The 57,671-nt window shown below is 57.7% G+C and carries 52 protein-coding genes (2 of these 52 running past the window's edge); 27 read left to right on the top strand and 25 right to left on the bottom strand.

What is annotated here, in order from left to right:
• Nucleotides 1-219, top strand: the 3' portion of a protein-coding gene (locus ACPOL_RS22995; RefSeq protein ID WP_114209128.1) for a 2OG-Fe(II) oxygenase. It extends 546 nt beyond the left edge of the window; 219 of the gene's 765 nt are visible here — the last part of the coding sequence; its start codon lies off the left edge, out of view; it ends in the stop codon at nt 217-219.
• Between the two features lie 193 nt (nt 220-412).
• Here the strand turns inward: ACPOL_RS22995 and ACPOL_RS23000 are convergent, their stop codons facing one another.
• From ACPOL_RS23000 to dcp, 7 genes are all read right to left on the bottom strand, one after another.
• Entirely contained in the window at nt 413-1,147 is a 735-nt protein-coding gene (locus ACPOL_RS23000; RefSeq protein WP_114209129.1) for a ribonuclease HII, read from the bottom strand.
• Between the two features lie 172 nt (nt 1,148-1,319).
• A complete protein-coding gene (rplS, locus tag ACPOL_RS23005; protein ID WP_114209130.1) occupies nt 1,320-1,673 on the bottom strand; it encodes a 50S ribosomal protein L19 in 354 nt (117 codons plus the stop codon).
• 128 nt (nt 1,674-1,801) lie between these two features.
• The gene (gene trmD / locus ACPOL_RS23010; protein WP_114209131.1) at nt 1,802-2,635 is read right to left on the bottom strand and encodes a tRNA (guanosine(37)-N1)-methyltransferase TrmD; all 834 of its coding nucleotides are present in this window, start codon (nt 2,633-2,635) and stop codon (nt 1,802-1,804) included.
• Nucleotides 2,636-2,688: 53 nt separating this feature from the next.
• Nucleotides 2,689-3,246, bottom strand: coding sequence for a ribosome maturation factor RimM (gene rimM, locus ACPOL_RS23015; protein WP_236656971.1), 558 nt, complete (start codon nt 3,244-3,246; stop codon nt 2,689-2,691).
• 79 nt (nt 3,247-3,325) lie between these two features.
• Nucleotides 3,326-3,604, bottom strand: coding sequence for a KH domain-containing protein (locus ACPOL_RS23020; RefSeq protein ID WP_201758937.1), 279 nt, complete (start codon nt 3,602-3,604; stop codon nt 3,326-3,328).
• Nucleotides 3,605-3,817: 213 nt separating this feature from the next.
• Nucleotides 3,818-4,066: a 30S ribosomal protein S16 gene (gene rpsP, locus ACPOL_RS23025; protein ID WP_114210994.1), complete on the bottom strand. Its 249-nt coding sequence runs from the start codon at nt 4,064-4,066 to the stop codon at nt 3,818-3,820.
• Nucleotides 4,067-4,235: 169 nt separating this feature from the next.
• Nucleotides 4,236-6,521, bottom strand: coding sequence for a peptidyl-dipeptidase Dcp (gene dcp / locus ACPOL_RS23030; protein WP_236656972.1), 2,286 nt, complete (start codon nt 6,519-6,521; stop codon nt 4,236-4,238).
• A 20-nt stretch (nt 6,522-6,541) separates the two neighbouring features.
• Between dcp and ACPOL_RS23035 the strand changes: the two genes are divergently transcribed.
• Together ACPOL_RS23035 and ACPOL_RS23040 are read left to right on the top strand one after the other, a co-directional pair.
• Nucleotides 6,542-7,180 (top strand): thioredoxin domain-containing protein, encoded by a 639-nt coding sequence (locus ACPOL_RS23035; RefSeq protein WP_150133107.1) that lies wholly within the window; start codon nt 6,542-6,544, stop codon nt 7,178-7,180.
• A gap of 269 nt (nt 7,181-7,449) precedes the next feature.
• Entirely contained in the window at nt 7,450-9,552 is a 2,103-nt protein-coding gene (locus ACPOL_RS23040) for a tetratricopeptide repeat protein (RefSeq protein WP_161557528.1), read from the top strand.
• 243 nt (nt 9,553-9,795) lie between these two features.
• Here the strand turns inward: ACPOL_RS23040 and ACPOL_RS23045 are convergent, their stop codons facing one another.
• Nucleotides 9,796-10,638 carry an alpha/beta hydrolase gene (locus tag ACPOL_RS23045; RefSeq protein WP_161557529.1) on the bottom strand — a complete coding sequence of 281 codons (843 nt, stop codon included), beginning with the start codon at nt 10,636-10,638 and terminating at the stop codon, nt 9,796-9,798.
• A gap of 193 nt (nt 10,639-10,831) precedes the next feature.
• On the opposite strand from ACPOL_RS23045, the gene ACPOL_RS23050 reads away from it, so the two are divergent.
• The 6 genes from ACPOL_RS23050 to ACPOL_RS23075 all read left to right on the top strand — a co-directional run bounded on the left by ACPOL_RS23050 (nt 10,832) and on the right by ACPOL_RS23075 (nt 17,800).
• Nucleotides 10,832-11,542 carry an esterase family protein gene (locus ACPOL_RS23050; RefSeq protein WP_114209135.1) on the top strand — a complete coding sequence of 237 codons (711 nt, stop codon included), beginning with the start codon at nt 10,832-10,834 and terminating at the stop codon, nt 11,540-11,542.
• A 6-nt stretch (nt 11,543-11,548) separates the two neighbouring features.
• Nucleotides 11,549-11,983, top strand: coding sequence for a hypothetical protein (locus tag ACPOL_RS23055; RefSeq protein WP_114209136.1), 435 nt, complete (start codon nt 11,549-11,551; stop codon nt 11,981-11,983).
• A gap of 226 nt (nt 11,984-12,209) precedes the next feature.
• Nucleotides 12,210-13,544 (top strand): NAD(P)-dependent oxidoreductase, encoded by a 1,335-nt coding sequence (locus tag ACPOL_RS23060; protein WP_114209137.1) that lies wholly within the window; start codon nt 12,210-12,212, stop codon nt 13,542-13,544.
• Nucleotides 13,537-14,997 carry an NAD-dependent dihydropyrimidine dehydrogenase subunit PreA gene (gene preA / locus ACPOL_RS23065; RefSeq protein WP_114209138.1) on the top strand — a complete coding sequence of 487 codons (1,461 nt, stop codon included), beginning with the start codon at nt 13,537-13,539 and terminating at the stop codon, nt 14,995-14,997. Before ACPOL_RS23060 ends, preA begins: the two co-directional genes overlap by 8 nt.
• Complete coding sequence (hydA, locus tag ACPOL_RS23070; protein ID WP_114209139.1) at nt 14,997-16,397, top strand: dihydropyrimidinase; 1,401 nt, start codon at nt 14,997-14,999, stop codon at nt 16,395-16,397. The genes preA and hydA overlap by 1 nt, the downstream gene beginning before the upstream one ends.
• Nucleotides 16,394-17,800 (top strand): NCS1 family nucleobase:cation symporter-1, encoded by a 1,407-nt coding sequence (locus ACPOL_RS23075; protein ID WP_114210996.1) that lies wholly within the window; start codon nt 16,394-16,396, stop codon nt 17,798-17,800. Before hydA ends, ACPOL_RS23075 begins: the two co-directional genes overlap by 4 nt.
• 76 nt (nt 17,801-17,876) lie before the next feature.
• On the opposite strand, the gene ACPOL_RS23080 is transcribed toward ACPOL_RS23075, so the two are convergent.
• Nucleotides 17,877-19,277, bottom strand: coding sequence for an aminotransferase family protein (locus ACPOL_RS23080; protein WP_114209140.1), 1,401 nt, complete (start codon nt 19,275-19,277; stop codon nt 17,877-17,879).
• Between the two features lie 108 nt (nt 19,278-19,385).
• Between ACPOL_RS23080 and ACPOL_RS23085 the strand changes: the two genes are divergently transcribed.
• The 3 genes from ACPOL_RS23085 (at nt 19,386) to ACPOL_RS23095 (ending at nt 25,903) form a co-directional block, all read left to right on the top strand.
• Entirely contained in the window at nt 19,386-20,441 is a 1,056-nt protein-coding gene (locus ACPOL_RS23085; protein WP_236656973.1) for a purine nucleoside permease, read from the top strand.
• Nucleotides 20,442-21,045: 604 nt separating this feature from the next.
• Nucleotides 21,046-24,597, top strand: a complete 3,552-nt coding sequence (locus tag ACPOL_RS23090) for a TonB-dependent receptor (RefSeq protein WP_114209141.1) — start codon at nt 21,046-21,048, stop codon at nt 24,595-24,597.
• Between the two features lie 124 nt (nt 24,598-24,721).
• Nucleotides 24,722-25,903, top strand: a complete 1,182-nt coding sequence (locus ACPOL_RS23095; protein ID WP_161557530.1) for a tetratricopeptide repeat protein — start codon at nt 24,722-24,724, stop codon at nt 25,901-25,903.
• A gap of 79 nt (nt 25,904-25,982) precedes the next feature.
• Here ACPOL_RS23095 and ACPOL_RS23100 read toward each other — a convergent pair whose 3' ends face one another.
• The 3 genes from ACPOL_RS23100 to ACPOL_RS23110 all read right to left on the bottom strand — a co-directional run bounded on the left by ACPOL_RS23100 (nt 25,983) and on the right by ACPOL_RS23110 (nt 28,183).
• Nucleotides 25,983-26,372, bottom strand: a complete 390-nt coding sequence (locus ACPOL_RS23100) for a hypothetical protein (RefSeq protein ID WP_150133109.1) — start codon at nt 26,370-26,372, stop codon at nt 25,983-25,985.
• A 36-nt stretch (nt 26,373-26,408) separates the two neighbouring features.
• Complete coding sequence (locus tag ACPOL_RS23105) at nt 26,409-26,660, bottom strand: hypothetical protein (protein WP_114209144.1); 252 nt, start codon at nt 26,658-26,660, stop codon at nt 26,409-26,411.
• A gap of 302 nt (nt 26,661-26,962) precedes the next feature.
• Nucleotides 26,963-28,183, bottom strand: a complete 1,221-nt coding sequence (locus ACPOL_RS23110; protein ID WP_161557531.1) for a multiheme c-type cytochrome — start codon at nt 28,181-28,183, stop codon at nt 26,963-26,965.
• Nucleotides 28,184-28,431: 248 nt separating this feature from the next.
• On the opposite strand from ACPOL_RS23110, the gene ACPOL_RS23115 reads away from it, so the two are divergent.
• Nucleotides 28,432-28,716, top strand: coding sequence for a hypothetical protein (locus ACPOL_RS23115; protein ID WP_114209146.1), 285 nt, complete (start codon nt 28,432-28,434; stop codon nt 28,714-28,716).
• A gap of 58 nt (nt 28,717-28,774) precedes the next feature.
• Here ACPOL_RS23115 and ACPOL_RS23120 read toward each other — a convergent pair whose 3' ends face one another.
• Nucleotides 28,775-29,218 carry a hypothetical protein gene (locus ACPOL_RS23120; RefSeq protein ID WP_114209147.1) on the bottom strand — a complete coding sequence of 148 codons (444 nt, stop codon included), beginning with the start codon at nt 29,216-29,218 and terminating at the stop codon, nt 28,775-28,777.
• Nucleotides 29,219-29,409: 191 nt separating this feature from the next.
• On the opposite strand from ACPOL_RS23120, the gene ACPOL_RS23125 reads away from it, so the two are divergent.
• Nucleotides 29,410-30,858, top strand: a complete 1,449-nt coding sequence (locus tag ACPOL_RS23125) for an NAD(P)/FAD-dependent oxidoreductase (protein WP_114210998.1) — start codon at nt 29,410-29,412, stop codon at nt 30,856-30,858.
• 118 nt (nt 30,859-30,976) lie between these two features.
• On the opposite strand, the gene ACPOL_RS23130 is transcribed toward ACPOL_RS23125, so the two are convergent.
• Together ACPOL_RS23130 and ACPOL_RS23135 are read right to left on the bottom strand one after the other, a co-directional pair.
• On the bottom strand, nt 30,977-31,696 hold the full coding sequence (locus tag ACPOL_RS23130; protein ID WP_114209148.1) for a CbtA family protein: 720 nt from the start codon (nt 31,694-31,696) through the stop codon (nt 30,977-30,979).
• A 27-nt stretch (nt 31,697-31,723) separates the two neighbouring features.
• Nucleotides 31,724-31,942 (bottom strand): CbtB domain-containing protein, encoded by a 219-nt coding sequence (locus ACPOL_RS23135; protein WP_114209149.1) that lies wholly within the window; start codon nt 31,940-31,942, stop codon nt 31,724-31,726.
• A 304-nt stretch (nt 31,943-32,246) separates the two neighbouring features.
• Between ACPOL_RS23135 and ACPOL_RS23140 the strand changes: the two genes are divergently transcribed.
• A complete protein-coding gene (locus ACPOL_RS23140; protein WP_114209150.1) occupies nt 32,247-32,870 on the top strand; it encodes a histidine phosphatase family protein in 624 nt (207 codons plus the stop codon).
• Between the two features lie 77 nt (nt 32,871-32,947).
• Here the strand turns inward: ACPOL_RS23140 and ACPOL_RS23145 are convergent, their stop codons facing one another.
• Entirely contained in the window at nt 32,948-34,792 is a 1,845-nt protein-coding gene (locus tag ACPOL_RS23145; protein ID WP_236656974.1) for a glycoside hydrolase family 13 protein, read from the bottom strand.
• A 310-nt stretch (nt 34,793-35,102) separates the two neighbouring features.
• Between ACPOL_RS23145 and ACPOL_RS23150 the strand changes: the two genes are divergently transcribed.
• On the top strand, nt 35,103-36,659 hold the full coding sequence (locus ACPOL_RS23150) for a Ppx/GppA phosphatase family protein (protein ID WP_114209151.1): 1,557 nt from the start codon (nt 35,103-35,105) through the stop codon (nt 36,657-36,659).
• On the opposite strand, the gene ACPOL_RS23155 is transcribed toward ACPOL_RS23150, so the two are convergent.
• From ACPOL_RS23155 to ppk1, 5 genes are all read right to left on the bottom strand, one after another.
• Nucleotides 36,611-37,162 carry a SixA phosphatase family protein gene (locus ACPOL_RS23155; RefSeq protein WP_114209152.1) on the bottom strand — a complete coding sequence of 184 codons (552 nt, stop codon included), beginning with the start codon at nt 37,160-37,162 and terminating at the stop codon, nt 36,611-36,613. The two genes, ACPOL_RS23150 and ACPOL_RS23155, sit on opposite strands and share 49 nt — an antisense overlap.
• Before the next feature lie 160 nt (nt 37,163-37,322).
• Nucleotides 37,323-37,505 carry a hypothetical protein gene (locus ACPOL_RS34270; RefSeq protein WP_201758941.1) on the bottom strand — a complete coding sequence of 61 codons (183 nt, stop codon included), beginning with the start codon at nt 37,503-37,505 and terminating at the stop codon, nt 37,323-37,325.
• A 9-nt stretch (nt 37,506-37,514) separates the two neighbouring features.
• Nucleotides 37,515-38,216, bottom strand: a complete 702-nt coding sequence (locus ACPOL_RS23165; RefSeq protein ID WP_114209153.1) for a class I SAM-dependent methyltransferase — start codon at nt 38,214-38,216, stop codon at nt 37,515-37,517.
• Nucleotides 38,213-39,130, bottom strand: a complete 918-nt coding sequence (locus tag ACPOL_RS23170) for a hypothetical protein (protein ID WP_150133110.1) — start codon at nt 39,128-39,130, stop codon at nt 38,213-38,215. Before ACPOL_RS23170 ends, ACPOL_RS23165 begins: the two co-directional genes overlap by 4 nt.
• 180 nt (nt 39,131-39,310) lie before the next feature.
• Nucleotides 39,311-41,551: a polyphosphate kinase 1 gene (ppk1, locus tag ACPOL_RS23175; protein WP_114209155.1), complete on the bottom strand. Its 2,241-nt coding sequence runs from the start codon at nt 41,549-41,551 to the stop codon at nt 39,311-39,313.
• A gap of 383 nt (nt 41,552-41,934) precedes the next feature.
• On the opposite strand from ppk1, the gene ACPOL_RS23180 reads away from it, so the two are divergent.
• From ACPOL_RS23180 to ACPOL_RS23210, 6 genes are all read left to right on the top strand, one after another.
• The gene (locus tag ACPOL_RS23180) at nt 41,935-43,218 is read left to right on the top strand and encodes a TolC family protein (RefSeq protein ID WP_236656975.1); all 1,284 of its coding nucleotides are present in this window, start codon (nt 41,935-41,937) and stop codon (nt 43,216-43,218) included.
• Between the two features lie 2 nt (nt 43,219-43,220).
• Nucleotides 43,221-44,459, top strand: a complete 1,239-nt coding sequence (locus tag ACPOL_RS23185) for an HlyD family secretion protein (protein ID WP_114209156.1) — start codon at nt 43,221-43,223, stop codon at nt 44,457-44,459.
• Nucleotides 44,460-44,551: 92 nt separating this feature from the next.
• Nucleotides 44,552-45,157, top strand: coding sequence for a Dps family protein (locus ACPOL_RS23190; RefSeq protein ID WP_114209157.1), 606 nt, complete (start codon nt 44,552-44,554; stop codon nt 45,155-45,157).
• A gap of 252 nt (nt 45,158-45,409) precedes the next feature.
• Nucleotides 45,410-46,363, top strand: coding sequence for a DedA family protein/thiosulfate sulfurtransferase GlpE (locus tag ACPOL_RS23195; RefSeq protein WP_114209158.1), 954 nt, complete (start codon nt 45,410-45,412; stop codon nt 46,361-46,363).
• 463 nt (nt 46,364-46,826) lie between these two features.
• Nucleotides 46,827-48,431: a UbiD family decarboxylase gene (locus ACPOL_RS23205; protein ID WP_114209160.1), complete on the top strand. Its 1,605-nt coding sequence runs from the start codon at nt 46,827-46,829 to the stop codon at nt 48,429-48,431.
• Nucleotides 48,428-49,222 carry a hypothetical protein gene (locus tag ACPOL_RS23210; protein ID WP_114209161.1) on the top strand — a complete coding sequence of 265 codons (795 nt, stop codon included), beginning with the start codon at nt 48,428-48,430 and terminating at the stop codon, nt 49,220-49,222. The genes ACPOL_RS23205 and ACPOL_RS23210 overlap by 4 nt, the downstream gene beginning before the upstream one ends.
• Before the next feature lie 52 nt (nt 49,223-49,274).
• On the opposite strand, the gene ACPOL_RS23215 is transcribed toward ACPOL_RS23210, so the two are convergent.
• Nucleotides 49,275-49,925: a molybdopterin-dependent oxidoreductase gene (locus ACPOL_RS23215; RefSeq protein ID WP_161557532.1), complete on the bottom strand. Its 651-nt coding sequence runs from the start codon at nt 49,923-49,925 to the stop codon at nt 49,275-49,277.
• 289 nt (nt 49,926-50,214) lie between these two features.
• On the opposite strand from ACPOL_RS23215, the gene ACPOL_RS23220 reads away from it, so the two are divergent.
• The 3 genes from ACPOL_RS23220 to ACPOL_RS23230 all read left to right on the top strand — a co-directional run bounded on the left by ACPOL_RS23220 (nt 50,215) and on the right by ACPOL_RS23230 (nt 53,076).
• Entirely contained in the window at nt 50,215-50,709 is a 495-nt protein-coding gene (locus tag ACPOL_RS23220; protein ID WP_114211002.1) for a NuoI/complex I 23 kDa subunit family protein, read from the top strand.
• 124 nt (nt 50,710-50,833) lie between these two features.
• Nucleotides 50,834-51,742, top strand: a complete 909-nt coding sequence (gene proB, locus ACPOL_RS23225) for a glutamate 5-kinase (protein ID WP_114209162.1) — start codon at nt 50,834-50,836, stop codon at nt 51,740-51,742.
• Nucleotides 51,739-53,076, top strand: coding sequence for a glutamate-5-semialdehyde dehydrogenase (locus ACPOL_RS23230; RefSeq protein ID WP_114209163.1), 1,338 nt, complete (start codon nt 51,739-51,741; stop codon nt 53,074-53,076). The genes proB and ACPOL_RS23230 overlap by 4 nt, the downstream gene beginning before the upstream one ends.
• Nucleotides 53,077-53,163: 87 nt before the next feature.
• Here ACPOL_RS23230 and ACPOL_RS23235 read toward each other — a convergent pair whose 3' ends face one another.
• The 3 genes from ACPOL_RS23235 to ACPOL_RS23245 are packed head-to-tail and all read right to left on the bottom strand — an operon-like array spanning nt 53,164 to nt 55,927.
• Complete coding sequence (locus tag ACPOL_RS23235) at nt 53,164-53,496, bottom strand: cupin domain-containing protein (protein ID WP_114209164.1); 333 nt, start codon at nt 53,494-53,496, stop codon at nt 53,164-53,166.
• Nucleotides 53,497-53,531: 35 nt separating this feature from the next.
• Nucleotides 53,532-54,488, bottom strand: a complete 957-nt coding sequence (locus tag ACPOL_RS23240) for an ABC transporter permease (RefSeq protein ID WP_114209165.1) — start codon at nt 54,486-54,488, stop codon at nt 53,532-53,534.
• Nucleotides 54,485-55,927, bottom strand: coding sequence for a hemolysin family protein (locus ACPOL_RS23245; RefSeq protein ID WP_114209166.1), 1,443 nt, complete (start codon nt 55,925-55,927; stop codon nt 54,485-54,487). Before ACPOL_RS23245 ends, ACPOL_RS23240 begins: the two co-directional genes overlap by 4 nt.
• A 147-nt stretch (nt 55,928-56,074) precedes the next feature.
• On the opposite strand from ACPOL_RS23245, the gene ACPOL_RS23250 reads away from it, so the two are divergent.
• Nucleotides 56,075-57,283: an efflux RND transporter periplasmic adaptor subunit gene (locus ACPOL_RS23250; RefSeq protein ID WP_114209167.1), complete on the top strand. Its 1,209-nt coding sequence runs from the start codon at nt 56,075-56,077 to the stop codon at nt 57,281-57,283.
• A gap of 43 nt (nt 57,284-57,326) precedes the next feature.
• A protein-coding gene (locus ACPOL_RS23255) for a DUF4097 family beta strand repeat-containing protein (RefSeq protein WP_236656976.1) crosses the window boundary here: on the top strand, nt 57,327-57,671 show its 5' portion. 540 nt of this gene lie beyond the right edge of the window; the window shows 345 of its 885 coding nt (coding positions 1-345); the start codon lies at nt 57,327-57,329; its stop codon lies off the right edge, out of view.

The following is a 57,671-nucleotide window of genomic DNA, read 5'->3' on the forward strand; positions in this document are numbered from 1 at the left end:
GACGATCAGAGTTTTCATGGCCACCCCGACGCAATGACCTGTCCGGAAACTGTGACTCGCGATTCGATCGCACTTTATTACTACAGTGAGAAGCGCCCGCAAGATGCGGATCGTACCATTCGCGACACCACCGATTACCGGGCCCGCGGAGTGATGGACGCAAAGACGATGGTGGAAAAAAGCAAAGAAAAGCTGAAGGCTCTGTTGGGCCGGAAGTAGGCCAATTACGGGGTTGAGCAGGCTGCCGTTCACCGGAATCGTTTTTCCTCATTGAGAGGAAAGCTTCGATCAGGATTTCATTAGAGCAAAGGACCGTGGCTCGAATGCGCGAACCCGACTCGCTCCCCCTTTTCCCACTGGAGAAGGCCTGTAGAAGGGCTTTTCCGCATGTGAGACGATTCTCACTTCTCCTCTAAAACTCATCCCACGGAAGCGAAGACTGAACGACGGGACGAAAGCTTCTGCGATGCTGAACGCACGGGCCATGCTGAAGCAGGGCGGACAGGTGCTCCGGCGTCGCGTAGCCTTTGTGGGATGCCAGCCCATAGGCGGGATAGTCGCGATCCATTTCGCACATAAGCCGGTCCCGATGCACCTTAGCCACCACTGAAGCGGCGGCAATCGAGATACTTAGGGAATCCCCATAAATAATACTGGTCTGCGCACAGGCCAGGTCCAGGCGCATGGCATCGATGAGGAGATGATCGGGCGCAGGCGAGAGACGGCCTACTGCCCCAGTCATGGCAATCCGAGTCGCCTGATAGATGTTGACGCGATCGATGACCTCGGCACAAACCTCCTCGACTGCCACGGCGATCGCGAGCTGATGAACGATCTCGGCGTAACGCTCCCGCTCTTCCGGCAAGAGCTGCTTAGAGTCGCGCAAGCCTTCGATACGGCAGCGATCAGGAAGGATGACGGCAGCGGCCACGACCGGACCAAACAGAGATCCGCGTCCAACTTCATCGACGCCGGCGATGGCGCGGGCTCCAGAGCTGCGCGCCGCGCACTCATAGCTATCGTCACAAATGAGCGTACGAAGCATACGCAGCTTGCGGGTGGCTGCCGATACCTGTTCTTCGGGCGGATCTTGAACGGAATAATTCCGATCTGAGACAGTCCGGGAGGTCGTTTTGCTTCTGGGCATTGCTATTGCTGAGTGTAATACCTAAGAGCGCCGGGCTCGTCACGCAGGAATTCCTGGAATTCCACTTGCGGACGCTAAATTTCCACACTTTCAGCCAGCACAGAAAGGCCCCAGCGATATCGCCACCGGGGCCGTCCTGAATTGGATCTAAACAGAGTGAAGGCGATGGAGCCTACTGCCGCTCAACTTCCTTGAGACGGGCTGCCTTGCCGCGCAATCCGCGCAGGTAGAAGAGCTTGGCACGGCGGACCTTGGCCGAACGAATTTTTTCGACCTTGTCGATGACCTTGGCGTTAAAAGGGAAAATACGCTCAACGCCCTGACCGAAGCTGATCTTGCGCACCGTGAAACTGCCCTGTGCGCCGCGCTTCAGGGCGATCACAATACCTTCGAACGCCTGGAGACGTTCCTTGTCGCCCTCTTTGATTTTGACTTGAACGCGAATGGTGTCGCCGGGCACGAAATCCGGATGGTCGGTGCGATTTAATTTCTCGGCGAGCCGCTGCATTACGGGATGGATAGACATGATTCGTTCCTAACAGTTCTAATGACAATTCCAGACTGGTTCCAAACCTTTATTTTACACGGAAGACGACAGTTTGCGGCTTCTAATCAACCATCGGCATCAGCGTCGTCGGCGACCGCATAAGCAAATCAACGCGAAGTGCGCAGGGTATGAAGAAACCTTTTGTCTTGCTCGCTTAGCTCTGCATTTTCTAGCAGATCTGGACGATTCCTAAACGTCTTCTCGATGGCCCGTTCACGCCGCCAGCGCCGAATCTGTTCATGGTTGCCGCCACTCAACACTTCAGGGACGGTGAGACCGCGAAATTCGGAAGGGCGTGTGTAATGGGGATAATCCAACAAGCCGCCTGCGCCGTGGGTCGAGCGAGGGGTGGAATTGTGGAAGAGTGGGTCGTCTCCGCGACCAGCTTCTGTGAGGTCTGCGTCGGAGCTGCCAAAGCTTTCGAACTGGTTCGAAGCGTCGTTCCCGAGCACACCGGGCAAGAGCCTCATGGTCGCGTCGATGATGACTGCCGCGCCCAACTCCCCGCCGGAGAGGACGTAGTCGCCGATTGAGAGCTCGCGATCCGCTAGTAGTTCGTTCACGCGCTCGTCCACCCCTTCGTAACGTCCGCAGATCAAGATGATGTGGTCGAGTCGGGCAAGTTCACGGGCAGTCTCCTGAGTGAACTTCCTGCCTTGGGCGGAGAGCAGGACCACCGATTCGCGGCGAGCATCGCGTTGATCTTTAGGGGCGACCCCTAGGCTTTCGAGGGCCTCGGCGAGCGGCTCTGGTTTCAGGACCATACCTTCGCCCCCGCCAAAAGGCCGGCCATCGACAGTTCGATGCCGGTCGTGAGTGAACTCACGTAGGTCATGGGCCTTCACAGCGACCAGGCCGCCAGCAATGGCGCGCTTGACGACGCCATGTTCGAAGATGCCGGCGAAGATTCCCGGAAAAATGGTGATGATGTCGAAGCGCATAGAAGTGTCGTGTTCAGGCTGAGGAGACGGGTGTTGCAATAACGTCCTGACGATTACTCCGCGCTTTCTGGCGGTTCGCCTTCCGGCTGTTTTTTGACAGACGGCGCGTTCAAATCGAGCAGACCTTCGGGCAATTCCATGGAGACGCTCTTGGCAGCAACATCGACTATCGGCCGATAGGCTTTGACGAATGGCACGAGGACTTCTCCTCCTGCAGGCGTTTCGACGACTAACAAGGACGTTGGACCCGACTCACGATCAACATTGGCGATTTTGCCCACAACCAAATCGGAGAGGGAATCGACAAGCTTGCAATTAAGCAGATCACTGATGTAGACGGCTCCATCTTCGAGCGGTGCGCGCTCGTGCTTGGGAATGGCAACATCCAGACCGCGAAGCGTCTCGGCGTCGTTTATCGATTCGATCCCAATCAGCTTGAGGACGATCCGACCCTGATGGAGCCAGTGGTTTTCGAGTTCGACGGCTCGCGGTTCTCCTTTGGGGGGTAGCAGAAAGAGTCGTTTCCGCTCAGAGAACCGTTCCGGAAAATCCGTTAACAGGTCGGCGAGAACCTCGCCATGACGTCCTTGCGGCCGAACAATCTTCGCCACTACTACCCAATCATCTTCTGGAAGCAACGCATTCAAAATTCTGAATCCCTAAACCGGCCTTCCTTTGAGGGGCGAACCATCACTTCTGAGATGAACTGGGTACATCCTCGAGGATGTCGAGCGTGTAGCGATGATGCTGCTTCATGCTGACTGCTCCGAGGATGGTACGCATAGAGCGGGCGGTGCGCCCTTGCTTTCCGATGACCTTGCCTATATCGGAGGGCGCGACCCGCAAACGCAGGACGCTACTCTCCTCGTGCCGTTGAATCTCAACTTCGACCGCTTCTGGTTCATCCACAAGGGCGCGGGCAATCTCTGCTACCAGGTCGCGCATTGGGTCTTGTTGCCCTTCCGTCATTCACTTACCTCCCAGTCAGCGCTGCCGGAGAGCGGGCGGATGTCCTCTCCGCGCTGCCGGTCAACACCGAAACTGCAGTGAACAATATGAACTACTTACCGTGCACTCCGTCAAGCGGTCATTTAGGGAAGGTTGCACAATGATCGACTTGCCGATGGTTTATCTGTCTAAATAGGGAAATCAGACTGCGGAAAAACCAAGAAACTATTGTTCTCAGGCAGCGACGGGCGCTGAAACCGGATACTTAGCCAGCAACTTGCCGACACGCTCGGAGAGCTGGGCACCCTGGCCGACCCAGTGTTCGATCCGCTCGCGCTTGAGATCCACAGTCGCGGGATTGGTCCGCGGATTGTAGGTCCCGACAATCTCCAGCGAGCGGCCATTGCGGGCCAGACGCTTTTCAATCACCACAACTCGGTAGTACGGCTGCTTACGGGCGCCGAAGCGCGCAAGACGAATCATCAACACAATCAAAATCCTCTCAGAACCTAGTACTGGATTGTTTGGGAGACAGGCACGAGTGCGGAACAAACCGCAGGCATCCCAGCCTTTAAGTATGCGGGAACGGGAGCGTTTCGGCAAGTGCCAGGCCTCGGCAGCTGGACAAACAGATTTTGGAGAAGGTCAAGCATTACGGTTGGTCAAGTCCGCGAAATTTGAGCATGGGTTGAATGTTGGGAGCGCTCCCAAGCCATGCTTCGTACATCTTTGCGAGGTCTTCAGTATTTCCCCGGGACAGGACCATCTGCCGGAAGCGGTCACCATTGGCGCGGGTGAGGCCGCCGTGATCCTGAAACCACTGGAAGGCATCGTCATCCAACATTTCCGCCCAGAGGTAGGCATAATAGCCCGCCGCATAGCCGCCACCCCAGATGTGGGAGAAGTAGCTGGAACGATAGCGCGGGGGCACGTAGCTGAGGAGTAACTTGGTTTTTTCGAGTGCTTCCTGCTCAAAAGCATCCGGCTTCTGGAGAGGAGCGGTCACGGGGAGGGTATGCCATTGCATATCGAGCTCCGCGGCTGCCAGGAGTTCGGTTAGGGCGTAACCCTGGTTAAAGGTGGCCGCTTTCTTGATCTTGGCAGTCAGCTCAGGGGGGATGGGAGCTCCGGTCTTGTAATCCTTGGCGAAATGATCAAAGACCGCCGGATAGGTCGCCCAATGCTCGTTGAACTGCGACGGGAATTCTACAAAGTCCCGCGCCACGGAAGTTCCCGAGAGCGTCGGATATTGGCTCGCAGCAAACATGCCGTGCAGGGCGTGGCCGAACTCGTGGAACATGGTCGTGACATCGCTGAAGCTGATAAGCGCTGGCTGCCCTTCGGCGGGTTTGGGCAAGTTGGCGACGTTATAAACAACGGGCAGGGTGCCGAGCAGCTTCGACTGATCGACGAAGCTGCTCATCCAGGCGCCACCGTTTTTGTTATCGCGCTTGTAGTAGTCGCAGTAGAAGAGCGCCAGCGGCTTGCCATCGGCCTCATAGACCTCGAAGACGCGCACATCCGGCTGATAAACAGGCAGATCGTGGCGCTCTTTGAAAGTGATGCCGTAGAGCTGGTTTGCGGCATAGAAGACGCCATTTTGGAGCACGTTATTGAGTTCAAAGTATGGCTTTACCTGGGATTCGTCGAGGTCATATCTGGCCTTCCGGACTTGTTCCGCGTAGAAGTTCCAATCCCACGGGTGCAAGTGAAAGGCGCCTTCGCCCGCATCGCCTCGCTGTGACGCAATCAATGCCTGAATGTCTCTCGCTTCGCGAGCCGCCTTAGCGGTCGCAGCAGGCACCAGGTCGTTCATGAACTTCAACGCGGCCTCAGGGGTCTTGGCCATTTGATCTTCAAGCTTCCAGGCGGCAAAATTTGGGTATCCGAGCAACTCGGCTTTGCGGGCCCGAAGCTGGGCGAGACGGGCGATGGTGTCGCGGGTGTCATTTTCGCCGCCGCGTTCGGCCCGCTCCCATGAGTTTTCAAAAAGCGCATTGCGAGTGGCTCCGTTGCTAAGCTGAGTCAGCGCTGGTTGCTGGGTGGTGTTTTGCAGCGGGATGACCCAGCCATCCTGGTTTCGTGACTTCGCAGCTTGCGCGGCGGAAGCGATTTGCGCATCGCTCAGTCCCGCCAGGTTTTCCTTATCGGTGGTCGCGTACGCCCCCGCCTTGGTCGCGGCGAGAAGTTTGTTTTTAAAGTCGTTGGAGAGTTTGGCGCCTTCTTCGTTCAGCTTTTTTAGTTCGGCCTTCTTTTCGTCGGAGAGGTTGGCTCCGGCATGTACAAAGTCCTGATAATACTTCTCGACCAGCCGCTTTGATTCCGGGTCGAGTTTCAGGCTGTCCCGCTGCCGGTAGATAGCCGAGACCCGCTCGAAAAGCTTGGCATCGAGGTAGATCGAGTCGTGGAGCGCGGCAAGCTTGGGAGTCTCCTCTTCTTCGATCTTCTGCAGCGCGGGATTGGTGTTGGCGCCGGAGACCCCTTCAAAGACGGGAAGGACGCGTTGCAGCAATTGGCCCGCCTTTTCCATCGCGACGAGCGTGTTGTCGAAGGTCGGAGCCGCGGAATCGTTGGCGATTGCGTGCATCTCTTTCAGCTGCTCGGCGATTCCCGCTTCAATGGCAGGCTGGTAGTCGCTGTCCTTAATCTTGTCGAAAGGCGGCGCTTGAAACGGCAAGGTGCTAGGCGCGTAAAAAGGATTCCCCTGGTCGAAGGGAGTGGCTGGAGGATTGGCGGCGACGGCGATAAACGAGATGGACATTGGTATCAGGGTAATCCAGCGGGGGAAGTTCATGTTTCTGCGGTCCTCGACGGCGAGCCGGTCATCGGCCTGGTTGAAATAAAAAGCCTGACCACAGAGTACACGGAGCCCGGAATAGTTCCGGCGTCTGATTTCGCCGAACCTGCCTTTCGGCAACGTTGCCTGTGGCTGCTTCAATCCTGTCTACTGGACAGCAAATGTTACGTGCTGCTTCTATTGCCGGGCTGTTAACTTTATTGCTGGCTTTGCCTGGGCATTCTTGCGGGCAGACGACCTATGGATTAACCCCCAAGGGGAAAGCAGTGACCCGGCTCGATGCGGGAGCTGGCTTAAGGCCGGTGGCGGCGGTGGTGTTGTTTTTCATTGCTACGGATTGCCCGATCTCGAACCGGTATTCTCCCGAACTGCGACGGCTCGCGGCGGAGTTTGCCGGGAGGCCGATAGCATTCTGGCTCGTCTATCCGAATGCCGGGGAGACCGGCGAAGGTGTGCTTCGCCATCGTGCATCGTTTGGTGGTTCTGTAGACCCGTTCCAAGGTCATGTTTTGCTCCATCCCAGCGCGGAGTTGATGGCCATAACCCACGCGACGATTACGCCGCAGGCCATGGTCCTGGTTCCAGAAAAAGCTGGCGCGAAGTTGAAACTTGTCTATAGCGGCCGGATCGACGACCGCTACCTGGACATTGGCAGGGAAAGACCGCAAGCCACTCGCCATGACCTGGAACTGGCGATTCGGGCGGTCCTCGATGATCAACCTGTGTCGCCTGCGGGTGGGCCTCCAGTGGGGTGCGGAATAATCAGCGAAGCGATGCTGCATGGGGGAGCAGGGAAGTGAGACCGCTCTTCAGGCGGATTGTCTTCATGACTGCAATCGTGGGATTGGGAGTATTTTTGTTTGGAACCCACGCCGTAGAAACAAGATCCTTCGATGATCTCGCGGCCCGTTGTGGAACATTTGGCTTCTTTCCTCTCAGTCAAGCCAACAGATGGCTCAAATGGGGCGCCAAGGGTTTCTTCGTAAACCCAACCCACATCTCAAGCGGGAATTGTGTGGCACCCGCCTTTGGAGGAATCGGGTTGTCCGTGCAAGCGTCGGAGGCTCCAGTGACTTATTCAAAGCAGATTGCGCCAATCTTGTATAAGAACTGCTCCGGCTGCCATCATCCCGGAGGGTCTGGACCATTTAGTCTGCTTTCGTATCAGGATGCGGCGCGTTGGGGCACGGTGATCGCGCGGGTGACGCAGTCGCGGTATATGCCTCCTTGGCTGCCGGAGCCGGGATATGGCGAATTTGCCGATAACCGCCGCCTGCCGGATGCAGACGTGGCGTTGATCAAGCGGTGGGTCAACTCGGGAATGCCGCAGGGTGATATTGTCGATGCTCCGAAGCCGCCTATCTTCACCAGTGATTGGCAGCTTGGGCCGCCCGATCTGATCCTGCATTCCGATTCGGCGATGACCGTGCCTGCCTCGGGAACAGACCTCTTCCACAACTTCATCCTGCCGGTGCCGATTTCTGAGACGAAGTACATTCGCGCGATGGAGATCAAGCCAGGATCGCCGCAAGTGGTGCATCACGCGAATGTCTTGATCGACCGGACGGCAGCGCTGCGGCGCGCTCATCCTGCCGACTGGAAGCAGGGAATCGCGGGGATGGAGATCACGGTGCCGTCGGGAGACAGCTTCGATCCAGATAGCCATTTTCTTTTCTGGAAGCCGGATTCGGAAGCGCTGGTTGAGCCGGAGGGGATGCCGTGGCGGCTTGATCCAGGAAACGATCTTGTCCTGAATATGCATTTGAAACCGACGGGCAAGCCGGAGGCAGTGAGCGCGACGGTCGGCCTCTACTTCGCCGACAAACCGGCGACGGCGCGGCCGATGCTGCTGCAGCTGGAGCATGACGATGCACTGAACATACCGGCAGGGGATGCCGACTTTGTTGTCGAGGACCAGCTGAAGCTCCCGGCCGATGTCGATGCGCTTGGCATCTATCCGCATGCGCATTACCTGGGCAAGCGGATGGAAGGTTTCGCGATCCTGCCCAGCGGCGAAAAGAAATGGCTGATCCTGATTCCTGACTGGGACATCGACCGGCAGTCGGTCTATCGTTTTGCCAGGCCAATTTTTCTTCCAAAAGGTACGGTGCTGCATATGCGGTACACGTATGACAATTCTGCGGCAAATGTTCGCAACCCGAATAGCCCGCCGATTCGGGTGAAGGCAGGGAATCGTTCGGTGGATGAGATGGGGCATATGTGGCTGCAGGTACTGCCTCGACCCTTGAGAGACTCGGAACGGGACACGCGCGAGCTGCTGGAGAAGGCGTGGATGGAAGACCGTCTGCGCAAGGACCCAAACGATCACACGGCGCTTTACAACCTGGCTTCGGTCGAGATGAATGACGGCGATTTCAAAGCCGCGGCTGCGCTCTATCAGAAAGCGCTGGAGCGCAATTCCAACGACGCTCTCACGCTAACGGCCTTGGCGGCGGCGCTCGATTCGGCTGGAGGTTGGCAGCAGGCTCGGGCCGAGTATGAGAAGGCATTGGCGGTCGATCCCGACGATGCCAACGCGCGCTTCGATCTCGGTCAGCTAGAGCTTCGGCACGAGGATTACCCCGCTGCGGAGAAGGAGTTTCGTCAGCTGCTGGCGACGAATCCCAAAGACCCAGGCGCTCATGCAGCCTTAGGCGCGGTGTTGGTGCAGACGCAGCGCGAGGCCGGGGCGCGGCAAGAGTTGGAGGCGGCGCTGGCGCTCGACGCGCACAATTTCGACGCGCTCTACAACCTTGCCGGGCTCGAAGCGGGTGCGCAGAACTTTGCCCGAGCGACCGAATTGCTGCAGACGGCGCTCCAGCAGAAAGATGATCCTGATTCCCGTCAGCTGCTGGCAGCGGTCTATGCGCAGTCGGGGAAGTTAGCGGACGCACAGCGGGAGTTTGAGGCGCTGCAGAAGTTGCGGCCGAAGGATGCCGCGCCGCATCTGGCCCTGGCTAAGGTGTATGCGCAGATGGGCGAGATGCAGAAGGCGATCCGCGAACAACAGGCGGCGCTTGAGATCGAGCCAACAGATCCAGGGAACTGGAATGACCTGGGCGTCCTGCATGTTCATGCCGGGGACAAGGCCGCGGCCAAGGCAGATTTTGAGCGGGCGCTGCAGCTCGATCCAGGGAACGAGGCGGCTCGGGGGAATTTGGACCGGTTGTGATTCGGTTCGACGCTGCCTCTGAAGTGCGAGTGCGTTGACACTTAAGAAGACAGAAGTAGGTACCCCATTTGAAATGGGTCTTCCCCACCCTGCCGGGCCTTCAGGATATCTGCGAACAGGACTTGTCGGGCCTTTGCTGCTTCCACTCAAGCCGGAAAACGGCTTGAAGAGGGCGCCGTCGCCCGTCCTGATGAACGAAGAATCTGTCTTGGGCTTGTTCTCGGGACGATGTCTGTTCTTCGGTTAGCTCTGTTTGGCGGGGAACAGGAACCTCAGCATGTCGCCCACCCTGGCGGCCCAGGCGGATTCGTCGTGGGTTCCGCCTTCGACCATCTGGTAGTGGATGTTGATCTCGGGTTTCCATCCATTGGCGACCAGGCGTTTATAAAGCAGATCAGCATCGGCGTGGGTGCGGGGGCCTTCGCCGTCTCCAACATCGAGCCAGATGCGCGGCCAGGGGGGCCCGTCGTACTCGTTGACAAAGCCGAGAATGCTCTTGTGGTTCCACCAGACAGAGGGCGACATCACGGCCAGCTTGCCGAAGGTCTCGGTGTGGAGCAGGCCGAGGTACAAGGTCACCAGTCCGCCGAGCGAGGAGCCGCCCATGGCGGTGTTGTTCTCATCGCGCAGCGTACGGTACTCGTCGTCAATCCAGGGTTTGAGTTCTTCGACCAGCAGCAGGCCGTATTTGTTGGCTTCGCCGCCGCCCATGCGCCGGTCGCGGGCGTGAGTGTATTCCTCCAAACGTCGCGGCGTGTTGTAGACGCCAACGACGATGAGCGGCTCGATCTCGCCGGAAAGTATGAGGCGGTCGGCGTTTTCACCGATCTCCCAGGTGCGGCCGCGCACGAACGAGGTCTCCGGATCGAAGAGGTTCTGCCCGTCGTGCATGTAGAGGACGGGATAATGACGTTCCGCATCTTCATACCCGGGCGGAAGATACACAATGATGTTGCGGTCATCCGCCAGCAAACGGCTGTGAAACTGCGGATGGATCACCAGCCGCGAACAAAGCCCAGAGGAAAAGGGCGGCCCACCGGCCTGTAGCGGTTTCTCCTCTTCCTCGTCCGCTCGCAGGGTTGTCAACTCTAAACTCAATGCGCTTACTCACTTCCTTCAAGAATCATGACGGTGAATGGTCGAACGGCAGTCCCGCCGCACTCTCACAGCGCTGCCGCACTCTAGTAGATGCGAAGCGCCATGATCCTGTTACAGTAACAAGAATATTACGGGCTTAAGCTCAGAAGACTAGAATTCCCCGACACCAGGGCAGCAATCGATGCATCGCGAATATCACAGGTGGTACTCTCAGCGTCTCGGCCGCGATATGGAACTGCTCGTCCACGGTCACGCGGGCTTGCCGATCATCGTCTTCCCCTCGTCGCAGGGAAGGTTCTACGAGTTTGAAGACCGGGGCATGATCGACTCCATTGCTTACAAGATCGACAATGGCGAGGTACAGCTTTACTCGCTTGACTCAGTCGACGCCGAGAGCTGGTATAACCGGAGCGTTCCGCCGCGCTGGCGGATCGCCCGGCAGATGACCTACGAGAGCTATGTGATCGAAGAGGTGCTTCCCTTGGTCAGGTGGAAGAATTGGAATCAGAAGCTGATCTCGCTCGGTTGCAGCTTTGGCGGTTACCATGCCGTGAACATCGCCCTCCGCCATCCTGACAAATTTACTGGCTTCCTTTCGATGAGCGGCGCCTTTGATTTGAGCAGATTTCTCAACGGCTACTACGACAACGACGTCTACTTCAACATTCCGCCGCACTATATCGCAAACCTTCACGACTCCTGGCAGCTCGATCGTTACCGGCAGAACTCGTACCTCCTGGCCAGTGGTTGGGACGACCATTGCCTCGGGGAGAGCCGGCATCTTGCCGGATTGCTCCAGTCCAAGGGCGTCCCCTGCCGGATGGATATCTGGGACACCTGGAACAGCCACGATTGGCCAACCTGGCAGCGCATGATGCAGGTGTATCTGTAGGCACGCATGGCGGGCGGGAACAAGGCGCGCAAGCTGACCTTTGTGATCTCAGTCTATTTAGCCCTGCCAATTACGCTGGTGCTCACCGGGCTTGCATTCTGGATGGTCGGGGTGGAGAACGCAACCCTGATTTTGCAGTCGGCCGAGTCACCCGACGGAAGGTACCGCGCAGAGGTAGTGCGTGAAGATCCGGGCGCCTCTTCGAGCTACAACTTCATGGTGCGGCTCACCCCGGCAAACCTGACGTCGCTGGGCGAGAAACTCCGCCTGCTCCCATTCGGACCGCAATACATTGCTCTCAATGTTCATCATGAGCCCGACCAGCTGACCGTGCGATGGAGTTCGACCGAACAACTTATCATCCTGTGCAACGGTTGCAACGGTGCGATTCCGGGTAGGACAAAATGGCGAAATATTCAGCTGGATTATGAATTCCGATGACTGCGGGGATTGCGATGGATGGAATTTTCTCTCCCGCTCTTCCGGGCAGGTGTTATGTTAGAGACTCTCAAAATCGCACTCAGTGATCGCTGAGGTGAGTGGATCGAGCTGAGCACCGGCAACAGCGATTGCACGTGCAGACAGGGGCGGCATCCGATCGCCTGGAGACTTGAGCAAGAGCAGGAAGCGCTTCCCCAGGAGCGTCTTCCACCATGGAGATTCGAGAATGCAACACCAGGCATTTCAACCTCACCCCGAAATCGCTCAGCGCTTTGAAGATTTACACCCTCCGTTTGCGCGCCAGGCCGCAACGATCGAAGCAAATCGATGCCTCAATTGCTTCGACGCACCATGCACGGCCGCTTGCCCGACCCACATCGATGTACCGCGCTTCATCAAGAAAATTTCTTCGGACAACGTTCACGGTTCGGCGACCACGATCCTTGAGGCAAATATTCTCGGAGCGAGCTGTGCCCGCGTCTGCCCGGTCGATGTGCTGTGCGAAGGAGCTTGCGTGATGCATCGCCTCAATGAAGAGCCAATTCAGATAGGCCGCCTGCAGCGTCATGCGATGGACTACTTCTACAAGAGCGGCAGAAAGCTTTCGCTGAAGGTCTCTGAGCTGCGCCCGGAGAAGATTGCTTGCATCGGCGCCGGTCCGGCATCGCTCGCCTGCGCGGCGGAGTTACAGCAACACGGTTTTCAAGTCACCGTCTTCGATCGGAAGCCGCTTGCGGGGGGGCTGAATACCTACGGAGTTGCCGAGTACAAACTTCGTAGTGTGGACAGTCTTCGCGAAGTGGAGTTGGTTCGTTCGCTCGGAGTGAACTTTGAAGTAAAGGATTTCACCAGCCAGGCGGATCTCGAGCAGTTGGAAGCGGACTTCAAAATCATCTTCCTCGGCGTTGGTCTGGGGCCGATGCGCAAGCTCAATATCCCGGGAGAAAACCACCCGAAGGTCGTTGATGCGTTGGAATTCATCTCCAGTTACAAGACCGGTGGCCGGATCTCGGTAGGGAGCAAAGTTGTCGTGATCGGCGCGGGCAACACTGCCATTGACGCTGCCAATGCAGCCAAACGGCTAGGCGCAGAAGAGGTCCACGTCCTATATCGCCGCGAAGAGCGCGACATCTCTGCGTTCAGCTTCGAGTACGAGAATGCCAAGCGGGCGGGCATCCAGTTTCATTGGAATACGATCCCGGTTGCAGTCCACCATGACGACATGAGCCTCGCCAGCATTGAATGCGCGCAGGTGTGGCCGAGCGACAAGGACGAGTTTCGTAAGATACCCAGTTCAAGCTTTCACCTGGAGTGTCATCTCCTGATTCCCGCGATTGGCCAGGCGGGACTGCTTGAATTTTTGAGCAAGTGCCGTGGGGTTGAACTCGCACAGGAGCGGGTGGTGGTTGAGCGCGCCACCGGGCAGACTGCGAATCCGAGGTACTTCGCTGGAGGAGACTGCGTCAACGGAGGGCGAGAGGTTGTCGATGCAGTAGCTGACGGCAAACGCGCCGCCATCGGGATTGCCAACGTCTTGCAACATGAGGCTGCTTATGCCTGACACGCGGAAATTCAACAGTGTTCCCAACATTGCCGCCCCCAATATCGCCGCCAATGTTGCGGGGATTCAGTCGCCTAACCCGTTTTGGCTAGCCTCAGCACCCCCGACCAACTGCGGGGAACAGATCATGCGCGCCTTCGATGCGGGATGGGGCGGGGCGGTTTGGAAGACCATCGGCGAGCCCATCGTTAACGTGTCTTCGCGCTATTCCTCGATCGACTGGAATGGCCAACGCATGATGGGCCTGAACAACATAGAGCTGATCTCGGATCGACCGATCGAGGTCAACCTTCGCGAGATTGCACAAGTCAAAAAGCTTTATCCGAAAAATGCCGTGATTGCCTCGCTGATGGTCGAGTCGACGCGCGAGGCTTGGCACGCCATCGTCAAACAGAGTGAAGACGCGGGTGCGGACGGGCTTGAATTGAATTTCGGTTGTCCTCACGGGATGAGCGAACGCGGCATGGGAAGCGCGGTAGGGCAGGTGCCTGAGTACGCCGAGATGATCACGTCCTGGGTGAAGGAGGTCGCCAGCACGCCGGTGCTGGTCAAGCTAACTCCTAACATCACCGACATCCGGGCCGTCGCCCGGGCTGCGAAGCGGGGCGGGGCAGACGGCCTTTCCGCAATCAACACGATCAATTCGATCACCGGCATTGATCTCGACACCTTTGTTCCGCGGCCGAATGTCGATGGCGCAAGCTCTCATGGAGGCTACTGCGGACCCGCAGTCAAGCCGATCGCGTTGAACTTGGTGCAGCAAGTGATGAGCGATCCTGCCTCCATGCTGCCACTCTCAGGAATCGGAGGCATCGGCACTTGGAGGGATGCGGCGGAATTTCTTCTGCTCGGTTGCTCCTCAGTTCAGGTCTGTACCGCAGCGATGCATTTCGGCTACCGCATCGTCGAAGACATGATCGACGGCCTGCAAAACTGGATGAGCGAAAAGGGTTTCGCGACGATCGAAGATTTTCGCGGTCTGAGCCTTCCCCGGGTGAACGAATGGAAGCACCTAAATCTCAATTACAAGATTGTTGCTCACATCCACGAAGACAAATGTATCGGATGTGACCTCTGTTATACCGCGTGTTGGGATGGGGCCCATCAGTGCATTCATCTGGACCGTGTGAGCGGTCCGGTCGATGGCCATGTCGAGGTCCACAGCAAACCGCCAGACGTTGTCGCCCGCAGCCGTGCGGAGATCACGGTGACCCCGATTCCGAAACTCGATCATCTAGATAGGTCGCAGCGCCTTCCCAATGCAACCCCTTTGGCAAGAATTCCCCGCGTGGATGAGACGGAATGCGTCGGTTGCAATTTGTGCTCTCTCGTTTGTCCCGTAGAGGAGTGCATCACGATGGAGCGCATCGATCTCGGGCTGCCGCCGCAAAGTTGGGAGCAGCGTACCGCAAGTCAAGCCACTGCTGCGGTTACAAATGTAGGAGCCGACTGATGCCGGTGGGAACACTCATCCAGAACGGTACGCTCGTCACTGCCGAGAAGACCTTTGCCGCCGACGTGCTCATCGAAGGCCGCACGATCAAGGAAGTTCGTGCCGGGATCGAACTAGTCAACGGCCACGAGGTCATCGACGCCCAAGGTATGCTCTTGCTGCCCGGAGGAATCGACGTGCACACGCATCTCGATATGCCGTTCGGAGGCACGACGTCGAGCGACGACTTTCTCACCGGTACTCGGGCCGCTGCGATTGGCGGCACGACAACCATCGTCGACTTTGCCATTCAGGCGAAGGGCACCAAGATGCGCGGCGCGCTCGATATCTGGCTAGGAAAGGCGGCGGAGAAAGCATGCATCGACTACGGCCTGCACATGATCGTCACCGACCTGGCCGGCGCAGGCCTTGAAGACATGGACGAGCTCGTGCGCGAGGGCGTAGCCAGCTTCAAGCTCTTTATGGCGTATCCAAATGTGCTGATGGTCGATGACGGCACCATCTTCCGGGCCTTGCAGCAGACGGCGAAGAACGGCGCGCTCATCTGCATGCATGCCGAGAACGGAAGCGCCATCGATGTCATCGTCCAGCAGGCGCTCGCTGAGGGAAAGACCGCGCCGATTTATCACGCACTGACTCGTCCGACCAAGGCGGAGGCGGAGGCAGTCAACCGCGCCATCGCTCTGGCCGAGATCGCCGGCGCTCCCGTCTACATTGTGCATCTGTCTTCAGAAGACGCGCTGAACAAGGTCCGCGAAGCACGCGACCGGGGCGTGCCGGCCTTTGCGGAGACCTGTCCGCAGTATCTGCTGCTTTCGCTGGAAGACAATATGAAGGGCGAGTCTTTCGAAGATGCGAAGTATGTTTTTACGCCTCCGCTGCGGGAAAAGAAGAACCAGCCGAAGCTGTGGGATGGCTTGAAGGACGATCACCTGCAAGTGGTTTCAACGGATCATTGTCCCTTCTGTTTTGCCGACCAGAAGGTGCTGGGTAAGGATGATTTTACGAAGATACCGAACGGCGGCCCAGGCATTGAAAACCGATTGCAGCTGATTCATCACTATGGAGTGGGACAAGGCAAGCTCTCGCTCAACCGCTTCGTCGAGATCACGGCGACCGCGCCGGCCAAGATCTTTGGCATGTATCCGAAGAAGGGAACGATCGCACCCGGCAGCGATGCCGACATCGTTATCTGGGATGCGAATGCAAGCCATCTGATCAGCGCCGCTACTCACAACATGCGCTGCGACTTTTCGATGTTCGAGGGTCACCGGGTCAAGGGGAACGCAAGGCAGGTGTTCTCTCGCGGCGAGCTGGTGGTCGAGGGTGGAAAGTTCCTGGGCAAACCCGGCCGCGGAGAATATCTCAAGCGCGATGCTCGCGGCGGAGCGTGGCAGTGAGTGAGGTCGAAGTCGTACCAGCCGGGTACGATCAAGGACTTTATAATGCCGACCTCGCTCCGGTGCCAGCATCCAAGCGCACTTGGACTACTTACAATTACGCTTCGCTCTGGGTAGCGATGAGCGTCTGCATCCCCACGTACATGCTGGCTTCAGGGCTTATCGCTGGAGGCATGAGTTGGAAGCAGGCGATCGGGACCATCTTACTCGGCAACCTGATTGTGCTTGTCCCGATGGTGCTGAATGCTCACGCAGGGGCAAAATATGGCATCCCGTTTCCTGTGTATGTGCGGGCCTCTTTCGGGGTGCGTGGGGCCAATGTTCCCGCGGTGTTGCGAGCGCTCGTTGCCTGCGGCTGGTTTGGCATTCAATGCTGGATCGGCGGTCACGCTATCCATTCGATGTTGGCGGTCTTGTGGCCCGGGATCGCGAGCTACCCCGGCGCCATCTGGGTGTGTTTCTTTTCGTTTTGGCTGCTCAATATTCTGGTCATCTGGCGAGGTGTCGAGAGTATCCGCTATCTGCAAGGGGTGAGCGCGCCGTTCATGCTGACCGTCGGCCTCCTACTGCTTTGGTGGATCTCCCGCAAAGCCGGGGGGCTCGGTCCCGTGTTGTCGAGCCCGAGTAAATTTCAAACGACCGGCAGTTTTCTGCGCTTCTTCGTGCCCTCGCTGACCGGGATGGTGGGCTTCTGGGCGACGGTCGCTTTGAACATCCCGGATTTTACCCGCTACGCGAAATCGCAGAAGGCGCAGATGCTTGGCCAGGCGCTTGGACTTCCGGCCGCCATGACCATTTATTCGTTCATCGGAGTTGCCGTAACGTCGGCATCCGTGGTCATCTTTGGCGAGCCGATCTGGGACCCGGTAGCGCTACTCGGCCGCTTCAACGAGCCGTTGATTGCTTCGATAGCACTGGTAGCCTTGTTGATTGCCACTCTGAACACAAATGTCGCGGCGAACGTGGTCTCGCCCTCGAATGACTTCTCGAACCTGAATCCGCGACTCATCTCCTTCCGCACCGGTGGATTGATAACCGGGGTGATTGGCATCGCGATGATGCCGTGGAAGCTATTGAGCGACTTCAATAGCTACATCTTCGGATGGCTGGTGGGCTACTCAGGACTGCTCGGACCGATCGCGGGCGTGATGATTGCGGACTACTTTGTGATTCGCAAGAGCCGGTTAGTGGTGGCCGACCTTTACCGGCGCGACGGCGTCTATGAGTATGCTCGCGGGTTTAACTACCGGGCTTTAGTTGCTCTAGCGGCTGGGGTCATTGTGGCGCTGGTAGGGTTATTTGTGCCTTCGCTGCGTTGGCTCTATGACTATGCCTGGTTTGTCGGGTTCTTTGTGGCTGGGGCAGTTTACTGCGCGCTCATGCGTCGATCTGACGTGGGCTAAAGCGAGTAAGAGAGTCAGTCTTCCCCTATCCGTAACCTTCCCATTCACGCCGAACAATGCTTGAATCGGAACCGCACTAACCAAGCGATGCGACGTACTCATCGGCGATGCCGAGGCTCTGATCCAGTGCATCCACGGCGAAATCGATTTCTTCCTTCTCAATAATCAGCGGAGGAGCGATCACGAAGTGGCTGATCCAGGCCTGGATGGTCACCCCGCGTTTCATCATTTCGGCGGCTACTTTTTCGACAACGGCGACTTTGCCGTCGATCTTGTCCTGCATGGAATTGAGCGGGGCCTTGCTGCCATGGTCTTTCACCAGTTCGACTGCCCAGAAGAGCCCCAGCCCGCGCACTTCGCCGATCGAGGGGTGCCTGGCCTTGAGAGCATGCAGCTTCTCTCCAAGATAAGATCCCATGGCTCGCGAACGCGCCACGAGGTCGAGACGCTGCATCTCGTGAATGGCTGCGACTGCCGGGGCCAGGGTCATCGGATGCGCCTCATAGGTGTGTCCATGAGCGAAGTAGTGGTCGTCGAAATAGGCGGCGATCTTGGCAGTAGTGGCGCAGACACCGAGCGGCACGTAGGCGGAGGTGATGCCTTTGGCGGTCACCAGCATATCGGGCTTGATTCCCCCTGAGTCTTTGCCCCAGTGGTCGACGGCGAACCATTCCCCGGTGCGTCCCCAGCCGGACATGACTTCGTCGGCGATCAACAGGACACCCCGGCGGTCGCAGATCTCCCGCAGGCGGGGAAAGTATTCAGGAGGCGGAATGAGCACGCCGTTGGTCCCTACCACTGGTTCGACAACGACGGCGGCGACATCGCTCTCATTCTCGATCATGTGTTCGAGATAGTCGGCGCAGGCGGTGTTGCAGCCGGGGTAGGTATGCTTGATGGGACACTTGTAGCAGTTCACCTCCGGGGCGAACAGGAAACCCTGGCCCTTGGCTCCGGGTTCGAGCGGCCAGCGGCGCGGATCGCCGGTGGCGCCAATGGAGGCCATGGTTGATCCATGGTAGGAGCGGTAACGGGCGATGATCTTGGTCTTGCCGGTGTACATGCGGGCGATCTTGAAGGCGGCTTCGTTGGCTTCGGTACCGCTGGTGGTGAAAAAGAATTTTTCGAGGCCCGCAGGCAGCACTTCGAGGAGCAGCTTGCTCAACCCGGCCCGGGTGGTCGTCGCATAGCCGGGCATGACGTAAGGCAGGGTCGCGGCCTGCTCCTGGATGGCGCGGATGACGGCCGGATTCTTGTGTCCGAGATTAACGCACATCAGCTGCGACGAGAAGTCAAGATAGCGCCTCCCGGCGGCGTCGGTGAAGTAGCAGCCTTCGGCGTCGACCACGTGGAGAGGATTCCAACTCTTCTGATACCGCCAGGTGCCGTAGTTGAATTGCTTGGTGGCCGCGACAACTTCCTCGCTCGTCATGGTGGCGGAAAGGGGCTCGATGGGGAGTGTGCTCAGTTCAGACATGGGATCTTCCTTATGGCCGGATAACACTGACTTTACAGGGAATCGCCGCCTCTGAAAACCCGAATTCGCTAGAGCGCGGGACGCCGAGACTCTATCATCGGCTTACCCATGATGCGATTTCTTCGAGCCTTGCCCTTGCTGATAGCCAGCGTTCCAGCTGCGTACGCGGCAAAGCCGTCTCCCGCCGCGCCCCTCCCTATCAAGGTTGTAGTGGTAACCATGTTTGAATTGGGCGCCGACACTGGGGACGCTCCCGGAGAGTATCAATACTGGGTCGAGCGGGAACATCTAGATCAGAAGCTGCCATTTCCCGCTGGCAATCGTGACTTGCGGATGAATGCGAAGGGGGTGCTCGCCATCTCGACCGGCCAAGGGACGGCAAAGGCCGCATCGAGCATCATGGCGCTTGGCCTCGATCCGCGATTCGACCTCAGCAGAGCTTATTGGATCATTGCCGGGATAGCGGGAGCCGATCCCGCCAAAGCCTCTCTCGGCTCGGCAGTGTGGACGGACTGGGTGGTAGACGGCGACCTTGGCTACGAAATCGATGCTCGGGAGATTCCAGAAGAGTGGCCAACTGGTTATGTACCTTTGGGTAAACTTAGGCCCTACGAATTACCCGTTGTCGCTAACGACGACCAAGTCTACCAACTTAATTCCTCGTTGACGGATTGGGCATATCGGCTGACCAAAGATGTGCCACTCGGCGACACTGAGGCGATTCGCGAGCGCCGTGCCCAATTTCCTCAGGAGGCGGCCAAGCGCCCTCCTTTCGTACTAAAGGGAGGCGAACTCTCCGGCTCCACCTATTGGCATGGCAAGAAGCTCGACGAGTGGGCCAACGCCTGGGTCGCCTACTATTCCAGCGGCCAGGGCCACTTCGTGACGACTGCGATGGAAGACAGCGGCACACTGCAGTCGCTGACGTTTCTCGCCAAGGCGCACAAGGTGGATTTCTCCCGGATCATGGTGCTGCGGACGGTCAGCAACTTCGATCAGCAGCGACCCGGGGTGTCGGCGGCGGAGAGCCTGGCCGAGCAGCGGGTCTCGAAGTACGGCGGATATCTCCCGTCGCTCGAAAGCGCTTACACGGTAGGGCATACGATCGTTGATGAGCTCGTCTCTCATTGGCAACAGTATGGTAGCCGTTCCCCCGCTGAATAACTTCACTAAGAGTATCATCCGAGATAACGTAGCGCTGATTTATCTCGGTGCATGTATACGCTTGCATTCTAGCTACCTTAACCTTGCCAGCTTTCATAAGACATCCCCCACTAGCTATTCACAGAACAATTCCGAAGATAAGCATTGACATTGCCCGTCAGGAATGGGTAGCATTCGCCCGAACCGATAAAAAGTGGTTGCTCCAACTTATAGATCACAAAAAGCTGGTTCTATATACCCCTCGTCAATGATCTAGGCAAAGTGGTAGTTCTTCAATGATTCATCCACTAGCCAACAGTTGGATTGGCAAGAAACCCTTCTATCTTGTTTGATTCCCAGCAATGGTGGACCAAATAGGAACTTATATTTGACATTTGAAGTTTCTTAAAAAGTTTGCATTGACAGCGCTATCGCAGACTGGTTAGGATTCCCGACCGTACCGCTAAATTGTTTTAGTTGCAGCCAAAGCTCTATATTTTTCCGAGCGCTGGGAGTTGCTAGCCTTCAAGGCGGATCAAGACGGCTATCTCGAAGTCGCACGAGCGGGTCAAGATCCAGAGCTAAAACAATTAGCTGCAAGACCATTAAGGGAGGCACGACAGCAATGAAATTGTTAAAAGCTTGGAAGTGCGGAGTGTTTCTATTTTCGTTATTTCTTCTGCTTGCTTGCGTAACTGGTTATGCACAGCAGAACTCGGAAATAGATGGAACGGTAACCGATAAACAAGGCGCTGTAGTTTCAGGCGCTCAGATCACGCTTACTCAGCCGAGCACCGGGCTCGTGAAGACCGCCGTAAGCAATGATTCGGGAGCGTATACCTTTCCCGGTCTCAACATCGGCACTTATGACATAAAAGTGACGGCGACTGGGTTCGAAGCTGTTGTCCAGCAGGGGCTTGAGTTGAACGTCTCGCAGACGCTGCGAGCCGACATCGCTCTCACTGTCGGTTCGGTGAACGAGACGGTCACAGTCGCCGCAAATGCGCTGCAGGTGCAAGCAGATTCGAACGTGGTCAGTACGCTGATCTCTGCTGACCAGATCAGCGAGATCGCTACCCAGAACCGGAATTTGACGGCCTTGGCGACGCTTGGTCTGGGCGTCAGTTCGGGTTTGCCGGACAGCAACACGCCGACCTCGGTAGCGTCCAGTTCGTTCATCAGTGTGAACGGTCTGCGTCATGCGCATAATATCTGGCTGATCGATGGCGGCGAGGCGGACGACCGTGGCGGCGCCGGCGGAGCGAGCATCATGCCTTCGCAGGACGCGATTGCCCAGTTCGAGATGCTGACCAGCAACTACCCGCCGGACTACGGTATCTCCTCAGGGGCGACCATCAGTCTGGCGCTGAAGAGCGGCACACAGAACTTCCATGGAACCTTGTGGGAGTTCAACCGGAACACCGACTACAACGCGAACAGCTACTTCAATAAGCAGGCGAATCCTGTCGTCGCCCGTCAGATCATCAACTACAACATCTATGGGTTCAACATCGGCGGCCCGATTTTCATACCAAAACACTACAACACCAGCCGGCAGCGGACCTTCTTCTTCGTGAACGAAGAGTGGCGGAAGCTGAAACAGGCCAGCGCTCCCAACGTGGTGCAGGCGATTCCGGCGGCCGACTTCCCGGTAGCTGGGCAGAATCTCAATTACGTGACGCCGGCGTTTTCGTCAGCCATTCAGCTCCAGGTGCCGGTAGTAGGCGATCCCGCTTTCAACGCCAGGCTTGCCGCTGCCGGCATACCCGTACCCACGGCCAACGGTCCGAAAGTGTACTTCCCCAACAACGTAATACCGGCATCGCTCTTCGATCCGAACGCTTTGCTGTATCTCGGCACTGGCGTCTTTCCGGCGGGTAATCCGGGCACCGACAAGGTGGTGTCCTCTGCTAGCCAGCCGATCGACGTGCGCGACGACGTCGTCCGCATTGATCACCGGATCACCGATAAATGGGCGATCCTGGGGCATTACCTGGGTGATTCGGTGACCCAGTCCTATGCGTCTCCGATGTTAGGTTGGTCGGGCGCCAGCTACAACACCATCACCAGCGTCCTCAACAACCCCTCCAACAGCGCTGCGGTGAAATTAAGCGGGACCATTAGCCCTAGCTTGCTGGCTGAGGCAAGCTTCAACTACGACGGTAACGTCATCGGCATCACCAACAGCCCGAATTCGCAGGTCCCGGCTGGCTTCGGGGTGAACCGGTTCTTCGCGAATCCTTCGACGAACCTCCCCGGCCTCAACCTCGGCGCCCCGTATAACACCCAGGAGTTGCCCGGTTCGGCACCATGGAAGAATGCCGCCCGCGATTACTCACCCAAGGTGGATATCTCCTACACCATTGGCAAGCACGCCATGAAGTATGGGTTCAGCTATAACCGGTACACCAAGAACCAGCAGATCTTCGGCGATCCCGGCGGTAACTTCAACATCGGTTCACTCAGCGGCGATTCGGCGGTCGATTTCATCCTCGGGCTTTCCAATACTTACGACCAAGCCCAGGCGCTCCCCATCCGCCACTACGTGAACCAGACAACCTCCGCCTATGTCATGGACAACTGGCGCGTGACGCCGCGGTTGACGTTGCAGCTGGGTGTTCGCTACGACGCCCTGCCGCACGCTTACGAGAGACAAAACAATTTGTCGAATTTCGATCCGGCCACGTACATCCCAACTCTGATTCCTTCCGCCAACATCTTTCTTGGCAACAACACCAACCAGCTCAATCCGGCCGCGCTGACCAACTTTAATGGCGGCGCGTTCTATTTGAACGGCGTCCAGATCGCCGGTCAGAACCACTTCCCCCGGGGATTGGTTCAAAACGACTACAACACTATCCAGCCGCGTGTAGGTTTCTCTAACGATCTCTTTGGGGACGGTAAGACAATCCTTCGCGGTGGCATCGGCTCTTTCTACGAGCGGGTTCAAGGCAACGACGTCTACAACGCTGCCGCTAACGAACCGTTCTTTAACGATCCGCAGGCAACCAGCGTCTATGTCTCCGACCCGCACACCGCCTGGACCACAGGACAGACGGCTCAACTTCCGAACTTCGCACAAGGAATCACAACCCTGGCCACGACCTACAAGGCGCCAGGCGTCGTTCAATTTAGTCTCGGCGTCCAGCGTGAGGTCGCACCCTCCGTCGTCTGGGTCGTGCAATATGTCGGCAACCTGGCCTGGCATCAGCCAGTGCGGCGCCAGATCAACAATTACAGCCTCAATACCCCGCTCGGAGGAACGAACAATCCAAACTCTGGTACCCTTCTCCCGACCGATACGCGCGCGAACGCGGGCGATCCTCAGGATAAGTCGGGCACCAATCTGGGCGGCACATCGCTATCGAACGGCGATCAACTCCGGAACTACCCCGGCATCGGCCAAATCGCGCAGCAGGAAAACACCTCAAACGCGAATTACAGTGGCTTCCAGACCGGCATTCGCGCCCAGAACAAACATGGTCTTACCGGGGAGTTCGATTACACCTGGTCGCACGAGATCGATCTCACCAGCGACGATAACAACTGCTGCCTGAGCAACCCCTACAACTTGAAATACGACAAGGGGTCGGGTGGCCTGGATCGCCGTCATATCGTCAGCATCAACTATATCTACCAGCTGCCGATCTTCACTCAGAGTACTGGGCTCACCCACACCCTGCTGGGAGGGTGGGAGCTTGCCGGCGTGGTTGTGGCCGAGTCGGGAGTCATTCTGAACAACACCGCTGGTGGCAGCGCCTACGGTGGTCCTGGGCTGAGTATCGGCTACGACACAATCGGTCTCGGCGGTGGGTATCAGAATCGGCCGAACATCAACGGAAAAGTTCATTACCCGCATAAGCAGCTGGAGTGGTTTGACCCCACTGTCTTCTCGGCACCGATCCCGGCTTGGGCAGGCGGCGCGAACCAGGGCTTCGGCAGCGCCAGCAGAGACTCGATTGTCGGACCGGGCCGTCTGAACTTCTCAACATCCCTGTATAAGTCGTTCGCGATCAAGGAATACGCGCACTTCGAGTTCCGGGCGGAGTCGTTCAACACCTTCAATCACACCCAGTACAACAACGTCGGCTATCAGTTCGGATCCGGCAACTTCGGCCAAGTGACGAGCACTTTCGATCCTCGCACACTGGAGTTGGGCGCCAAGCTGATCTTCTAATTCAATCGCTGTAGAACAAGGGCGCGGCAGGCGATCAGCTTGCCGCGCTTCTTTTGCAAGCCTTGCAGGATTGCCATCCGTCCGCGCTAACGGTAGCGTTAGGACTGTCTTAGTAGAGGAAGCATTGATCTCCGTTCATCGCACCCTAGTACGGATCTTGCTGCTGGTCGCGGCGGCGGCCGCAGTTCCCGCGATCTTCGGTCAATCCGATGTCAGCCCCGTGGCTACGAGCAAATCGGACGCGCTCGCGCTGGAGCAGCAGGGAAGCAATGCCGATGCGGAGCGGATATGGCAGCGCATCGCCGAGGAACACCCCAAAGACCCTGAAGCCTTCGCCCATCTCGGATTGCTGGAGTCACGGCAGGAGAATTTTGCCGCGGCGATCGAGAATTACCGTAAAGCCCTCGCCCTCGGGCCAGCCGTGCCCGGTATCGAGATGAACCTGGGCCTCGCCTGTTTCAAGGCCAGCCAGTTCGCCGAAGCGATCAAGGCATTTTCCGCAGAGTTGCAGGGACAGCCGCCAGATAGTCCCGTTGCGGGGCGGCTCATCACTCTCTTGGGCATGGCCCATTACGGCATGGGCGACTATTTCGTTGCTATTCCCTATCTACGCAAAGCAGCGGACGAGGATCCGCAAAACCTGCCGTTACGCCTCACCCTGGCGCACAGCTGCCTTTGGAGCAAGCAATATGACTGCGTGATGAAAGTCGACAAGGAGATACTGGCGCTGAATGCCGACTCCGCCGAAGCCGACATGCTGGTGGGAGAAGCGCTCGACGAAAAGGGAGACGACGCGGGCGCCATGGAGCAATTTCGCGCAGCTACGAAAGCGAATCCCAAGGAGCCGAATGCTCATTTCGGCCTCGGCTATCTGCTCTGGAAGCAGCATCACTTCGACGAGGCGGCGCCGGAGTTTCAGGCGGAGCTCGAGAACGATCCCTCACAGCGTCAGGCCCGCGCCTACCTCGGAGACGCGCTGGTCGAGTTGAATCAGTACCAAGAGGCCCTGCCGGTCCTCGAAAGAGGTGAGGCAGAATCTTCCGACTCTGCGATGGTCCATCGCGACCTGGGTATTGTTTATGCCGAAATGGGGCGTAAGGAAGATGCCGCGAATGAGCTGGTTAAGGCGATCGCGCTCGACCCGAAGGATGTGTCGCCACATTGGCGGCTCGGAAAGCTCTTCCAGGCGATGGGAAAGAAGGACGAAGCGAAAGCGCAGTTCGAGACTGCGAGTGCAATGATTCACGAGACCAGTCGTCCACTTACTCAGGAGATTGGTGAGCCTCGTTCGAAGTCTCAGCCGTGAAAGAAATAGTCGGCAGCGGCAAATTCATGGCCGGGCGCTTTTGCAACTAGACCTTTGAGCCTGCGTTGGCCGCTTCGTGTTAGTGGGCCTTATTCATCTCTGCCTTGAGGGTCTTGGCAAGCTTTTCAACTTCCTCAGCCTTCTTGATGACTGCAAGCGAGAGTGTATCTTTGTTGCTCTTGTCTACTTCAAGTTTGAGTTCCTGACTTAGCTTGAGGAGTTTCTGCGAGTCGGCGATCAGCTGCGCCTGGCGGGGATCGGGCGCGGGCGCGGGAGCCGGCGTCGTAGCATCCGGAGACTTGACTGCCGTAGGCTGCGCAGAGGAGACAGACGGTGCCGGTGCTTCGCCAACTCGGTCATGAGTATCTTGCGCTTGAGCCAGCAGGCAGGAGACAAGCAAGATACTTGCGGTACCCCAAGGCAGAGACCGTCCCACTCTCTGCCTTGGGGATGGGCGGGAATGATTCATGGATCTGCTCATTCGGGTTAACTCGTATGCTGTTGCTTATTTCGCCTTCAGCGCGGCGGTCAGGTTCTTGGCGAGTTGTTCGATCATTGCGACATTGGAGGCGGCAGCGGCGGTCGACACAGTCGTCTTCGGCTTCGTGAGGTCCAGTTCCACTCGCGCGGAGAGAACCACCATCTCGTCGGCAGCCCACTCGATCAATTCGCGTCTCCTCTTGTTCTGGAGCTCAATCGCTTCGGCGGAATGGGCGTCGTTCGCCGGGTTGTCACCGAGCAAAATATGTGGATCCATGTCTCTGGGGGTCGGATCGGGCAGGTAAACTGACTGCGACTTTCCGCCGTTTTGCGCGGACAGAGGTAAAGAGCCAGCGAACAGCAGCGCGACAAGCAGTAGGCATGGATAACACCTCACGACATCGTGAGATCTAAGGAATCCGCTAGCTTGAGTCCGCATAGGGCACCTCGGCAATGCAGTCAATTCATTTGAGCCTTACCGTCCAGATAATGAGAGGATGCGGCAGCGGAAAACCTCGATGTATTCCTAAACTATACGCCTCAACATGCTTTTGATTCGGCTACTTTCGCTGGAAGCGTTTAGCCGCCGGGATAAACCTTGATCCAATGATTCCGCATTTTCGCCCGCACGACCTGCCCGGAAGTTTCGGAGACGATGACGTTGGTGGTTTCGGCCGGCATGTGGCAGTCGATGCAATTGCTTACGATCGAATGACCTATTTTCTTCGATACCCCGCAAGCCGTCCATAGATGACAGCTCAGACATTTGGAGGAATAGGAAGCCGCGGCTTTTTCCCCGGTATGAGTATCGTGACAGGTGGCGCAGGACATGGAAGGGGAAGACTGGTAGCAACGGCTTCGCTCGAGCAAACCCACCTGATTCCCGTGAACATCGGGATGCTCAGAGGCCGCGACCGGGAGCGGCTTAAAGAAGTCGGTCAGTGGCTTGCCGGGAACGAAGGAGAACGCAGGCGCGACTGCCTCCCGTTGCAGGCCGCTGTGGCAATAGGCGCAGGCATCGACCTGACGATCCCGCGAGAACTTGGCGGGATTCAGGATTGTGTCTTGTGGCAACTCAGCCCGACGCGCCGCCGATGCCGCATAGCGGGCCACATGTCCAGCGCCGGGGCCGTGACAGGTCTCACAAGCAATGCCTGTGACTAAGGAATCCTTCTCATAGCTGTTGGTGGTCACCTCTGAAGATAGCGGCCGAATATAAGTGGCATGACATTCCAGACACCCTGGATTGACTGGGCGCGAGAAGTTGGCCGTTCCGTCGACAAACCCGGGACTGTTCACCCAACGATTGCCATCCCGCCAATAGCTGACTGGCAGCTCAAAAAGTTGATCTCCCTGCCAGTAGAGATACGTCTGACCCCGCGCGCCTGAGCCGGTAACGAGATCAATCGACTCGGTTTTTTTCAGCAGGTCTTTACCCCATCCAGTGACAGCGGTCTCGGTAAATTTGCCGGCTCGCTCTTCCATATCGAAGTAGAAGGCAGGTTGCGAGGGCCGGACTGAAGGGTCGGAGATGGTGAGAATGTTTCCTCCAGGACGAAAAGAACCCAATATGCTGCGCGGGCCAGCGATCTGCGAAGTCAGGTGGTGAGCGGTGTGAGAGTAGGACTCGCTCACCTCGCGATGGCAGGCAGCGCAGGCGGCGTCTCCTGCCCACCCGGGACGCTGCGCTGCCAGCTTCAAGGAGGCAGGGTTCTCGGCGGTTTCAGAAGAAACCGGGAGGAAGGTGGCCAGGCAGAACAGAATGAGAGCGAATTGCCTGGGGTCGCATCGCCATCTCATTCGGCTATATTCCTTTCCGTGCAACAACATTACCCAGTCTTACCGTGATTGTTAAGACGGGTCGGCCTGGTTAGATCATGAGAGCGAATTCCGCATCGTGATGGTAGCAAACGAGCGAGCTTCGATACAGACGGAAACAGCTTCGAATGCCGGGAGACACTCGCCCGGCCTGTACCACCTGCCATGCAGGGGCACCTGGAGTTCCATCCGACGCAGGTTTATGATGTTGTTCAGTTAGGAATGAAGCCATGATCGACCAAACTGGAGAAGGGCCGCTCGACGAATTCAAAGAGAAGATCACTGAAGTGTTGGAGCTCCTCAACAAGGACAACATTCCTATCATCATCGCTGATGAAGGGAAGATTGAGAGCGTACTTCAAGGCCCCGGTTCCCATGTAGATGCGCTGCAGGCTCTTGAACACAGCGAGACCGTCGAAGCCGTGCGCCGAGGTCTCGTGGAAGCTGATGCCGGCCAGATGCGGCTGCTCGACGAAGCGCTTCGCGCGGTGCTCTCGAGCACTTCGAAAAAGTAGTAAATGGCGTCTTGACATAGTGGCCATCTTCTAGTGAACGCCGTGCAAAAGGATGCGACTACTTAGCAGCCGGCGCGAGGTTTACCTGGAAACCAGTTACTTTTCCGGACTGCGGATCAATGTCGCAAACGAATGTGAAATCCTGCCATCCCTTGGGGATACGGGCCGAGCCGCTACCAATCAGCTTGGCCATGCTTTCAAGTGTGAGTGTTTTTGGATCGTCGGTCCCCAGAAAGACCCGGTCAACGCCGGGGAGTTGTTTCTTCAAGGCGGCCACTGCAGCCGGACGGCAGATCGTCTCTCCTACCTTCTTAGCGTTGCTCCACTCTTCCGCCAGCTTTCGCTCCTGAACAGAGCGAAGCGTCCTGATCTGTCTTTCGATGATCGCGGTCTCGGCGGACGACAGCTCCGGCTCGGTAGACGCGGCAGTTTGACCAATCGCCTGGATTACCGTTCCAGTGAGCAGAAGGAGGCCTAAGCGGCTCCAATTCACAAGTTTCACTCGTCCTCCTTGGAAGCCAGCCTCTTCGTTTCGGCAAGTTGATTGTGCAGTGTTCAGCTTCAATATACGACAGGGGACACTTTCAAGATGCGTCGTCCTTAGCGCCAAATGCATCTTTCTAAGTAACACCCGCAATTGGAGGATCAACCATGGCGCTTCCATCCACGGATAGAACGGCGAAACAGGCAACTATGGCGGCGCGTGTCACAGAGAATCCGGCGGTCAAGAGAGGGACCCGGCCGCGGGTGCTGATCATTGGTAGCGGCTTTGCCGGACTTCACGCGGCGATGGGATTGGCAAAGGTGCCCGTGGATATCACTCTCATCGATCGCCGCAACCATCACACCTTCCAGCCGCTGCTCTATCAGGTTGCGCTTGCGGTGTTGTCCCCCGCCAATATTGCCCAGCCGATTCGCTCGATGTTTCGCGACCAGCAAAATATTGAAGTGCTGATGGATGAGGCGATCCATTTCGATCTCGATGCACGGCGCGTGGCGATGAAGAGCGGCGCAACGATGGAATACGACTACCTCATGGTCGCTACTGGATCGACCCATTCGTACTTCGGCAAGGATGAGTGGGCCAAGCTCGCGCCGGGTTTGAAAACGGTGGAAGATGCAACCGAGATTCGCCGCAGGGTGTTGCTGGCATTCGAATTGGCAGAGCGGCAGATGCTCGAGACGGGCTCTCATCCCCCGCTCAACTTTGTCATCGTTGGCGGCGGACCGACCGGCGTGGAACTGGCAGGTGCGATTTCTGACATTGCCAAGCTTTACATGAGGCGAGACTTCAGGCACATCAACCCGGCGATGGCGCGGGTATTGATTCTGGAGGGCGGCCCAAGGATCCTGCCCAGCTATCCTGAAGATCTTTCGGCAAAGGCAGTCGAACAACTCGCAACTCTGGGCGTCGAAGTCCAGGTGAATGCCAGAGTGACGGACATTCAGCCAGGCTATGTAGTGATGGACAACAAGCGCATTGATGCGGTGGTGACGCTTTGGGCAGCCGGAGTCCAGGCTTCTCCCTTAGGGAAGCTTTTGGGCGTCGAGACGGACAAGCGCGGATGTGTGCTGGTTGATCTGCATCTGAACCCAGCGGGACATCCAGACGTCTTTGTTTGCGGCGATCTGGCTCATGTTGTTGAAAACGGACGCCAGATTCCCGGCGTCGCCCAGCCGGCAATGCAGATGGGTGACCACGTAGCCCAAATGATTGCACAAGATATCGATGGTAAACCTCGCACGAACTTCCATTACTTCGACAAGGGCGACATGTCCACGATTGGACGAATGGCCGCAGTCGCGAAGGTCGAGTGGCCGTTCAAAGCCCACTGGGGCGGTTTTCTTGCCTGGGCTACCTGGCTGGTCGTGCATATCTTTTTCCTGATTGGCTTCCGCAATCGGCTGGCCGTGCTCTTTGAGTGGACCTACACCTATTTCACCTTCTCGCGTGGGGCGCGCTTAATCACCGGAGATCAGACGCTGCCCGGCTGGAACGAGCAGGAGGGAGTAAGCTCAGACCCCACGCTCACAGCGCTTGATACTACTTCACCAGGAGTAAGAGATGGCCTCAAGGGACATGCTTCCGAGGCGTCGAATGTCGCCGCCCGGACTGAAGAGCCGGCCAAGCAGCCCGCTTGAGGTTCTTCTTCGCCGAAGTGGCAGTACTTACTACTCTTCTGGTGCTTGATCTGATACGGGTGTGCTGATGAACCTGCTATTGAAGTCGAAGCTTCCATAAAGGTCAAAGAGAAATGCCTCAGTCGAAGCGCGACCATCGTGGATCGCGCTCGGTGAGCCAACCAAAAAGCAGACCGATGGTGGCCCAGAGGATGAGTTGAAGCGCCCAGGAGGAAAGACGGAAGCGCCACAGAACATCCGCAGGAAACGCGGCCGGAACCTCATCGATGGACGGAAGGAAGTGGGCCGCCAGAGCGGTGAGGGCGATGAAAGCCGCAGCGCCTAAGAGTGTTCCGCTCCATATTCCGAATTTGCAACTCAGGCGAGAAGCGACCTCTGAGGAGAAGACAATTGCCGCGATCGAAGCGAGAACCATAAGGAAAAATGCTGCCGTCCGCATACCGATGGTGTCGGAAAGCCCGACCGCCGGAGGGCTTGCCGGATACTTCACTGTGGGGACGAAGGCGATTGCGACAAATCCCAGGAAGCCAAGGAGCGCGGCGAGCGCACGCGGATTGCTCGGACCAAAACGTCCGTAGGTGAAGGCAAAAACCAGCCCGAAGATACCGCCTAGAGCAGCGCCGAATCCGACCGTGGCTGTAAGGAGTCCAGCAGTCTTTTGCACCCGGCGGCTGAACACCTCCGCCTCCGGTGCTTCGCCTCTGGCCTGAGCTGCAGCGTTCTCAAACGCGATCGAGCGATCTACCTGGGGTTCGCCTAGCCAATGCGCTGAAAGAAAGACCAGGATGCCAGCGATGACGCCAACGATCATCCCGCGCAACAGCAGACTACTTGTCATCTCTCATCCGTTGAGGGATTTGGGTTCTTAGTGACAAGGAAAGCCGAGGAGGTGGCGACCGTCGTGGACGAACTCGTGAATGGTTCGACCATGCATCATGCTGGTGGCGCCTTGCTCCGCGCCGACAAAATAGATCACAAGAAGGAGGAGAAGCCCCGCAAAGACTGCCCAAGGAAAAATCTCCGACAAGGGAATCGCCGGAACCAAGACGGGTTGTGGGGCGGAGCTGGTGTTCGCGGATGCCATGATCAATCTCCTGAGCTGGAACTTCTTCAGTTTAAAGCAAAGCAAAGTTGCTGTCAGGTGGTGGAAAGTCATTACGCAGGCATGCTCTGACGGAAAACTCAAACGGATGCCACGCCCCACCTGCTGTTCCTTGGTCCCGTGCACACGTTCTCATAGGATGAACTCCTGTACGAAACCTCGCTAGATAAAACCTCGCTACATAAAACCTCGCTGGATGAAAATCTGGACTAGATAAAATCTGGACTGGATAAAATCTGCGATAGATAGAATCTGCATTGGATAGTCACGATCTGACCTGCGCTCGATGCCCGCATCTGTTTCTCCAATCCGTCTCACTCTCATCAGCGCTCCAGCTACGCGCCAGTTGCAGGAAGGTATTTTCCTCGGGGATGAAGGCCTGGATGCGTCGGCCCGCGCGCAGCTCGAGCGGGTCCGTTGGACAGCAGATCCAGGCCAGAAGATTTGGGTGTCTCCGGAAGCTCGAACAAGAGAGACAGCCAAGGCGCTCGGGGTGAACGCGGAAGAGGCGCCGGAACTACGGGAATGTGATTTCGGTTTATGGCGTGGTCGTTCCTTGCAGGAGATTCACCACGAAGATCCAGTCGGCCTTCGACTCTGGATCCAGGATCTAGGGTCATGTCCTCACCGAGGCGAGTCGTTCCTGCAATTAATGGAACGCGTGGGGGAATGGCTCGACCTCCGGCGAGAAGCTGGCTCTTGCGTGGTCATTACCCATGCATCGGTCATTCGCGCGGCCATCGTGCATGCTCTATCCGCGCCGCAGGAGAGCTTTCGCCGAATAGAATTAGGCCCGCTCACGCTAACGGACATTCGCCAGAACGGCGCCCAGTGGCACGTTCGGTCGATGGGAGTTCGGCTGACGAACGCCGAGGGGTCCGCGGAGCATGAAGAACCGCAATGTGACTAGATTCCCGCCAAGCAGCCTGCTCTAGTTTCGTCGGGTTCATTGCAGTGATGAAAGACCTTCGCTCCGTGCCTCGCAGCTCATTGCCGGTAGATGCGGGCCTCCCAGGGGCTCAGGTTGAGAACTGTGCTGTTTTCCTCTTTGGATTTCAAGTTGGAAAGTGCGAGTCTCCCTGCCTGCAGACCATCTGGCAGTTTGTATTGGACTGTCGATGGAGAAAAGTTCAACACGATGAGGTATCTCTGGTCGCCAAGCATCCTGGTGTAGGCAAAGATGGAGGAGTTCTCTGGGTCGATGTCCTTGTAGTCGCCGTAGATCAGCGCGGGAGTCTTGCTGCGAAGCGCGATCATCTGCTGATAATAGTGATAGATCGAGTCGGGATTCGCCAGCTCTTCTTTGGCGTTGATCTGGGAATAGTTCGGGTTGACGGCGAGCCATGGCTTCGACCCCGTGGTAAAGCCGCCGTTGGCGGTTGTGTCCCACTGCATCGGCGTGCGCGAGTTGTCGCGGCTGGTCTTTTTCAGGTTGGCGATGTAGTCCCCGGCGCTTATCTTGCCTGTGAGGACGTCGGCCTTATAGCCGTTCTTGACCTCGATGTCGTCGAAGTCTTCGATGCGTTCGAAAGGATAGTTCGTCATCCCGAGCTCGTCTCCCTGATAGACAAAGGGCGTTCCTTTCATCGTAAGCAGAAGGGTCGCAAGCAGCTTTGCGGAAGGCGCCCGGTTGGCGGCGGAGTCGTCGCCAAAGTTCGAAACAATGCGCGGATTGTCATGGTTAGAAAGGAAAATCGTGTTCCAGCTGTGTAAGTCGAGGACCGCGTCCTGACGGTCGTAAACGGCCTTGAGTTCTGGCAGCGTAAAGGGCTTCCATAACCTTCCATTGCGATTAATGCGTACGGTATCGAAATTGAAGATCATGTTGAGTTCGCGGCGGCGTTCGTCGACCAGTAAGTGCGTTTGGTCGAGGGTGATGCCGAGCGCCTCGCCGACGGTCATGACGTCGTACTTCGATAGCACCTCGCGGTTCATCTCCTGGAGGTAATCATGGAGATGCGGGCCCGCGGCATAGACGAATTGCGGCGCTTTGAGCTCGTCCGGCGTAAGGTCGGGAAAGGCCTGGTTCTTGGAGATGAACGGGATCACGTCCATGCGGAAGCCGTCAACGCCCTTGTCGAGCCAGAACTTCATCAAATCATGGACCTCGGCGCGGACTTTGGGGTTGTCCCAGTTAAGATCGGGCTGCTTCTCAGCAAAATAGTGAAGATAGTATTCGTTGGTTCCGGCATCTTTCTTCCACGTGGAGCCCGAGAAGAAAGAGGGATCGTTGTTCGGAGGGAGTTCGGCTCCATTCGGCCCTGTCTTGCCGGGACGCCAGAGGTAGTAATCCCGGTAAGGGTTGTCCTTCGATTTACGGCTCTCGACAAACCAGCGGTGTTCGTCGCTCGTATGATTCACGACGAGATCGATGATGAGTTTCATATGACGCTGCTTGATGCCTTTGAGCATGGCGTCGAAATCATCCATGGTGCCGAATTCTCTCATCACCTTGCGGTAATCGCGGATATCGTAGCCGTTGTCCGCATTGGGTGAGTCGAAATGCGGACTGAGCCAGATGACATTGACACCCAGGGCCTGCAGATAATCGAGCTTCGAAGTGATCCCGGGCAGGTCCCCGATGCCGTCGCCGTTCGAGTCCTTAAAGGAACGTGGATAGATCTGGTAGACGACTGCTTCCTTCCACCATTTGCGGATATAACCATTGGAAGTCGTGCTTAAAAGATTGGGATCTGCACTCATCGTAGAGCTTTGCACCTGCGGAGTTTCTGTCTGTTCTGGGATGCCTGCTGCCGGAGACTCGGAGGGCAGCAAGACAGCGGCCAATGCGAACATGCTCACGAGCGACCAGCAAAGTTTCTCAATCCACATAGGTGTACACGGCTCCGGTTAGTGTGGCGCGGGGAACGATCGTTTCGCCCGAGCTTCTATATATAACCGTCGAATGCGTCTACGTACACTTCCGGTCGTGCAACTCGCGTTGAAATGGACCTGCGTCGAGGTGATGATGCGTGGACGCAGTCTCGACCTGGTGCCAGGCTTCTCGATCACTGGCGGCGGTACGTATCCAGCTGGGATTGCGACGAAGAATAATTGTGGGCCATTTTCTCACAAGTGAGTCGTGTATCGTGACGATAACAGACCCCGTATCTTCGGTGAATGAAAAGGCAGTCCGGAAAGAATGCATACGTTTGCGGCGATCGACATAGGTTCGAACTCCTGCCGTCTGAAGATCGCACGAGTGGTGCAACACCGCCTGAAGGTTGTCCACGAAGACCGGGAAGTGACTCGGCTGGGTACGAGCGTCTTTGATACCGGGCTCATCTCTCCACAGGCAATGGCGGACACCCTCGCCGCACTGAAACGTTTCTATCGAGCGGTGCAGGAGTTCGGCGCCGATCAGGTGCGGGCGGTCGCCACTTCGGCGATGCGGGATGCGCGCAACGCCCGGGCTTTTCTCGCGTGGGTCCGCGATGAGACCGGTTGGGAGGTGGAGATCATCTCCGGGCTGGAGGAGGGCCGGCTGATCCATCGCGGGGTCATGAGCAACGAGGAGGGCCTAGCCGGAAACTGCCTGCTCATCGATGTCGGCGGGGGCAGCTGCGAGATCTCGCTCTCCGAACACAAGCGCATCAAGGATACGTTGAGTTTACCCCTGGGAGCGGTGCGCCTGACCCAGGAGTTCCTGGTTAACGACCCGCCAGCCCCCCAGGACATTGCGCGGATGAAGCAGTTCATCGCTCGGGAATTGCGTCGCGCGGAACGAAGGAATATCGCTTCCCTGGTGAAGAACGTCATCGCTACCTCGGGCACCGCCGCGGCGCTGGCCGAATCCAGCCGGTTTCTGGTCAAGACTCGAGCCGCGAAGGCATCTGTAAAAACCGCCATCAAGTCCGACCCCCATCTAATCGCCACGCGCGCCATACGCCGTTTAGCCGAAAAGCTGACCAAGCTCGAGAATCCCGCGCGGGCGGCAGTGCCCGGCATTGGTCCTCGGCGCTCCGAGATCATTGTCGCCGGTGCGCATGTGTATGCAGAGATCCTGGAACGTTTTGCTCTGCCCGGATTTCAGTATTCGGCACTGGGGTTGAGAGATGGCATCCTTGCGCAAATGCTGGCAGAGCGGGATGAACGAGCGCCGTTGCACGAGGTGTTCGAGCGTGAGCGCTGGGAGGGCGTGCTCGAAACCTGCCGGCGGTATGGTGTCGATCCCAGATCTGCGGAGCCCATCTGCGACCACGCTACTCAACTCTTCAAGGACCTGCAGAAAGTGCATGAGTTGCCGGCGGAGTATTTGGATTGGTTGCAGGCCGCTGCAATGCTGAAGGACATCGGCAAGTTCATGAACTACCAGGGTCATCACCGGCATGCGCAGTACATCATTGCCAATTCCGAGCTCTACGGGTTCACGCCGCACCAGCGGGCGGTGACCTCAGCCATCGCCCGCTATCTCGGCAAGAGCCGCCCGGTAGCGGAAGGCCGAACCATGCGGCAGGTGCTCCCCGCCGATCATGAGCCGGTAAAACGCGCAGTCGTCCTGCTTCGATTGGCAGTCGCTTTGAACCAGGATCGCGCCAGTGATGTTCTTAGAGTGACAGCGAGGGTGTATCCAAAGCGGGTGATTCTGGAACTGACGCCGGGACGAACCGGCGCTGAGCTCGAGCTATGGTCGCTGCGCAAAGAATCGGGCTACTTCTTCGAAGTTTTCAAACGCGAGCTCTTGGTAACACTCGAATAGAGAGTGCGCAGCATTCTCGCATCGAGCAGCCAATTGAGCGTAGAGGGCCGTCGCGTGCAATCGACTCTGGCAAGTGCTCCCTTGCGCAGACGGATGCTGGCGCGTTCCGGGGCGCCGTGGCCATTCGCGCTCGCACAAGAGATGAGCGAGCTGAGGAACTGCTGCAAGTTGGGGTTGTGGCCGACGATCAACACGTTTTCATGAACAGAAAGATCGGAGACCAGGGAATGAAAATCGGCGACGCTGCCGGATGGAGCGAGTGCATCCGCAAGCGTTATTTTGGTCTCATATCCGATCTCCATGCCCACAAGAGATGCGGTCTGAAGAGCACGCTTGAGCGGGCTTGAGGCTATGCAGTCAAAATGTACATTGAGCGCATTCAGACACGTGGCGATCAACATGCACTGTTGTTTGCCTTCCTTGTCGAGCGGGCGCTTGACATCGATGACGGGATTGGCGCGGCGGGTTCCAGCACTGGCATGGCGAAGTACATACAAATTCATCGTTAGGGGAGCTTCTCTCTTGGCGGCGACTGCCAACCGAGAAGAAGAAACGTCCTCGGTTGGCCACCAGCGGCGTTATTCACCTAATTGTAACAATTGAGAACCACCCCGAATGTTAAAAGGCCGGCCGCCCGCGGGTTTCCGCCATACCTCAATTGGATCAGGTCAGTGGAGCCGGGGCGGGGATTGGCTCGATAGGAAAACCGGGATCGATTCCGGGTGTTTCCGGCCCAGGGATGGGGACCGGTTCCGGATCGGGCGCCGGATCGGGATCCGGTTCGGGAAAAGGTCCCGGAAATGATGACATGGAATAAAGGGCCGTCAGGCGGTCTTCAACGTTCATAGGACACCTCTACTGGTGGGAGTAGTCGGGAGATGAGGTGGTTGCTTTTTGGGCATCGAGCTTCCACAGTTCACTAACCAAGAGACCCTTCAAGTATCTTTTCCCGGCGATCCGTGAGAGCCCCGCTTGATCGAGCAGAGCCGCATAATTTGGAAGCGTACGTACCTTGAGTCCTGTCAGTAGCCCGAAGGCCCGGTAAAGGCTTGCCACAATCAGGCGCGAAGGCCACTTCATCAGCCCCTCCGCGGGGAGCGCGAACTCCGAGACGAGCCAGATTGCCTCTGGAGCTAGGCGGGGAACAATCTTGGCGACCAGGCCAGCGATTTCGTCTACGTTGAAACAATCAAGAAAAAAATTCGCGACCACAAGGTCATACCCCGTCCCTTCAAAATCCAATTTGCGTGCGTCGGCTTGCAGCGGCCGCAGGCGTTCTTCGGCGGAGGGCCCGAGGCGAGCTGCTCGAGCAGCGAGGAGTTCGAGCATGATGCTGCTGGAGTCGATCGCGTCCACTTCGACTTTGGCATTCGAAGCGAGGAGGCGGGCGGTAAAGCGGCCATCGCCGTCGCCGAGGATGAGCGCACGCCGTGAGTGGCCTAACTTGGAAAGGAAGTGGAAACGGCAGCGTTCAAGGTATGGGCCAAAGGTGAGGAATTCCAGGGGACGGTAGGCGCGGGCGACCGGGTCGAAGTTTGGGGAATCTTCCGCTCTCATCTCACGAACGGCAAAACTAAGAGCGGGGTAAGCAGACTGGCATCGGCGGCAATGCGCAGCGCCAGCGGCGAAAGCTCCTCGCGAAAGCCATCGACGGTGGCGAGACAAGCGGCCGCCATGAGCGCGGCAAGGTAGACGGGATTACCCGGCTTCAACAGAACCAGAGACGCAGCTGCGACCGCAAGCGACCAAGCAACGACACGGAAGTTGTTCGAAGCCCAGCGAGTGCTGGGGTGCGATCCTGCCAGAGAAGACGCCGTTATGGGCAGGTCATTTTCCCAGCGTTCGATCGCGACGCAATTCAACCAGCAAAGCGCAGCAAAGATGGCGATCGCCGGTAGCAGGGTCATGCGGCGACCATCAATCCGTGACCATGCCGGAATTGCGGTTGCGCCGGCAAAGACAATGCCCACGGCGAGTTCCTTCGGCAGCCACGGGTTTTGATTACTGGCAGGGCTATGGACGAGGAAAAGGTAACAGAGAGCTCCTAGGAAGAGAATGGTGTCTTCGTAGCGGGCCTGCGGCATCATTCGCATGAGAATCAGCCAAACCAGGACAGATCCGACGATGGCAGCCGCGGACAGGAACGCGGTGCGATGGCGGGCGTGGAAGTAATGCCTCTCGCGCAATGGTGTCAACGTCGATGAATGAGAGCCGTCCAGGATGCGGTCGGCGATATAGATAAGCCATGTTCCCAAGCAGAGAATGAGGGGCGCGTGCCAGGGAAGATGGGTGTGCATGGCTACGGCGAAGAGGATCGACCAGCAAGCAGCTACGGTGGGCGCATCAAGACTCAGAAGATGCCATCCTCCCATGATGACCACCCCACTCCGGCGAAGCCAGGAATGGGGAGCGACCGGCTTTACGGGTAGGGATTGTTCTCTGAGGGAGACAGAATCTACGGCGGTAGCCACATACCTATTTTACTGGGCGATTCCGAGTACCTGGTCTGCCGACGCTCACCGATATTTAGCCCCGCAGTAAGATACCTCAGCTTGCAAGACGAAACCGCGCTTTAGCAGTGAGAAAGAATCACAGTTAAAGGTTTACTGTAGCGTTTTAGTTCACCGTTGTTTGGGCCCGCTGAGTTCTCTCTAGACCTTTGCGTTTTCCATAGCCTCAAAATGCTCACTAGCGCCGGCATGGTTCTTGTTTCGCGCCTTCTTTGCCGGCGCTGAATGTGGCTTAGAGTGCTCGCGGTGCTGCTTCGCGGGAGATGCCGGGAGGTATTTGGGTATATCGCTCACGCTTGCCTTACCTTCGGCCAGACGCATCAGGAAGGTCTGTGACTCAAATCGAGGGGCGGATTTATAAGGTTCAACGGTATTCGCGTAGTAGTAAGTGCCATCGGATGCTTCGAGGCGTGTTTTGACGTTGTCCGCCAGAAAAGCGGCCAGAATTTCATCCCGCAGCCGGGCTCGGAGATGAGGATCCTTGATCGGGAAGACTACTTCACAGCGTTCAAAGAGGTTGCGAGTGAGCCAATCCGCGCTGCCGCAGTAGACTTCCTCGTCGCCGCCGTTTGCGAAATAAAAAATCCGGCTATGCTCCAGGAAGCGCCCCACGATCGAGCGGACGCGGATGTTTTCGCTGATGCCTTTCAGGCCGGGGCGGAGAGCGGACATGCCACGCACGATCAGGTCGATCTGCACCCCTGCTTGAGAAGCCGCATAGAGGGCCTCAACGACACTGGGCTCGAGCAATGCGTTCATCTTTGCGATGATTTGTGCGGGGTGACCGGCGGCGGCATGTTCGGTCTCCCGGTGGATCAGGCGAATGAAGGTCTCTGCGAGCGTGAGCGGGGAGACGAGCAACGGCTTATAGTCGTCGGACTCGGAGTGTGCGGTCAGATAGCGGAAGACATTATGCGCGCCGAGCGTAATCTCGGGGTCGGAAGTGAGCAGGCTGATATCGGTGTAGAAGCGGGCGGTGCTGGGATTGTAGTTGCCGGTGCCGAGGTGAGCATAGCGGCGGGTGACCCCATCTTCGTCATGGCGGACCAGCAGGGCGAGCTTGCAGTGGGTCTTCAGGCCGAGAATGCCATGGAAGACCTGAACGCCCGCATCTTCGAGGTTGCGCGCCCAGCGGATATTCGAGGCTTCGTCGAAGCGCGCCATCAATTCGACCACCACCGTCACTTCCTTGTTCTGTGCAGCGTCGACCAGCGCCTGGAAAATAGGAGAATCGGAACTCGTCCTGTATAGCGTCTGTTTGATCGAGAGGACCCGTGGATCGGCGGCGGCTGACTGAATAAAGCCGACCACGCCATCATACGAATCAAAGGGATGGTGCAGTAAAATGTCCCGGCGACGGAGATCATCGAACAAATCGGTTGCGTTGCGGCTGAGCCGCAGTTCCCGGGGAACGAAGGGCTGAAATTTCAGATCCGGACGTGGAGTGTCGCTATAGAGATTCATGAGCCGCGACAGGTTGACCGGGCCGTCGGTGCGGTAGACCTGGCTGTCCTCGAGCTCGAAATTGATGCGCAGGCGATCAATAATCTCGGGATCGGCGGACTCTTCGATCTCCAAACGGACGGCGTCCCCCTTGCGACGGTTATGGAGTTCCGTGCGCACGGTCTCGAGCAGATTCCTCGCCTCTTCTTCCTCGAAGTAGAGATTGCTGTTGCGCGTCACCCGAAAGGCAGCTTTCGACAGGATTTCGTAGCCGCGATACATGCCAGCTGCATGATGTTCGATCAGATCGTGAAGGAAGATGAAGTCGTGGGTTCCGATGCTGGATGGCAGACTGACCAGCCTCGGCAACGCCCGGGGTACGGTAACGACGCCGAGCAGAGAGTTCTGCGCGCCGGCTCCGCGTCTCTTCCGCCTTAGGAGCAGGGCCAGACAAAGAGCCTTGTTAATGACCCTGGGGAAAGGATGGGCTGGGTCAAGGGTGATTGGCGTGAGCAGAGGATCAACTTCTTTTTGGTAGAAGTCGCTCGCGATCGCTTGAGCGGGCGCATCCAGTTCGTCCCATTTCAGCACACGGACGCCATTTGAGTGCAGTTCCGGGAGCAGCTGATCGTTCCAGCAGCGATATTGCTCGCGGACGAAGTTGTGAACGTTCTCGCTCAAGTCGGAGAGGGCCTGCTGCGGCGTCAGTCCGTCCGGACCTGGTTCTTTGTAACCGTCTTCAATTCGCTGGAGGACGCCGGCGATCCGAATTTCCGCGAATTCGTCAAGATTGCTCGCGGTAATAGCGAGGAATTTGACTCGTTCGAGCAAAGGATTTGAGGCATCCTGCGCCTCCTCCAATACTCGCAGGTTGAAGGCCATCCAGGATTCGTCTCGACCGATGACCAGGGTTTCGGGGCGCGACTTGATTTCGGGCATATAGATGTATGCTGAGAACTACCTCAGAAATGTTTACATGAACTTAAGCACGAGGAAGATGAATTCCGCGAAAAGAATTCACTTCGATCATTAAAGCTTGCTCCTGGATGTGTGCATAGCAGGTGCGTCTGCGCTTTTTGAGATCGTGGTGCTACCTCGTTGCATCCAAACGAGGACACTGACGAATTCCTAGGTAGAGAAAGGGCTATTGAGTGGCTGAGGTGAAAGGTTTGCTGCGCTTGACCGCAGTCGGGCTTCTTGGAGCGTTCGTATCGATTAGCTCACAAGCTCAATCTCCTCAGCCGGCCACTGGAGCTTCCAGTCCTCCGCCCGCGGCTCCATCGGCGCCACAAGCACCACCGAGCACCTCGTACCAGGGGAGCGTGACTGATGAAAAGGCCACTTCCGAGGTTTTGCAGTTGACCTTGGATGATGCCATTCAACGGGGGCTGAAGCATAATCTGGGACTCATTCTGACCGGGCAAAATCAGCAAGGCGCGAGCGGCCAGCGTTTGCAGCAGCTCCAGGCATTGCTGCCCAATGTCGATGCGAGCATCAAAGAAGCGGTGCAACAGACCAATCTCCAGGCAGAAGGGCTGCGTATACCGGGTTTTCCGTCCATTATCGGTCCATACGGGTACACCGACGCCCGGGCAAGCATGAGCTGGTCGCTGCTGAACATCGCTTCTTTAAAAAGCTACCTGGCATCCAAGCATTACTTCCAGGAGGCGCAGCTTTCCGTCCAGGACGCCCGGGATATGGTCGTGTTGACGGTGGGGAACGCTTACCTGACGTGCATCGCCGATGCCTCGTTGATCGAGAGCGACCAGGCGCAGGTGGCGACCTCCAAGGTGTCGCTTGATCAGGCGGTTGCGAACCATCAAGCGGGGACCTCTCCCCTGCTCGATGAGCTGCGGGCCAGGGTGGACTACCAGACCCAACAGCAATCGTTGATTTCTGCCCAGAACCAATTTGAAAAGGACAAGATAGCCTTGGCGCGAGCGATCGGATTACCGCTGGAGCAAAAGTTTATCTTGTCCGACCAGGCGCCCTACGCCGTGCTGGATGATTTGAACCCCGAAAGCCTGGTATCGCAAGCCATCGGTTCGCGCAGCGATCTGAAGGCGCTCACCGAAGACGTGAATGGGGCGAAAGATCAACGCTCCGCAGCAACGGCAGAGCGCTACCCGACCATCGATTTCCAGGGCGATTATGGCGACATCGGGGTCAACCTTCGCCACTCTCATGGTACCGGTGACGCCAGCGGGACGCTGAGCGTACCCGTCTTCCAAGAAGGAAAGCTACGCGGCGACGCGCGCCTCACGCAATCGGAGTTGGACCAGAGGCTGGCCCAGTTGAGCGACCTCAATGGGCAGATCAACGCTGATATCCGCGATAGTATTCTCGACATCCAATCGGCCCAAAAGCGGGTCGAAGTTTCGCGGAGCAATGTTCAATTGGCGACCGAGGCCTTGAGCGAAGCCCAGCAGAGATACGCAGCCGGCGTGTCGGACAACCTGGCAGTCTCACAGGCCCAACAGGCGATGGCGCAGGCCGACAATCAATACGTAAGCAGTCTCTATCAACATAATGTAGCCAAGTTGTCGCTCGCCCGCGCGCTGGGACTAGCTGACCAGAACTACAAGCGTTACGTCGGAGGTAAGTGAGAGTGGCTGACCAGAATCCTGAACCTGCAAATAATGGCGATGAGACCGAACGCAGCGAGAAGCCAAGGCAGAAGTCGCGCCGGCGTTTCATCATCATCGGGGTGGTGATGGTGCTCATCGTCGGTGCGCTGCTCTTCTGGTGGCGCTCGACCTTCTACGAGGATACCGATGACGCGCAGATTGACGGTCACCTGATCCAAATCAGCACGCGGATCGCTGGCCAAGTGGTGAAGGTGTATGTAGAGGAGAACTCTCAAGTGAAGGCCGGCGACACGATCGCCGAGCTGGATCCGAAAGATTTCCAGGTAGCCGTACAGCAGGACGAGGCCAATTTGCAGGCAGCTGAGGCTGCCTACGAGGCGGCTAAAGTTAATGTGCCTATCACCGGCATCAATACCGGCAGTACGCTGCGTTCAGCTTCATCGGATGTAGAAGGGGCACAGGCGCAGGTCACGGCTAGTCGGCAGCAGTTGCAGGGAGCACAGGCCCAGATAGCGCAAGCGGAAGCCAACTATACGAAAGCCAAGCTTGACTTGGAGCGTTACACACCGCTGGTTCAGAAAGATGTCATTTCGAAGCAACAGTTCGACCAGGCGGTGGCGACTGCCGATGCTGACAAGGCAGCCCTCGACAACGCCAAGGCGAACGAGGCGGCTGCACGCGCACAGGTAAGGGTCTCGGAAGAAAGGGTCAAGCAGGCGGTAGCGCAATTCCAGAACGCACAATCGGCGCCGAAACAGATTCAAGCGCAGAAGGCGCGCGCAGACCAGGCAGCTGCCCAGGTCCAGCAAGCCAAGGCCCAGCTGGAACAAGCAAAGCTGAATTTGAGTTACACGAAAGTGATCGCCCCCGTTGACGGCATTGTCACCCGCAAGAGCGTGGAAGTGAACCAGAATGTCAGCGTCGGCCAGAATTTGATGACGCTCGTGTCCCTGGACGACATTTGGATTACGGCCAACTTCAAAGAGACTCAGCTCCGCGAGATGCGCGCCGGGCAGTCCGCGGTGATTAGCGTAGACGCCTATGGCGGTCGCAAATATGACGCCAAGGTCACCCAGATCGGTGGCGCTACTGGTTCCGTGCTGAGCCTCTTTCCGCCCGAAAACGCGACCGGCAACTATGTGAAGGTCGTCCAGCGGGTCCCGGTGAGGATCGACCTGGTCGATCCCCGAAATGAGAACAAAGACCATTTGCTGCGTCCTGGACTGTCGGTTGAGCCCAAGGTGAGGGTGAAGGAATAGAGAATACTTAGTGATTGGGCGGCAAAATCGAAGAAGAACTCATGAAGTCTTCGGGCACGGTCAGCATCCAATCAAGTGGAGGAAGCTAAGAAATGAGCTCTATGGCTGTGAAGGAACCAAAGCAGGCACTTGAAGTTGACCGGATCACGCCCCAATGGCACCAGCATGCAAACCCCATTCAGAAATTCGGCACCGTCATCAAGGACCTGCCGATTGGATTGGAGGAGGAAGTCCGACTAGAAGTCACCAAGCGGCTGAACCTGCTGCTGGCCGATACGGCCACCATTCGCGACCTGTACAAAAAGTCTCACTGGCAGGTAGCCGGGCCGACTTTCTACCAGCTTCATCTTCTATTCGACAAGCATTATGAGCAGCAAGCCGAGCTGATCGATACGATTGCCGAGCGGATCCAGATACTTGGCGGAGTGGCCGTCGCGTTGTCCGCGGATATAGCCGAACTTACCCGGTTGGAGCGAGCACCCCGTGATCGGGAAGAAGTTCCGGTGATCATCACCCGTCTTCTCGACGCTCATCATTCCATCTTGAAGGAAGTGCATGATTTCGCGAAGAAAGCCGCAGATCTGGGCGATGATGGGACCAACGATATGCTGGTCAGCGATGTGCTCCGCACGAATGAGCTTCAAGTGTGGTTTGTCAGCGAACATCTTGTCGAGATGCCTTTGATTCGCGCCAAATAAATTGTTTTTGAGGTGAGCAGGGCCAAGTCGGTTTAGGATTTGGCCCTTTACTTTCCGCCGAATCTCTGATTGCTTCGCACCGTTTTGATTTCCCTTTCATCTATATTCTCCAGTAGGCCATTTCTCTCCCATTGCTGTCCTTGATGCTCTGCTCCAACTCACTCTCCTGAGGCGTCACGATTCTGCCGGTTTGCAGAGTTCCTTGGAGCGCCGGGATTTTCGGAGGAAAATGGTTGAGTCTGGGGAAATGCCATGCCACTCGCTATCGATTTTTTCATTCAATACGGCTATGTGATTCTGTTCCTGTGGGTGTTGGCAGAGCAACTAGGGATGCCGATACCTAGCGCCCCTTTGCTGATCACCGCGGGTACGCTGACGGCCACCCACAAGCTGAATCTTCCGCTCGCCTTGATCTCCGTACTGCTCGCCAGCTTGATCAGCGACACCGTTTGGTATCACCTGGGGAAGCGTTTCGGGGGAACCGTCGTTCGCCTGGTGTGCCGTCTTTCGATGGAGTCGTCAACTTGTGTTCGGCGCACCGAGGATTACTTCACCAAACACGGTCCGGCTTCCTTGCTTCTGGCTAAATTCATACCCGGCCTGGGAACGGTTGCAGCCCCGATAGCTGGGCAGACAGCGATGAGGTATAGCACCTTCGCTGCCTATGATTCCGCGGGGATTCTGCTGTGGTGCCTTACCTTCATGCTGGTCGGACGCTTCTTCGGCGACGTGCTCAAAAAGAATCCCGGGGCGCTGGCGTGGACCGCGCACTTCTCGGTCGGCTTGTTTGCGCTTGCCGTTGTCGGTCTGCTCGTCTACCGCGTCTGGAAGCAGCAGGCGTTCCTGAAGCAGGTCCGGACGGCGCGCCTCGAACCGGAAGAGCTGAAGCGCATGCTCGACAGCGGCAAGCCTGTCTTCATTGTCGATCTACGTCATCCGCTCGATTACCTGCCCGATCCACGGGTTCTACCGGGTGCGGTGCGACTGACTCCGGACAAGCTGGTCGAGGCGAGTGATGAGATCCCGCGCGATCGCGATATTGTGCTTTACTGCACTTGTCCGAGCGAGGCCACTGCGGCCAAAATGGCGATGAATCTGCGCAAGCTCGGTGTTTACCGAGTGCGCCCGCTTCGCGGCGGATTCGATCTGTGGAAGCAGAAAGGCTTCCCGCTCGAGGATGTTCAGCCCGCGGTCTTACAAGCCTGACAAGGTACTCGCTGCTGTGGTGTCTCTGAAGCTGGAGTTGGGCGAGGATGGCAATTTTCGCTATATCGCTTCAAGAAAGCGACACGGAGAGCCTCGATGGCCTGGACCGAGAATTACCTTTGCGACGTTTGTGGGAGGGCCAAAATGGAAGGCCAGCAGGATTGGTGGCTGGCATTCGCCGAAACCATGTCGCCGACCGATCAGTCGCCAGTACAGCCGGTACTCCGTTTAACCCCTTGGAATGAGTTCCTATCTCATAGCTCTGATGTTCGGCACCTGTGCGGTGCTCGTTGCGCTCAAACCGAAGTGGATCGGTGGATGTCTCCGATCCTGAAAAGACTTCACTCGTAGGCCGGTATCATGTGCTGAAAGAAGCTGTGCGGTTGCGGAGCGTTGCGCCTTCCCGGACCCTTTATGTCCTTTAAGATAGGGGGGCTTGGTCAATTATTGGGGAGCGTGAGGCGTGGCGCATGACGATCTGCGGGACTTTATCAAGGTCCTTGAGAAGTCCGGAGAGTTGAAGCGAATTCGAGAGGAGGTCGATCCGATTCTGGAGATCTCCGAAATCACTGATAGGGTATGCAAGCTGGGCAAGACCAATGGTGCGAGCAAACATGCGGCCGGTGGACCGGCGCTCCTGTTCGAGAAAGTGAAAGGCTATCCCGGTTCGCGGGTACTGATGAACCAGTTTGGCAGCGAACGGCGCATGAAGCTGGCGTTGCATGTCGATTCGCTGGACGAGATTTCTGGGCGGATCCGCGAGTTCATGGAAGTGAAGTCACCGGAAGGCATGCTGCAGAAGCTGAAGATGCTGCCGATGCTGGCGGAAGTGGGCAAGTTCTTTCCGAAGACGATCGCCGCGCGCGACGCCCGCTGCAAGGAAGTGGTTCTGCGGGAGAAGTTCAGTGTGCTCGACTTTCCCGTGTTGCAGTGTTGGCCGGGTGACGGGGGGCGTTTCATCACGCTGCCGGGGGTCATCACTCGCGACCCCAAGTCCGGCAAGCGCAATATGGGCATGTACCGGATGCAGGTTTATGATGGCCAGACGACGGGGATGCACTGGCAGCGGCAGAAGATCGCGGCAGAGCATTTGCGGGAGCGGCTTCGCGAGGCCGCGGCTGCGGAAGCCGGCGGGAATGCAACGGCGGCGCATGTTACAGCCATGGCCGCAACGGCCGGCGGTACCCAGAACCTTGGCCCCGGCAATATGGCTTTCGGCAAGCTCAAGGATGCGCGGCTGGAGGTCGCGGTCGTGATCGGTACCGATCCGGAGACGACCTTTTCGGCCATCGTTCCGGCGCCGCCCGAGGTCGAAGAGTTTGTGATTGCCGGGTTCCTTCGTCAGAAGCCGGTCGAGTTAGTGAAATGCGAGACCGTCGATCTCGAAGTGCCGGCCCATGCCGAGATCGTTCTCGAAGGCTATGTGCGGTTGGATCAGCTGCGCGCGGAGGGGCCGTTCGGCGACCATACCGGCTTCTATACCATGCAGGACGAATATCCGGTCTTTCAGATTACCTGCATCACCCACCGGCGCGATCCGATCTACGCGGCGACCATTGTCGGCAAACCGCCGATGGAGGATGCGTGGATGGGCAAGGCGGTCGAGCGGATCTTTCTGCCGCTGATGCGCATGACCATTCCGGAGATTGTGGACATTAACCTGCCTGTCGAGGGCGTTTTTCACAATTTGATGATTGTGTCGATTCGCAAGTCCTACGCCGGGCAGGCGCGCAAGGTGATGAACGGCATCTGGGCGTTGGGCCAGGCGATGTTCACAAAATGCATTATCGTGGTCGATGAAGATTGCGATGTTCAGGACGTGGGCGAGGTGACTCTGCGCGTGGCAAACAATATCGATCCGGAGCGAGATATTCAGTTCACCTTAGGCCCGATCGACTCACTCGACCACGCCTCGCGCCTGCCGAACTTTGGCAGTAAAATGGGCATCGACGCAACGACCAAGTGGGCGGCTGAGGGGTTCACCCGGCCATGGCCGGCGATGCTCGAGATGGATCGAGTAACCAGGGCGCGGATCGACGCGATCTGGAAGAAGCTGGGCATCGATTGAGAAACGCGTTCGAACGCGCCTGGTGGCTGGCCTCATTGGTGTTGGCGACGAGTGCCGTCTCGGCACAAGTCATCGACGGATTCGCCTGGGTCGACATGAAGACCGACGCGCAAACGGTGGCCAAGGTCACCACCTTTCTCTCTGCCAAACCCTACACGGCCCTTCGCGAGATCGGCGTGATTGGCCAGCAGGCGTTGGTGATCGCCACGCTGCGCAAGGATCCGACTGCCAATCCGGGCAACGACGTCTTTACGGCCTATGGCGTCTCACTCAAGGATGGCTCCGTCGAGGAGCTGCTGAGCGGGACGAGCTTGAAGTACATCGACTGGCAGAAGTTCTACGACTACGACACGCCCGAACTGCTGGCCACCTATGACGACTGCGCGCAGTGCAAGGCGACGACCTTTCTCACTGCTTTCTATATCGACCGCAAGACTAAGCGGTGGGGCGCGCGATGGCGGCGCCAGATTGCCGGCGCGCCTATCTATTCCGCCGACACGGCCGGCGACCACGTCTATGCGCTGTTCATGAACGTCGACCAGCGGGTGGTGCTGGATACCTGGACGTCGTATCCCGAGCAAAAGAAATCGAGCCGGGGCGGCGAATATCTCTTCGAATACCGGATCGACCCGTTGAGCGACCAGGGGACTTCGCGGCCAGTGACCGGGCGGGACGCGCTGCCGGTGAAGCAGCGGCTTTGCAGGGGCGCCGATGTGGTCTTCGGGATTGCTGGCGGGCAGGAGAGCGCGGCTTGCAAGGGATTCGCGGGGACCGGTCAGAGAGCGCGTTGACACTCGACAGGATGGGTCGGATGCGGAGGTCTATGGCTTCAGCTCAAGGCTTTCAGACCGTGGCTTTCAGTTCGATCGAGACGAGATTGCGCACGGACCGGGCGGGGCGCTTGTCTTCTGTAACGACGAGCTTGAACGGGCCGTTCTTGGCATCGAGCGGCTGCCCGTTCATGGAGTCGGCGACGATCACGTCTCCGGGATGGAAGCTTGGGTCGGTCTCTGCCAGCGCCAGCACCGCCCTGTAGCCGTCGGAACCGGTGGCGACGATGTAGTCCGACAGCGCCTTGCCGTGAAGCTTGTCTCCGGTGGGTGCTCCGTACTTGGCGAGCAGGTCGATGAGCGGAACGCCGGAGTAGGTTTCGTCGGTTTTGGTGTGGGCGTTGTGGTAGCTGACGGTTTTGTGAGGAAGATCTTTGAACTCGGCCAAGGTAAGTGCTGTTCTCCGGCCGTCCACCATGACCTGCAACTCTGGGTTAGTAGCGGAGGCGACAACCGGGTTCGTGGCCGTGCGCGGCTGCTGAGCGGAGACCTGGGCCATTCCCAGTAGGAGCGAACAGACGAGACCAGCGGCTGCACCGAACTTGAATCGATGCTTTTCTGTTCCCCGCATGTTCACCGTCACCAAGGCTCCTTCAAAGCCACCGCGCCGCTCCTCGGCCTCGGCCCTCGTCCAAGCGGCTGGCGGACTCCAGCCAGGGGCCATTGCGGCGGTTCCGGTGGAGTCGCACGACGGAGCTTGGCTCGCAGCGAGTTGAGCCAGCGCTTGAGCAGCGGTTCGGGTTCCTGACGGTGGCGGCGGCGGATTTTGGCGGCGACTTCTTTGGATGGGTCGAGAGCCGGGTGCGGCTCGGATTTGGAGGTTGTCCAAAATCTCGGCTCGGAATGTAGGCGTTCGGAGTTGGGGCGCATGGCAACCTCCCAAAACAGCGATACGGCAAAACCGGATGGAGGGTGAATCTGACGAGAGCGCCGGCCTCCAGTATACTGAGCCTATGTCGATTGTGCGCAACATCGCTGGCATTGCCAAGGGCATGAGCATCACGTTCGGAGAAATGCTGAAGCCGACCGAGGTTGAGAACTATCCCGACGGCCCAGGGCCGCTGCGGGGAGCGGTATTTCAGGACCGCTTCCGGGGCGCGCACGTGCTCCAGCGGGATGAAAATGGCCTGGAAAAGTGTGTGGCCTGTTTCCTCTGCGCAGCCGCCTGCCCGTCGAACTGTATCTATATCGAGGCAGCGGAGAATACCGACGAAGTCCGGATCTCGAGCGCCGAGCGTTACGCCAAGGTCTATAACATTGATTACAACCGCTGCATTTTTTGCGGCTACTGCGTCGAGGCCTGCCCGACGGACGCGATCACCCATGGCCACGGCTTCGAGTTAGCCAGCTTGAACGCGACCAATCTGATCATGCGGAAGGAAGATATGCTGGCGACGTCGGTCGCGATGCCGGGAAGCCTGGCGGCACACTCCGACTCGGTCAAGTGAGTTTAGCGGGCTAGATTTCTGACCGAAACGAAGAGGCGCCGACTGGGAGATGCTACCCGATGGCGCCTATTTTCTTGCTTGACCGGAATGTCATCGCCGCACCTTCTGAGGGACAAAGCAGCACATGGCCAACACACTCAACCTGCTGAACGAACGAGAAGCACTCGCTGAGGCTGCGAACGTTAATGCTGCACGCGAACGAGTCGCGTCGGCTCGGCGTATTGTGATCAAGCTGGGAACGAACGTCATCATCCGCGACGACGGCGCGCCGGCTGTGGGCCTGATTCATGCGCTGGTCGAGTCGGCGATCAACCTTCGCCGGGATGGCAAACACGTCATTTTTGTCTCCTCCGGCGCGATCGCGCTAGGGGTGAGGCGCCTGGGTATGGAGTCGTCTCCGACTGAATTGGCGATGAAGCAGGCGTGCGCCGCGGTGGGTCAGAGCCAGTTGATGTCGCTCTACGAGAGCGGCTTTCAGCACTTCGATGTGGCGACTGCGCAAGTTCTGTTGACCGAAGACGACTTCCTCGATCCGGTGCGCTATTCCAACCTGAGGGCGACGCTGGAAACGCTGTTGACGCTGGGGGTTGTGCCGGTGATCAATGAAAACGATACCGTCTCGACCCTTGAATTGGAGCGGCCTGGGGGAAGTCCTATTGGCCGAGACTTCGCTGAGAGCCAACGAATTTTCGGCGACAACGATAAACTTTCCGCATTGGTGATGACCAAGATGGACGCCGATTTGTTGATCCTGCTTTCCGATGTAAGCGGCTTGTATTCGAAGCATCCCAGCGACCCTGAAGCGGAGTTGATCTCCGAGGTGAACGAGATTACTCCGGAACTTATTGCCGCTGCTGGAGCGGCGAATGGCCGCGGTCGAGGAGGCATGCTCACGAAAGTCGAAGCCGCGCGCATGGTGATGGACGCAGGCAAGCTGGCAATCATCGCGAGCGGCCGGACGCCTGGGGTGGTTGAGCGGGTGTGCGCCGGCGAGACGGCAGGCACGGTCTTCTTCAAAGAGGGGTCGAGATGAGCGCGGCGGCCGTAGAACCGGTGAAGGCAGGCGATGTTGCAGAGCTGGCGTTCGCAGCTAAACGAGCGGGGCGCAAGCTGGCTTCTCTTTCCGCTTCCGATAAAGATCAAATACTGTCACGAATTGCCGCATCTCTTGAGCGCCATGTCGCGGAGGTGCTTCGGGCAAACGAAGAAGACGCGGCTGAGGCGCGGGTCGCCGTCGACCGCGGCGAGATGTCAAAAGCTCTGTATCAGCGGCTGTTACTATCTCCGGAAAAGTTGCAAGGCATGATCGACGGTGTCAGAGCGGTTGCCAAGCTGGACGATCCGGCCGGGAAGATGTTGCAGCGGACGCTGCTCGACGACGGGCTGATTCTCGAAAAGGTCAGTGTGCCGCTTGGCCTGCTCGCGATTATCTTTGAGGCCCGTCCCGACGCCATCACTCAAATCAGCGCGCTGGCCATCAAGTCGGGAAATGCGGTTATTCTCAAGGGCGGCAGGGAAGTGGAGCGAACCATGGCCGCGGTGCTTGTGGCGATCCATGAGGCTTTGCGGGGCTCTGGTCTGGTGGATGAGGCGGCGGTGAGCGGCGTCTACGGGCGTGCTCCGGTCGAGGCATTGCTCAAGCTGAGTGGGACCATCGATCTGGTGATTCCGCGCGGGTCGAACGCCTTGGTGCAGCACATTCAGAACAACACCGACATCCCTGTGCTAGGCCATGCCGACGGAGTCTGCCACGTTTACATCGACGCCGCGGCGGATTTGGACATGGCTATTGCGATTGCGGTCGATAGCAAGGTGCAGTATCCGGCGGTCTGCAATGCGGCGGAGACGATTCTCGTTCATCGAGCGATTGCCGAGGCAGCTTTGCCGGCGTTGGCGGATGCTCTTGAAGCCAAACAGGTGAAGATTCGAGGAGACGGGCGCACGCGCGGTTTCCTGTCAGGTCATGCGGTTGACCTAGTTGGGGACGATGAGTGGCACACCGAGTATTCCGACCTGGTTGTGGCCGTTCGCGTAGTCGATGACCTGGATGAGGCTCTTGACCATATCGAACGCTACGGGTCGCACCATACCGATTCCATCGTCACCGAAGATGCCGACGCTGCCCGGCGCTTTTTGGACGAGGTCGATTCAGCCAACGTTCTGCATAACTGTTCGACGCGTTTTTCGGATGGCTTTCGCTACGGGTTCGGGTCGGAAGTTGGCATCAGCACGAGTAAGCTGCATGCCCGCGGTCCGGTCGGACTCGAGGGTTTGGTGACATATAAGTACCGGCTGCTGGGGCATGGGCAGGTGGTGAAGGACTATGCGGGAAAACCTGCACGGCCGTTCAAGCATCTTAAGCTTTGAGAATCCCCCTCAAGCCTAGGACCGCTTGAATGAGGCACTGGATTTCGCTTGGCAACGACTGGCTCTCTTGCTTTGAGGATTTTGATCTCAGACGCTGATCGTTTCCGTGCCTGCCAGCTCGAAGGTGAGGTTCACGGATCGCGCGCCACCTGGCCGAGTCCGATGGCGAACCCCGCGAGGAATGGTGAGCACTTGCCCGGGATCGAGTTCGAGCGATCCACCTTCAAATTCGATGGTCAGCCGTCCTTCAATCACCAGGAATGTCTCGTCGGAGTTGGGATGGAAATGCCAAGGGTATGGTTCTGTCATTGTGGAGATACGCACCACGTGGTCGTTGATCTCTGCGATGGGATGGTTGTCGTATCCCAGATGGGCCGGAGATTCTGACTTCAGGGTGATGACCTTGGGAAGGTCCTTCATCTTGATCCTCGTTTTTCCATGGAGATTGATCCGGTTCAGACCCGGATTCTTGGGTTCGCTACCGTATACAGCAGATCCGTGATCAAGTTCACCATGACATAGGTCAGCCCAACCGCCAGAATGCATCCCTGGACTAGCGCATAGTCACGGTTCGAGATGGCGGACACGGTGAGCCTCCCAATCCCGGGCCAACTAAAGATGGTCTCAGTGACAATCGCTCCGGCGAGCAGCGCGCCGAACTGCAATCCGACCAGCGTGAGTACCGGGATGATGGCATTGCGCAGGGCGTGTTTATAGACGACTGTGTTTTCCGTGAGGCCCTTGGCGCGAGCGGTGCGGATGTAGTCCTGGCCAAGTTCTTCGAGCATTGCCGTGCGGACCATGCGAGTCAGAATGGCTGCGAGTGCTCCGCCCATGGTGACGGCCGGCAAAATAAGATGACTGATGCCGCCGGCGCCGGAGACGGGGAGCCAGCCTAATTTGATCGAGATAAGCAATTGGAAGATGGGCCCGAGCGCGAGTGCGGGGAACGAGAGGCCAAGCAGGCTGACGATGCCGAGTAGGCGGTCCTGCCAGCGACCGCGGTGAAGAGCCGCCGTAACTCCGGCAGGTATGGCGAGCAGCAACGCCACGATCAGGGCGGCGAGGGTCAACTGCAGCGTGTATGGATATCGGGTCGTGATGAGGTGGGCGACGGTGTCGTTCAACCGGAGAGAGCGTCCAAAATCTCCGCGAACCACCCCGTGCCAGTAGTGCAGATACTGCTGGCCGAGAGGCACGTCGAGGCCGTAGGCGTGGCGTAGAGCGGCGATGTCGCCGGGGGCGGCGCCTTCGCCCAACATCTGTTGGATGGGGTCGCCGGGGACGAGATGGATGAGCAGAAAGACCAGCGAGACAACCAGCCACACGACCGGTATGGTGTAAGCGATCCGCTGGAGCAACGAACGAAGCGCCGGGCTGCTTGCGGTTTGCCAGATTTGTCTAGAAGTCATTCGGCTGCGGCTCCAGCCGTGGTGGCCATGCTGGTCGTCTTGGCCGAATTGCGGTCTCCGCCGCCCGTCGAGGACTCAGTTCCGGAGGCAGTTTTGTCGGCCTGCTCCAATTTCTCAATCATCACCCGGCTGATGCGCCGGCCGGCCATTTCGAGCACGCTGAGCCGCCTACCTTCAAACTCGGTGGAATCGCCTTCGCGAGGAATTCGACCGAAGCGAGTCAGCAGGAATCCAGCGAGAGTCTCGATGCCGCCTTCGCGGGGAAGCTTCCAATGCATCTGGGTTTCGAGGTCGCGGAGCTTGACGCTGCCGTCGATGATCAACCCTCCCGAGGCAGAGCGAAGCACGGCCTTTTCGGCAACATCGAATTCATCTTCAACCTCGCCGATGATCTGTTCGATCGCATCTTCCACGGTAACCAATCCCACTGTAGTGCCATACTCGTCGACCACAATGGCCATGTGCCGGCGGCGTTTTTGAAACTCCTGCAACAGATCGAGGACCGGCTTGGTTTCTGGAACGACGAGGACTTCTCGCATCACCTGTTGCAGGCGAAGTTCACTGAACGGCGATCCAGCGAAGCGGGTTTGCGCGGTCAGGCGAAAGTGCATCAGCCGCGAGATGTCCTTCGAGTAGACGACGCCGATGATGTATTCGGGGCCGCGAGCGGGATCGTAGACCGGCACTCGGGAATGCTGCTCCTCGACTATGCGGGCGCTGGCGACCTCGATGAGCATGTCAGCCGGGAGCGAAAAGATCCGCTGCCGCGGGATCATGATCTCGCGCGTAGGGATCTGGTTCAACTCCACCGCCCGGTGGATAACGGCTTCCTGGTATTCGGGCAACATGCCCATGCGGCGCGCGGCGGTGGCAATCAGCTTCAGTTCATCCGGCGAATGGACGGTGCCTTCCTGTCCCAATGGAGCGCGAAAGAGTTGCAGCACCAGTCGCGCCGAGCCATTCATGAATCGGACTGCCGGCCGCGTCAAGGAGATGAATAGATCCATCGGTCCAGCGACAGCAATGGCGATCTGCTCGGCTTTGCGCAGCGCGAGCGATTTAGGAACAAGTTCCCCGAGCAGGACATGAAGGTAAGTAATGAACGCGAAGGCCAGCGGCACAGCGATCAGGTGCGAATAGACGATGGCGTGCGGCACGTCACGGAGTAGATCTTCGAAGAGTCCCGCGACCACCGGCTCTCCGATCCAGCCGAGCGCCAGACTGCAGAGAGTGACGCCAAACTGAACAGTTGGCAGGAAGTCATCGAGGTTTTCCTGGAGGCGGCGGACGGCGCGGGCGCCGGCGACATGCTGCGCGATCATCTGCTCGATCCGCGTTTCTCTGACGCTGACCAGCGCGAACTCCGCGGCAACAAAAAACCCATTGGCCAGGATGAGCAACGCTACGGAGACGGCCCGAAAGAGCAGCAAACCGGACATTCTATTCGAAGTCTAGCATTCAGCGCCGATGGTGACAGTCCGGTGAATCCGGGAAAAGGCCGGAACCGGCGTGCGCGACTCTGCGTATCCTAGGAGGCAGGGTGGCGATGGCGTGAGTTCGAGACGACCATGCCCTAGGGGAGCAGCTTGGCGCAGCGAAAAGGTAAGACAAAATGGTGGCTGTGGGGCGGTATTGTCGCGCTCCTGATCGTTGTTGGACTGGCAGTGGGGATTGTCGCCCATGGCAGCCGGACCAAGATAGACCCGAGCCGCCTGGCTAAAGTCAGCCGGGGCGATCTTGCGAAAAGCGTGGTAGCGACCGGGAAAATACAACCTATCACCAAGGTCGAGTTGAAATCCAAAGCAAGCGGCATCGTCGAGAAGCTTTATGTGGACATCAACCAGATCGTCCACAAAGGCCAGGTGCTGGCGCAGCTGGACCAACAGGAGATTCTGGCCCAAGTGGCCGCGCAAAAGGCTCAATTGGAGGCGGCGACGGCCAATGTCGCAACCTATGAAGCTAACATCTCGCAGGACAAGGTGAATGCGGAAGCGCCAGACCTGCCGATGTATAAGAACACCCTCGACCGCAATCTTCAGATGGAGAAAGAAGGCGTCGTTTCGCAACAAGCTCTGGATGATGCCAACCGCAATTATCTTGCCGCACTGAACAAGCGTGATACCGCGCGGGCCACGATTGCTGTCGATCAAGCCAAGTTGAAGCAAGCGCAGGCGCAGGTGGCTCAGAGCCGGGCTAGCCTGGACCAACTTAACGAACAGCTGAGTTATACCACTCTGACGTCGCCGATGGACGGAGTCATCCTCTCGAGGGACGTTGAACTTGGCGACGCGGTAAGTTCGATCCTGGTCCTTGGCTCGACGGCCACGTTGGTGATGACGATTGGCGATATCAAGCAGGTCTACGTGCAGGGTAAGGTCGATGAGGCTGACATCGCTAACGTGTATCTTGGTCAGCCAGCGCGGATCAAAGTCGAATCCTTTCGCGATAAGACGTTCAATGGCAAGGTCACCAAAATTGCGCCGCTCGGGGTCGAGAAGGACAATGTGACCACGTTCGAAGTGCGGGTTTCAATCGATAATTCGACCGGCGAACTCAAAGCCAACATGACGGCGAATGCCGAGATTCTGGTCGAGGAGCATAAGAACACATTGATTGTTCCCGAGCAGGCGTTGACCTACGACAACAAGAAAAATGCGACCGTCAATGTGCCGGACGCGAGTGCGAAGGACGGACAGCGGAGTGTTCCGGTCAAAGTCGGAGTTGCGAATGGCAGTAACACGGAGATACTATCCGGCCTGAAAGAAGGCGATACCGTAGTTCTGGTGCAACAGTAAAGCGAGATCGTGATATCGACAAAAGCGTAGAAGGAGTGCGGTTATGCAAACGACGACTAGAGTGAGAAATGCGATTATGACGGCCGGCATTTGCGGTGGGCTTCTACTGGCGCCCGCGATCGCATCGGCGGCGGAAGCAAGCTTTGAACGCACACTGAACGTCAGTGGGAGTCCCAATCTCCAGGTTTCCACTGGATCAGGCTATATCCATATCTCTCCTGGCTCCGGCAGCCAGATCCACATCGTCGGTCATGTGAAGTCGAGTAATGGTGGCGGCTGGTTTGGCGGGGGCGGCTCCTCCGACGATCGGGTCAAGCAGGTGGCGGACAATCCTCCGATCGAACAGAGCGGCAACGACGTGCACATCGGTAGAAAGAACAGCGATTGG

It is taken from the genome of Acidisarcina polymorpha (assembly GCF_003330725.1).
In the GTDB taxonomy this organism is placed as follows: domain Bacteria; phylum Acidobacteriota; class Terriglobia; order Terriglobales; family Acidobacteriaceae; genus Acidisarcina; species Acidisarcina polymorpha.

Coding starts and splice junctions, on each gene's coding strand:
- ACPOL_RS23140 (WP_114209150.1), top strand. CDS start 32,247: ATGCCCGCATCTGTTTCTCCAATCCGTCTCACTCTCATCAGCGCTCCA.
- ACPOL_RS23155 (WP_114209152.1), bottom strand. CDS start 37,162: ATGAATTTGTATGTACTTCGCCATGCCAGTGCTGGAACCCGCCGCGCC.
- ACPOL_RS23080 (WP_114209140.1), bottom strand. CDS start 19,277: ATGTCTGAACTGAGCACACTCCCCATCGAGCCCCTTTCCGCCACCATG.
- ACPOL_RS23035 (WP_150133107.1), top strand. CDS start 6,542: ATGTTACGTGCTGCTTCTATTGCCGGGCTGTTAACTTTATTGCTGGCT.
- rplS (WP_114209130.1), bottom strand. CDS start 1,673: ATGTCTATCCATCCCGTAATGCAGCGGCTCGCCGAGAAATTAAATCGC.
- ACPOL_RS23115 (WP_114209146.1), top strand. CDS start 28,432: ATGATCGACCAAACTGGAGAAGGGCCGCTCGACGAATTCAAAGAGAAG.
- preA (WP_114209138.1), top strand. CDS start 13,537: ATGCCTGACACGCGGAAATTCAACAGTGTTCCCAACATTGCCGCCCCC.
- ACPOL_RS23195 (WP_114209158.1), top strand. CDS start 45,410: ATGCCACTCGCTATCGATTTTTTCATTCAATACGGCTATGTGATTCTG.
- hydA (WP_114209139.1), top strand. CDS start 14,997: ATGCCGGTGGGAACACTCATCCAGAACGGTACGCTCGTCACTGCCGAG.
- ACPOL_RS23230 (WP_114209163.1), top strand. CDS start 51,739: ATGAGCGCGGCGGCCGTAGAACCGGTGAAGGCAGGCGATGTTGCAGAG.
- ACPOL_RS23020 (WP_201758937.1), bottom strand. CDS start 3,604: ATGACGGAAGGGCAACAAGACCCAATGCGCGACCTGGTAGCAGAGATT.
- ACPOL_RS23145 (WP_236656974.1), bottom strand. CDS start 34,792: ATGTGGATTGAGAAACTTTGCTGGTCGCTCGTGAGCATGTTCGCATTG.
- ACPOL_RS23240 (WP_114209165.1), bottom strand. CDS start 54,488: ATGACTTCTAGACAAATCTGGCAAACCGCAAGCAGCCCGGCGCTTCGT.
- ACPOL_RS23085 (WP_236656973.1), top strand. CDS start 19,386: ATGATGCGATTTCTTCGAGCCTTGCCCTTGCTGATAGCCAGCGTTCCA.
- rpsP (WP_114210994.1), bottom strand. CDS start 4,066: ATGATTCGTCTTGCGCGCTTCGGCGCCCGTAAGCAGCCGTACTACCGA.
- ACPOL_RS23090 (WP_114209141.1), top strand. CDS start 21,046: ATGAAATTGTTAAAAGCTTGGAAGTGCGGAGTGTTTCTATTTTCGTTA.
- ACPOL_RS23100 (WP_150133109.1), bottom strand. CDS start 26,372: ATGAATCATTCCCGCCCATCCCCAAGGCAGAGAGTGGGACGGTCTCTG.
- ACPOL_RS23105 (WP_114209144.1), bottom strand. CDS start 26,660: ATGGATCCACATATTTTGCTCGGTGACAACCCGGCGAACGACGCCCAT.
- ACPOL_RS23165 (WP_114209153.1), bottom strand. CDS start 38,216: ATGAGAGCGGAAGATTCCCCAAACTTCGACCCGGTCGCCCGCGCCTAC.
- ACPOL_RS23220 (WP_114211002.1), top strand. CDS start 50,215: ATGTCGATTGTGCGCAACATCGCTGGCATTGCCAAGGGCATGAGCATC.
- ACPOL_RS23130 (WP_114209148.1), bottom strand. CDS start 31,696: ATGACAAGTAGTCTGCTGTTGCGCGGGATGATCGTTGGCGTCATCGCT.
- ACPOL_RS23150 (WP_114209151.1), top strand. CDS start 35,103: ATGCATACGTTTGCGGCGATCGACATAGGTTCGAACTCCTGCCGTCTG.
- ACPOL_RS23235 (WP_114209164.1), bottom strand. CDS start 53,496: ATGAAGGACCTTCCCAAGGTCATCACCCTGAAGTCAGAATCTCCGGCC.
- ACPOL_RS23135 (WP_114209149.1), bottom strand. CDS start 31,942: ATGGCATCCGCGAACACCAGCTCCGCCCCACAACCCGTCTTGGTTCCG.
- proB (WP_114209162.1), top strand. CDS start 50,834: ATGGCCAACACACTCAACCTGCTGAACGAACGAGAAGCACTCGCTGAG.
- ACPOL_RS23245 (WP_114209166.1), bottom strand. CDS start 55,927: ATGTCCGGTTTGCTGCTCTTTCGGGCCGTCTCCGTAGCGTTGCTCATC.
- ACPOL_RS23215 (WP_161557532.1), bottom strand. CDS start 49,925: ATGGCCCCTGGCTGGAGTCCGCCAGCCGCTTGGACGAGGGCCGAGGCC.
- trmD (WP_114209131.1), bottom strand. CDS start 2,635: ATGCGCTTCGACATCATCACCATTTTTCCGGGAATCTTCGCCGGCATC.
- ppk1 (WP_114209155.1), bottom strand. CDS start 41,551: ATGCCCGAAATCAAGTCGCGCCCCGAAACCCTGGTCATCGGTCGAGAC.
- ACPOL_RS23125 (WP_114210998.1), top strand. CDS start 29,410: ATGGCGGCGCGTGTCACAGAGAATCCGGCGGTCAAGAGAGGGACCCGG.
- ACPOL_RS23060 (WP_114209137.1), top strand. CDS start 12,210: ATGCAACACCAGGCATTTCAACCTCACCCCGAAATCGCTCAGCGCTTT.
- ACPOL_RS34270 (WP_201758941.1), bottom strand. CDS start 37,505: ATGAACGTTGAAGACCGCCTGACGGCCCTTTATTCCATGTCATCATTT.
- ACPOL_RS23110 (WP_161557531.1), bottom strand. CDS start 28,183: ATGAGATGGCGATGCGACCCCAGGCAATTCGCTCTCATTCTGTTCTGC.
- ACPOL_RS23190 (WP_114209157.1), top strand. CDS start 44,552: ATGAGCTCTATGGCTGTGAAGGAACCAAAGCAGGCACTTGAAGTTGAC.
- ACPOL_RS23055 (WP_114209136.1), top strand. CDS start 11,549: ATGGCGGGCGGGAACAAGGCGCGCAAGCTGACCTTTGTGATCTCAGTC.
- ACPOL_RS23000 (WP_114209129.1), bottom strand. CDS start 1,147: ATGCCCAGAAGCAAAACGACCTCCCGGACTGTCTCAGATCGGAATTAT.
- ACPOL_RS23050 (WP_114209135.1), top strand. CDS start 10,832: ATGCATCGCGAATATCACAGGTGGTACTCTCAGCGTCTCGGCCGCGAT.